Source organism: Streptomyces sp. NPDC088246 (assembly GCF_044741025.1).
Classification (GTDB): Bacteria; Actinomycetota; Actinomycetes; order Streptomycetales; family Streptomycetaceae; genus Streptomyces.
In genome coordinates, this window is the sequence record NZ_JBIURV010000018.1 from 1 (window position 1) to 56,680 (window position 56,680).

General features: G+C 69.7%; 49 protein-coding genes and 7 pseudogenes (1 of these 56 cut by a window edge). 27 read left to right on the forward strand and 29 right to left on the reverse strand.

The window, feature by feature from the left end; genetic code table 11:
* The 6 genes and pseudogenes from ACIPEK_RS24040 to ACIPEK_RS24065 form a co-directional block, all read right to left on the reverse strand.
* Positions 1–94 (reverse strand): annotated as a pseudogene (locus ACIPEK_RS24040) (integrase); the annotation flags it as partial.
* 133 nt (positions 95–227) lie between these two features.
* Entirely contained in the window at positions 228–566 is a 339-nt protein-coding gene (locus tag ACIPEK_RS24045; protein ID WP_401999918.1) for a DNA glycosylase AlkZ-like family protein, read from the reverse strand.
* A 471-nt stretch (positions 567–1,037) separates the two neighbouring features.
* Positions 1,038–1,676: a response regulator gene (locus ACIPEK_RS24050; RefSeq protein ID WP_383072231.1), complete on the reverse strand. Its 639-nt coding sequence runs from the start codon at positions 1,674–1,676 to the stop codon at positions 1,038–1,040.
* Positions 1,673–2,908: a sensor histidine kinase gene (locus ACIPEK_RS24055; RefSeq protein WP_401999513.1), complete on the reverse strand. Its 1,236-nt coding sequence runs from the start codon at positions 2,906–2,908 to the stop codon at positions 1,673–1,675. Before ACIPEK_RS24055 ends, ACIPEK_RS24050 begins: the two co-directional genes overlap by 4 nt.
* A gap of 68 nt (positions 2,909–2,976) precedes the next feature.
* Positions 2,977–3,705 (reverse strand): ABC transporter permease, encoded by a 729-nt coding sequence (locus tag ACIPEK_RS24060; protein WP_401999515.1) that lies wholly within the window; start codon positions 3,703–3,705, stop codon positions 2,977–2,979.
* 65 nt (positions 3,706–3,770) lie between these two features.
* Entirely contained in the window at positions 3,771–4,688 is a 918-nt protein-coding gene (locus tag ACIPEK_RS24065) for an ABC transporter ATP-binding protein (protein ID WP_401999518.1), read from the reverse strand.
* A gap of 669 nt (positions 4,689–5,357) precedes the next feature.
* Here ACIPEK_RS24065 and ACIPEK_RS24070 point away from each other — a divergent pair.
* Entirely contained in the window at positions 5,358–6,599 is a 1,242-nt protein-coding gene (locus ACIPEK_RS24070) for a cytochrome P450 (RefSeq protein ID WP_401999521.1), read from the forward strand.
* A 68-nt stretch (positions 6,600–6,667) separates the two neighbouring features.
* Here ACIPEK_RS24070 and ACIPEK_RS24075 read toward each other — a convergent pair whose 3' ends face one another.
* Positions 6,668–7,360 carry a formylglycine-generating enzyme family protein gene (locus tag ACIPEK_RS24075; protein WP_401999524.1) on the reverse strand — a complete coding sequence of 231 codons (693 nt, stop codon included), beginning with the start codon at positions 7,358–7,360 and terminating at the stop codon, positions 6,668–6,670.
* A gap of 407 nt (positions 7,361–7,767) precedes the next feature.
* On the opposite strand from ACIPEK_RS24075, the pseudogene ACIPEK_RS24080 reads away from it, so the two are divergent.
* Positions 7,768–8,005, forward strand: a pseudogene (locus ACIPEK_RS24080) (helix-turn-helix domain-containing protein).
* Between the two features lie 56 nt (positions 8,006–8,061).
* Here the strand turns inward: ACIPEK_RS24080 and ACIPEK_RS24085 are convergent.
* Positions 8,062–8,823: a metallophosphoesterase family protein gene (locus ACIPEK_RS24085; RefSeq protein ID WP_401999527.1), complete on the reverse strand. Its 762-nt coding sequence runs from the start codon at positions 8,821–8,823 to the stop codon at positions 8,062–8,064.
* Positions 8,824–9,008: 185 nt separating this feature from the next.
* Between ACIPEK_RS24085 and ACIPEK_RS24090 the strand changes: the two genes are divergently transcribed.
* On the forward strand, positions 9,009–9,977 hold the full coding sequence (locus ACIPEK_RS24090; RefSeq protein WP_401999530.1) for a DUF4331 family protein: 969 nt from the start codon (positions 9,009–9,011) through the stop codon (positions 9,975–9,977).
* 124 nt (positions 9,978–10,101) lie between these two features.
* Positions 10,102–11,208 carry a PP2C family protein-serine/threonine phosphatase gene (locus ACIPEK_RS24095; RefSeq protein ID WP_401999533.1) on the forward strand — a complete coding sequence of 369 codons (1,107 nt, stop codon included), beginning with the start codon at positions 10,102–10,104 and terminating at the stop codon, positions 11,206–11,208.
* A gap of 47 nt (positions 11,209–11,255) precedes the next feature.
* Here ACIPEK_RS24095 and ACIPEK_RS24100 read toward each other — a convergent pair whose 3' ends face one another.
* Both ACIPEK_RS24100 and ACIPEK_RS24105 read right to left on the reverse strand, forming a co-directional pair.
* Positions 11,256–11,756, reverse strand: a complete 501-nt coding sequence (locus tag ACIPEK_RS24100) for an NUDIX domain-containing protein (protein WP_327271458.1) — start codon at positions 11,754–11,756, stop codon at positions 11,256–11,258.
* Positions 11,757–11,898: 142 nt separating this feature from the next.
* A pseudogene (locus tag ACIPEK_RS24105) lies at positions 11,899–12,798 on the reverse strand (helix-turn-helix transcriptional regulator); the annotation flags it as partial.
* A 29-nt stretch (positions 12,799–12,827) separates the two neighbouring features.
* On the opposite strand from ACIPEK_RS24105, the gene ACIPEK_RS24110 reads away from it, so the two are divergent.
* On the forward strand, positions 12,828–13,163 hold the full coding sequence (locus ACIPEK_RS24110) for a hypothetical protein (protein ID WP_401999536.1): 336 nt from the start codon (positions 12,828–12,830) through the stop codon (positions 13,161–13,163).
* Between the two features lie 84 nt (positions 13,164–13,247).
* Here the strand turns inward: ACIPEK_RS24110 and ACIPEK_RS24115 are convergent, their stop codons facing one another.
* The 4 genes from ACIPEK_RS24115 to ACIPEK_RS24130 form a co-directional block, all read right to left on the reverse strand.
* Positions 13,248–14,147: a hypothetical protein gene (locus ACIPEK_RS24115; protein WP_401999539.1), complete on the reverse strand. Its 900-nt coding sequence runs from the start codon at positions 14,145–14,147 to the stop codon at positions 13,248–13,250.
* Positions 14,144–15,157, reverse strand: a complete 1,014-nt coding sequence (locus ACIPEK_RS24120) for an SPFH domain-containing protein (protein ID WP_401999542.1) — start codon at positions 15,155–15,157, stop codon at positions 14,144–14,146. The genes ACIPEK_RS24115 and ACIPEK_RS24120 overlap by 4 nt, the downstream gene beginning before the upstream one ends.
* 151 nt (positions 15,158–15,308) lie before the next feature.
* Positions 15,309–16,094, reverse strand: a complete 786-nt coding sequence (locus ACIPEK_RS24125; protein ID WP_401999545.1) for an SDR family oxidoreductase — start codon at positions 16,092–16,094, stop codon at positions 15,309–15,311.
* Between the two features lie 241 nt (positions 16,095–16,335).
* Positions 16,336–16,959 (reverse strand): TetR/AcrR family transcriptional regulator, encoded by a 624-nt coding sequence (locus tag ACIPEK_RS24130; protein WP_401999548.1) that lies wholly within the window; start codon positions 16,957–16,959, stop codon positions 16,336–16,338.
* A gap of 165 nt (positions 16,960–17,124) precedes the next feature.
* Between ACIPEK_RS24130 and ACIPEK_RS24135 the strand changes: the two genes are divergently transcribed.
* Both ACIPEK_RS24135 and ACIPEK_RS24140 read left to right on the forward strand, forming a co-directional pair.
* Complete coding sequence (locus tag ACIPEK_RS24135) at positions 17,125–18,003, forward strand: phosphatase PAP2 family protein (RefSeq protein ID WP_401999551.1); 879 nt, start codon at positions 17,125–17,127, stop codon at positions 18,001–18,003.
* Complete coding sequence (locus tag ACIPEK_RS24140; protein ID WP_401999554.1) at positions 18,000–18,965, forward strand: DMT family transporter; 966 nt, start codon at positions 18,000–18,002, stop codon at positions 18,963–18,965. Before ACIPEK_RS24135 ends, ACIPEK_RS24140 begins: the two co-directional genes overlap by 4 nt.
* A gap of 79 nt (positions 18,966–19,044) precedes the next feature.
* Here ACIPEK_RS24140 and ACIPEK_RS24145 read toward each other — a convergent pair whose 3' ends face one another.
* Both ACIPEK_RS24145 and ACIPEK_RS24150 read right to left on the reverse strand, forming a co-directional pair.
* Positions 19,045–19,584, reverse strand: coding sequence for a PadR family transcriptional regulator (locus tag ACIPEK_RS24145; RefSeq protein WP_401999557.1), 540 nt, complete (start codon positions 19,582–19,584; stop codon positions 19,045–19,047).
* A gap of 89 nt (positions 19,585–19,673) precedes the next feature.
* Positions 19,674–21,689, reverse strand: coding sequence for an FAD-dependent oxidoreductase (locus ACIPEK_RS24150; protein WP_401999560.1), 2,016 nt, complete (start codon positions 21,687–21,689; stop codon positions 19,674–19,676).
* A 237-nt stretch (positions 21,690–21,926) separates the two neighbouring features.
* Between ACIPEK_RS24150 and ACIPEK_RS24155 the strand changes: the two genes are divergently transcribed.
* The gene (locus ACIPEK_RS24155; RefSeq protein ID WP_401999921.1) at positions 21,927–22,454 is read left to right on the forward strand and encodes a DoxX family protein; all 528 of its coding nucleotides are present in this window, start codon (positions 21,927–21,929) and stop codon (positions 22,452–22,454) included.
* Positions 22,455–22,516: 62 nt separating this feature from the next.
* Here ACIPEK_RS24155 and ACIPEK_RS24160 read toward each other — a convergent pair whose 3' ends face one another.
* Positions 22,517–24,133, reverse strand: coding sequence for a chitobiase/beta-hexosaminidase C-terminal domain-containing protein (locus ACIPEK_RS24160; protein WP_401999563.1), 1,617 nt, complete (start codon positions 24,131–24,133; stop codon positions 22,517–22,519).
* A 327-nt stretch (positions 24,134–24,460) separates the two neighbouring features.
* Between ACIPEK_RS24160 and ACIPEK_RS24165 the strand changes: the two genes are divergently transcribed.
* Both ACIPEK_RS24165 and ACIPEK_RS24170 read left to right on the forward strand, forming a co-directional pair.
* Entirely contained in the window at positions 24,461–24,607 is a 147-nt protein-coding gene (locus tag ACIPEK_RS24165) for a hypothetical protein (protein WP_401999566.1), read from the forward strand.
* A gap of 791 nt (positions 24,608–25,398) precedes the next feature.
* Positions 25,399–25,929, forward strand: coding sequence for a transglycosylase SLT domain-containing protein (locus tag ACIPEK_RS24170; RefSeq protein ID WP_401999569.1), 531 nt, complete (start codon positions 25,399–25,401; stop codon positions 25,927–25,929).
* 146 nt (positions 25,930–26,075) lie between these two features.
* Here the strand turns inward: ACIPEK_RS24170 and ACIPEK_RS24175 are convergent, their stop codons facing one another.
* Positions 26,076–26,282 carry a hypothetical protein gene (locus tag ACIPEK_RS24175; RefSeq protein ID WP_401999572.1) on the reverse strand — a complete coding sequence of 69 codons (207 nt, stop codon included), beginning with the start codon at positions 26,280–26,282 and terminating at the stop codon, positions 26,076–26,078.
* A 223-nt stretch (positions 26,283–26,505) separates the two neighbouring features.
* Between ACIPEK_RS24175 and ACIPEK_RS24180 the strand changes: the two genes are divergently transcribed.
* From ACIPEK_RS24180 to ACIPEK_RS24190, 3 genes and pseudogenes are all read left to right on the forward strand, one after another.
* Positions 26,506–30,420 carry a metallophosphoesterase gene (locus ACIPEK_RS24180; protein WP_401999575.1) on the forward strand — a complete coding sequence of 1,305 codons (3,915 nt, stop codon included), beginning with the start codon at positions 26,506–26,508 and terminating at the stop codon, positions 30,418–30,420.
* 117 nt (positions 30,421–30,537) lie between these two features.
* Positions 30,538–31,734 carry a HupE/UreJ family protein gene (locus ACIPEK_RS24185; protein ID WP_401999578.1) on the forward strand — a complete coding sequence of 399 codons (1,197 nt, stop codon included), beginning with the start codon at positions 30,538–30,540 and terminating at the stop codon, positions 31,732–31,734.
* A gap of 64 nt (positions 31,735–31,798) precedes the next feature.
* Positions 31,799–32,048: pseudogene (locus ACIPEK_RS24190) on the forward strand (leucine zipper domain-containing protein); the annotation flags it as partial.
* Between the two features lie 89 nt (positions 32,049–32,137).
* Here the strand turns inward: ACIPEK_RS24190 and ACIPEK_RS24195 are convergent.
* From ACIPEK_RS24195 to ACIPEK_RS24230, 8 genes are all read right to left on the reverse strand, one after another.
* Positions 32,138–32,902 carry an ABC transporter ATP-binding protein gene (locus ACIPEK_RS24195; RefSeq protein WP_401999581.1) on the reverse strand — a complete coding sequence of 255 codons (765 nt, stop codon included), beginning with the start codon at positions 32,900–32,902 and terminating at the stop codon, positions 32,138–32,140.
* A complete protein-coding gene (locus ACIPEK_RS24200; RefSeq protein WP_401999584.1) occupies positions 32,899–33,699 on the reverse strand; it encodes an ATP-binding cassette domain-containing protein in 801 nt (266 codons plus the stop codon). The genes ACIPEK_RS24195 and ACIPEK_RS24200 overlap by 4 nt, the downstream gene beginning before the upstream one ends.
* Positions 33,696–34,523, reverse strand: a complete 828-nt coding sequence (locus ACIPEK_RS24205) for an ABC transporter permease (RefSeq protein ID WP_383080464.1) — start codon at positions 34,521–34,523, stop codon at positions 33,696–33,698. Before ACIPEK_RS24205 ends, ACIPEK_RS24200 begins: the two co-directional genes overlap by 4 nt.
* Entirely contained in the window at positions 34,520–35,485 is a 966-nt protein-coding gene (locus ACIPEK_RS24210; protein WP_383080461.1) for an ABC transporter permease, read from the reverse strand. The genes ACIPEK_RS24205 and ACIPEK_RS24210 overlap by 4 nt, the downstream gene beginning before the upstream one ends.
* Positions 35,485–37,002 carry an ABC transporter substrate-binding protein gene (locus ACIPEK_RS24215; protein ID WP_401999589.1) on the reverse strand — a complete coding sequence of 506 codons (1,518 nt, stop codon included), beginning with the start codon at positions 37,000–37,002 and terminating at the stop codon, positions 35,485–35,487. The genes ACIPEK_RS24210 and ACIPEK_RS24215 overlap by 1 nt, the downstream gene beginning before the upstream one ends.
* A gap of 47 nt (positions 37,003–37,049) precedes the next feature.
* Positions 37,050–37,790, reverse strand: a complete 741-nt coding sequence (locus tag ACIPEK_RS24220) for a DUF1684 domain-containing protein (RefSeq protein ID WP_401999592.1) — start codon at positions 37,788–37,790, stop codon at positions 37,050–37,052.
* A 355-nt stretch (positions 37,791–38,145) separates the two neighbouring features.
* Complete coding sequence (locus tag ACIPEK_RS24225; RefSeq protein ID WP_401999924.1) at positions 38,146–38,745, reverse strand: pyridoxal-phosphate dependent enzyme; 600 nt, start codon at positions 38,743–38,745, stop codon at positions 38,146–38,148.
* A 620-nt stretch (positions 38,746–39,365) separates the two neighbouring features.
* Positions 39,366–40,064 carry an HAD family hydrolase gene (locus tag ACIPEK_RS24230; protein ID WP_401999595.1) on the reverse strand — a complete coding sequence of 233 codons (699 nt, stop codon included), beginning with the start codon at positions 40,062–40,064 and terminating at the stop codon, positions 39,366–39,368.
* 549 nt (positions 40,065–40,613) lie between these two features.
* On the opposite strand from ACIPEK_RS24230, the gene ACIPEK_RS24235 reads away from it, so the two are divergent.
* The 12 genes and pseudogenes from ACIPEK_RS24235 to ACIPEK_RS24290 all read left to right on the forward strand — a co-directional run bounded on the left by ACIPEK_RS24235 (position 40,614) and on the right by ACIPEK_RS24290 (position 52,180).
* On the forward strand, positions 40,614–41,288 hold the full coding sequence (locus ACIPEK_RS24235) for a ScbR family autoregulator-binding transcription factor (protein ID WP_383080447.1): 675 nt from the start codon (positions 40,614–40,616) through the stop codon (positions 41,286–41,288).
* Positions 41,285–41,566 carry a hypothetical protein gene (locus ACIPEK_RS24240; RefSeq protein WP_401999598.1) on the forward strand — a complete coding sequence of 94 codons (282 nt, stop codon included), beginning with the start codon at positions 41,285–41,287 and terminating at the stop codon, positions 41,564–41,566. Before ACIPEK_RS24235 ends, ACIPEK_RS24240 begins: the two co-directional genes overlap by 4 nt.
* Positions 41,484–41,708, forward strand: a pseudogene (locus ACIPEK_RS24245) (DUF4265 domain-containing protein); the annotation flags it as partial. The gene ACIPEK_RS24240 and the pseudogene ACIPEK_RS24245, both read left to right, overlap by 83 nt.
* Positions 41,709–41,854: 146 nt before the next feature.
* Complete coding sequence (locus ACIPEK_RS24250; RefSeq protein WP_401999601.1) at positions 41,855–42,292, forward strand: hypothetical protein; 438 nt, start codon at positions 41,855–41,857, stop codon at positions 42,290–42,292.
* Entirely contained in the window at positions 42,289–45,156 is a 2,868-nt protein-coding gene (locus tag ACIPEK_RS24255) for a tetratricopeptide repeat protein (RefSeq protein ID WP_401999604.1), read from the forward strand. Before ACIPEK_RS24250 ends, ACIPEK_RS24255 begins: the two co-directional genes overlap by 4 nt.
* A 44-nt stretch (positions 45,157–45,200) precedes the next feature.
* Positions 45,201–48,467, forward strand: a complete 3,267-nt coding sequence (locus ACIPEK_RS24260) for a DEAD/DEAH box helicase (RefSeq protein WP_401999607.1) — start codon at positions 45,201–45,203, stop codon at positions 48,465–48,467.
* Positions 48,468–48,506: 39 nt separating this feature from the next.
* Positions 48,507–48,989: pseudogene (locus ACIPEK_RS24265) on the forward strand (IS3 family transposase); the annotation flags it as partial.
* A gap of 200 nt (positions 48,990–49,189) precedes the next feature.
* A complete protein-coding gene (locus tag ACIPEK_RS24270; RefSeq protein ID WP_401999927.1) occupies positions 49,190–50,287 on the forward strand; it encodes a MerR family transcriptional regulator in 1,098 nt (365 codons plus the stop codon).
* Positions 50,288–50,703: 416 nt separating this feature from the next.
* On the forward strand, positions 50,704–51,129 hold the full coding sequence (gene panD / locus ACIPEK_RS24275; RefSeq protein WP_401999610.1) for an aspartate 1-decarboxylase: 426 nt from the start codon (positions 50,704–50,706) through the stop codon (positions 51,127–51,129).
* 30 nt (positions 51,130–51,159) lie between these two features.
* Positions 51,160–51,519, forward strand: a complete 360-nt coding sequence (locus ACIPEK_RS24280) for a GNAT family N-acetyltransferase (protein ID WP_401999613.1) — start codon at positions 51,160–51,162, stop codon at positions 51,517–51,519.
* Between the two features lie 180 nt (positions 51,520–51,699).
* Positions 51,700–52,005, forward strand: coding sequence for a hypothetical protein (locus tag ACIPEK_RS24285; RefSeq protein ID WP_401999616.1), 306 nt, complete (start codon positions 51,700–51,702; stop codon positions 52,003–52,005).
* A 43-nt stretch (positions 52,006–52,048) separates the two neighbouring features.
* Positions 52,049–52,180: a hypothetical protein gene (locus tag ACIPEK_RS24290; protein ID WP_401999619.1), complete on the forward strand. Its 132-nt coding sequence runs from the start codon at positions 52,049–52,051 to the stop codon at positions 52,178–52,180.
* Positions 52,181–52,552: 372 nt separating this feature from the next.
* On the opposite strand, the gene ACIPEK_RS24295 is transcribed toward ACIPEK_RS24290, so the two are convergent.
* Entirely contained in the window at positions 52,553–52,996 is a 444-nt protein-coding gene (locus tag ACIPEK_RS24295; protein WP_401999622.1) for a hypothetical protein, read from the reverse strand.
* 2 nt (positions 52,997–52,998) lie between these two features.
* On the reverse strand, positions 52,999–53,487 hold the full coding sequence (locus tag ACIPEK_RS24300) for a MarR family winged helix-turn-helix transcriptional regulator (RefSeq protein ID WP_401999625.1): 489 nt from the start codon (positions 53,485–53,487) through the stop codon (positions 52,999–53,001).
* Positions 53,488–53,618: 131 nt separating this feature from the next.
* Between ACIPEK_RS24300 and ACIPEK_RS24305 the strand changes: the two are divergent.
* Positions 53,619–54,031 (forward strand): annotated as a pseudogene (locus ACIPEK_RS24305) (alpha/beta fold hydrolase); the annotation flags it as partial.
* A 50-nt stretch (positions 54,032–54,081) separates the two neighbouring features.
* Here the strand turns inward: ACIPEK_RS24305 and ACIPEK_RS24310 are convergent.
* Complete coding sequence (locus ACIPEK_RS24310) at positions 54,082–55,497, reverse strand: tetratricopeptide repeat protein (RefSeq protein WP_401999629.1); 1,416 nt, start codon at positions 55,495–55,497, stop codon at positions 54,082–54,084.
* 204 nt (positions 55,498–55,701) lie between these two features.
* Here ACIPEK_RS24310 and ACIPEK_RS24315 point away from each other — a divergent pair, with 204 nt between their 5' ends.
* On the forward strand, positions 55,702–56,680 hold the 5' portion of the coding sequence (locus ACIPEK_RS24315; protein ID WP_401999632.1) for a M64 family metallopeptidase. The gene runs 437 nt beyond the window's last position; the window shows 979 of its 1,416 coding nt (coding positions 1–979); it begins with the start codon at positions 55,702–55,704; the stop codon falls past the right edge of the window.

Here is a 56,680-nt window from a genome sequence, read left to right on the forward strand (position 1 = left end):
CGAGTGAGGTGACCACCTCGTCCCAGTGGGTTGCGTCCCGTAGGACGGCGGTGGAGATGCGCCCGCCGCGGGGGCCGGTGAAGAGCCGCGCGTCACGACCTCTTACCTGCGTCGATGCCGGCCCAGATCGAGGCCATGGTGCCTCCATGCGGTGCGGTGTGCTGATGCCTCCCGACGGACGACCTCGCTGTCCATTCCCTACGGAGCGATCATTCACAATTCCTATCTCAGCTGAACATGACGATCCGGTTGGCGGCATCCGGTGCGATGAAGGCGAGAAGTGGCTCGGCCTCGTCCAGCACCGCCGCGGTGTCTGCCCGCGACAGCGGCCGGAACGGAGAGATGAGCAGTGTGGAGCGCATCTTCGACCATGTGCCGTGGACGAATCCGTCAACCAGGAAGGTGGGCCGCACCATCGCCTGACCCGGCGTCACCTGCTTACGATCCGCCTCGCTGATCACTCGGGCGCGGTCCGCGTGCCCGAGGAGGATGTTGTCGAAGGCGGGCAGAAAGCGCACCGGGACGGGTCGGTCCGGGTCGGCGGTGCTTGGGGTACTGGTCCGCAGGGCCGGCCGAGTACTCGCACCACCCCGTCATGGTGCGGACCAGGTCGCCGACGGCCAGGTCCGGCTGTTACTGATGCCGACTCTCGATTGAACGCACCCGTCAAGGGCTGCCACCGGTCTTCCTGCGCAGGGTCGAGTCTGCTTCCCCACACCAGTGCCCCACCGACGAGGCCGGGTTTGTCCCGCGTTGCCAGGGCCGGGGTTTCGAGCATGTCGGCGACATCTTCGAGGTAGGTGACGAGCGTGTCGAGCTCGTCGTCGGCGGGCCAGGATCCGCACCAGGCCGGAGACGCTGCTCGATCGCCTGCGCGACACCGACGGACCGCTCGATGGCCAAGACGACAGCGATCTGGAGTCCGCGACGGCGGACGACATCTTCGCGCTGATCGACGACGAGCTCGGGAGCTGATCACCTCTCAGTTCCGAGCCACCGTCGTCGCGGCACGGCGTACAGTCGGCGGGCGTCCGGTCTCAGGTCACCAGGCCACGACGGAACGCTTCGCCGACCGCGCCGGCCCGGTCGCGCACCCCGAGCTTGTCGTAGATACGCAGCAGGTGCGTCTTGACACTGGCCTCAGTGATGAAGAGCTGGCTCGCCACTTCCTTGTTGGACGAGCCGTTCGCGATGGGGCGCAGCACTTCGAGCTCCCGTGCGCTCAGTACGCCGTTGCTCGGCCGCCGTACCCGGTCCATCAGGCGCCTCGTGACGGCGGGGGAGAGCACCGCCTCACCACGTGCCGCTGCCCGGGCCGAGCGGAGCAGTTCTTCCGTGGGCGCGTCCTTGAGCAGGTAGCTCGTGGCGCCCGCCTCGATCGCGGGCAGCACGTCGTTGTCGGTATCGAAGGTGGTCAGCACCAGCACACGTACGTCCGGTGCCGTCTCGCTGAGCCGTCGGATCGCGGTGACGCCGTCCATCACCGGCATGCGCAGATCCATCAGCACCAGGTCGGGCTCCAGCTCCGTGACCAGGTCGAGGGCTTCCGCGCCGTTGCCCGCCTCGCCGACCACCTCGAACTCGGGGTCGCCGGTGAACGCGCCGCGCAGGCCGTCGCGGACGATTGGATGGTCGTCCACGATCAGCAGCCGGATCGGTGCCGGCTGTTCGCTCATTCGCCACCGCCCCGGCGGATCGCGGGCACACTCGCGTTGATCGCGGTGCCCGAGCCGGGGGCGCTCTCGATGGTCAGCGTCCCCAGCACCCGATCGAGCCGCTGCCGCAGGCCGTTGAGCCCGAAGCCGCTGTCGCCGTTCCCTGGCGGCGGCTCACTGTGCTCGGTCACGGCGAAGCCGACGCCATCGTCGCGAACGTCCAGCATGACCGTGTCCTCCAGGTAGGAAATGGTCAGTCCGACCTTACTGGCACCGGCGTGCTTCGCGACGTTGGCGAGCGTCTCCTGGGCGACCCGGAAGAGGGCGACCTCGATCTCCGTCAGCAACGGCACCGGGTCGCCCGTAGCCTCGACGCACGCCGGGACGCCCTGGAGGGACGACCATCGCTGAGCGAGGTCGCGGATCGCGCCCGGCAGGTGCGCCTCGTCCAGTTCCGCCGGCTGGAGCGCGGCCACCGACCGCCGGGCCGCCCCGAGGCCCTCCTTGGCCAGCACCCGCACCTGCTCGAGGTGCCACTCGCGTTGGTCGGGCTGCTCCCGGGCCTTGTCCGCGGCCTGGAGCTGCGTGATGATCCCGGCCAGTCCCTGGGCGATGGTGTCGTGGATCTCCCGGGCCATGCGCTGCCGCTCGTCCTGGATGCCCGCCTCCCGGGCCTGGGTGAGCAACTGGGCGTGCAGGCCGTTGTTCTCCGCGATGACGGTCTTCAGCTTCGTGACCAGCCGCCGGCGTTCCTCGCTGCGTTCGTTGAAGCGGTGCGAGAGGTTGCCGAACCAGCCGATCAGAAACGTCTGAAGGCACACGGACGCGACCGCGATCGCGATCCGTTCCGTGGTGTCGGGTACTCCGCCGGGGATCAGGTTGATCATCAGCGAGGTGGCGCCGACGCTGACGAAAGCCCACTGCGGCGGGAGCAGATCGTACGCCTGGACGAACCCGATCACGGCGAACACGAAGAAGATCGGATGCTGCGTCATCAGCACCGCGGCCAGGATCTGCTGGACTGCCACATAGGTCAGCATCGGTCCGGTGCGGCTGGTCCAATCCCGTGACCGCAGTGTGTACATGGCGAGCGTCCACACGGCGGTCACCGCGACCAGGGGGATGACAGCCGCGCGTGCGTTCACCGTGCCCACGTCGGGCTGCACGAGGCTCAGCCCGGTGGCCACACCCAGCAGCGCCAGGGGCAGGGGGGCCAAGAAACGGCGGAGGTCGGTCGGTTCGTCGCTCTTCATGCTGATCCCCAGCCCCCGTGTGGTTCAGGAAGTCCACTCAAGACCATATGTGGTCATGACGTCCCGGCCTACTCCCAGCGGAAGAGACGGGCGGCCGCGACACCGAAGACCACCGCGTAGGCGGCCAGGACCAGGAGCGCGGTCATGCCGGGCCAGTTGCCCCTGGCCGCGTCGCCGAAAGCCAGGACGGACGCGCCCAGCGGCGTGAAGTCCCCGATCTGGTTGACCGCGGCGGGCATCTGCTCGCGGGGCACGTAGAGTCCGGCGAAGAACATCAGCGGGAAGAAGAGAACGCTGCCCGCGCCGGTGGCGGCCTTGCTGGTCTTCATCACTGAGGCCAGGAAGAGCCCGATGGCCAGGACCGCCGTGACCGAGAGCACGAAGGCGAGCAGGAAGCCGCCCGCGCTGGCCGGCAGTTCGACGTCCCAGAGCAGCGCCGCGGTGCCGAGCACCAGGACGGTGGTGGCGACGGCGACGGCCGTCTGGACCGCGAGCTGGGCGATCAGTACCCGGGCCGGGCCCACCGGCGTGGTCGAGAGCCGGCGCAGGATGCCCTTCTCCCGGTAGCTCACCAGGTAGGTCGGCGTGATGAACAGGCCGACCAGCGCGAATGCCAGCACCACCAGGACGGGCGTGAAGTAATCGATGCCGCGCTGGCCGATTTCCGCGCTGACCTCACGGGACGCCGGGAGGCTTCCGACGATCACCACGAGGGCGACCGGGAAGAGCAGCGTCCAGAAGTACGCGGTGGGGTCTCGCAGGAAGAGTTTGAACTCCACGACCGTGAGTCGGTTCATCGCCCGCACTGTTGTCTCGTCTCCTTATGGGGGGATCCGGGGTCTGCTTCGAGGGGGGCCGTCGGCTACTGGGCGGGGTGGTCGAACCGGCGGCCGGTCAGCGCGATGAACGCGTCCTCCAAGCTGGCCGGCTCGGCCCGCAGGTCCGCGGCGACGATCTGGTTGCGCGCCAGTACCGACGTGACCGCGTGCACCAGGTTGCCCGTGCCGGTGACCACCACCTGCGAGCCGTGCCGCTCCACGGAGACCACCTCCGGGAGTGAGACCAGGAGTTCGGCGTCGAGTTCGGTGGTGGGCCGGAAGCGCACTTTCTGCTCGGCGTCCACTTTGGCCACCAGACCGGCCGGGGAGTCCAGCGCGACGATCCCGCCGCCGTCGATGAGGGCCAGCCGGTCGCAGAGCCGTTCGGCCTCTTCCATGTAATGCGTGACCAGGACGACGGTGATGCCACGGTCGCGGACCTGCTCGATCAGGTCCCAGGTGTCCCGGCGGGCCGCCGGGTCCAGTCCGGTGGTCAGCTCGTCCAGTACGGCGACCTTCGGGTTGCCGACCAGCGCCAGAGCGATGGACAGACGCTGCTTCTGACCGCCGGAGAGGCCGCCGAACGGACTGTCGGCCTTGTCCTCCAGATTCAGCTCCGCGAGCAGCTCGCGCCAGTCGGCCTGGTTGTCGTAGAAGGAGGCGTACAGCTCCATCGCCTCGGCGACCCGCAGCTTGTCCGGCATCTCGCTCTTCTGCAACTGCATGCCCAGGATGTGACGCAGCTTGGCCGCGTCGCGCTGCGGGTCGAGACCGAGTACCGAGATGCTGCCTCCGTCCGGCTTGCGCAGACCGGCGATGCACTCGACCGTCGTGGTCTTCCCGGCTCCGTTGGGGCCGAGGATCCCGAAGATCTCGCCCTCCTCGACCTCGAACGAAATGTCGTCCACGACGACCTTCTGGCCGTACTGCTTTCGCAGGTCCGATACGACGATCGCTGGCACAGTGTCCGTCTCCGTCCTCTTGGGTTCGACCAGTGTCCGGCCGATACCGCGCCGCGCGGATCGACCCGGTGACAGACAAACGGTGGAACTTCCAGCGATCGAACGGTTGACACCCGGACCGCCTCGCGTGCCTCCCAGCCGTCCGTTTGCCGGGCCCCGGCGCCCCGGATCCGGCCCCTGTTTCGTCTGCCGGGGCGGCGGATAGAGGTATCCGCCCGGGTTGGCCGTGCCTACGCTCGGCCTCACTGACGGGAGGCGGCAGGAGCGCGCACCGGTGGAGTCGAGCGAACGGCACCGCGCACAGATGCGCTTCAGGCGAACGCGGTGGCCGCCCATGTGATGACGGCCGCGGCGCAGATGGGCTACGTCATCTTCCGCGAGGCCTACGCCCGGGACACCGGGATTCCGCTGGAGGAACTCGATGAACGGGCGGCCGGCGCCTGCGCACGCATGGTGCCGGTCTCGCCGCGGCCCCGCCACCGGACGCGACGGACGGCGGGGCTGCGTCCCGCCCCTGCACAGGCACACAGAGCTGAGCGTCCCCGACTCGCCGGCCTCGGCTCGCGCCGCCCTTCCCCCGGGTGGCGCCCCGGGCCCATTACGCTGGGGCATATCGCTCAAAGCTGTTCACACGTGTGTGAAGAGGCGCGATGTCCTACGGGAGGCATGATGAGCCAGCAGCAGGTCCTCCTGCCCTACGCCGACCCGGCCTTCGTGGCGGACCCCTTTCCGCTCTACCGACAGCTTCGCGACGACGGTCCGGTACGACGCGCCGTCATCGCCGGCGGCCTGGAAGCCTGGCTGGTCACGCGGTATGAAGACGGCCTCGCGGCCCTGTCCCACCCGCAGCTGAGCAGTGACGTCCGCGATGCGTCGGATCCCGGGCTCATCGAGCGGCTGCCCGCCACCCACCGCGAGTCCGTGCTGCGCAACATGCTCCGCTCCGATCCGCCCGACCACACCCGCCTGCGCCGCCTGGTCTCCAAGGCATTCACTGCGCACAGGGTGGCGGAGCTGCGGCCCAGGGTCCAGGAGATCGCCGACCGACTGCTCGACGAGATCGCGCCGACCGGTCGCGCCGACCTCATCGAGACCTACGCGCTGCCGCTTCCGGTCACCGTGATCAGCGAACTGCTCGGGGTACCCGTGACCGACCGGCACGACTTCCAGCAGTGGACCGACGACATGATCCTGCGGGGGACCGAGCCGCCGGACCCAGCCCGGGTGGACGGGGCGTGGCGGCAGATGCACACGTACCTGACCAGCCTCCTGGAGGCCAAACGGGCCCGGCCCGGGGACGACCTGCTCAGCGCGCTGATCGTTGCCAGGGACGAGGAACAGCGGCTGGACGAGGACGAGCTGATCGCCATGGCCTTCCTGCTGCTGGCGGCCGGCTACATCACCACGGTCAACCTGATCGGCAGCGGCATCGCCGCACTGCTCGCCCACCCCGACCAGCTTCGGATGCTGCGGGACGACCCGGCACTGCTGCCGGGCGCGATCGAGGAATTCCTGCGCTACGACGGACCCGTCAACCCCGGCATCGCCAGGTTCGCGCGCGAGGACATCACCATCGCCGGGGTGAACATCCCTCGCGGCGCGACCGTGCTGGTCGCCTCCGCCATCGCCGACCGCGACCCGGAGCACTTCCCCGAACCCGACCGCCTGGACATTGCCCGGCAGGACAACGCCCACCTCGCGTTCGGACACGGCATCCACTACTGCCTGGGTGCGCCGCTGGCCCGGCTCGAGGGCCAGATCGCCATCGGCACCGCCCTGCGTCGTCTTCCCGGTCTCGCCCTGGCCGTTCCCCCGGACGAACTGCGGTGGCGGCCGGGGGGATTGCGCGGCCCCGAACACCTGCCGGTCACTTTCACATTCGATGACGCGACCGCCGGCAGCCGTTCCTGAACCACGTGCCGGCCGATGGGGCGCCCCAGAACACATGGCATCGACCGGACGCGTCGCGCATCCCCCGCTCAGAGTGATCGGGCGAGCCGGAACCCGAGGTCGTCGATACGAAAGGTCGGGTGACTCTTGCGGCGGCACGACGCCCGGCACCCTCGGGGGCGGTCGTATCCGCCTCCGCCACGGAACACGCGGTAGGGGCCGTAGACCCGGGGATCGTAGACATCCCAGCACCACTCCCACACGTTGCCGATCATGTCGTGGAGGCCCCACGCGTTCGGCGCCTTGGTCGCGACATCGTGCACCTCGCCGCCGGAGTTCCCTCGGTACCAGGCGATCTCGTCGAGCTCTCCGTAGCGTGCACCGGAGGTCCCGGCCCTGCACGCGTACTCCCACTCCGCCTCCGTCGGGAGCCGATAGCCGTCGGCCTCCCAGTCGCAGACCACGTCCTGCCCGTCGGGGTCGTCGCCGGTCGAGTAGCAGGGTTCGAGTCCCGTCGCCTGCGAGAGCAGGTTGCAGAACTGAACGGCCTCCTTCCAGGAGACTTCGGTCACCGGTGTCCGCGGCCCCGCCGTACTCGCGGGCGCCTCGCCCCGAACGGCGCGGTACAGCTCGTGGGTCACGGGATACGGCGCCAGCCGGAAGGCGGCGACCTCGACGTTCCAGTTCGTCTGCGTGCCCTCGTCCCGCAGGACGATCTCCCCGGCAGGGATATTCCTCATGCCTTCGGCGATCGCCCGTCGGAGTAGGGATTCAGGGCTCATCGCAGCTCCTCATGTGCACCAGCGGATCAGGCCGACGCGTCGGCCTGTCAGCAGCCCGGATGGCGGATCGTGCCTCCGGACTTTCGAACAAGTGACGATACAGACCCAGAACGTCCAGGCGGCGCGCAGCGGTTCAGGTTGTCCCGGCATATCTCGGAATGTCTCCCACTCTGTGTGCCGGAGCAACACGCCAGTGCAGGGGCGTACTTGAGACCCGTCCATCGAGGCCATGGCCAAGGCCGCTCTGCTCGCCACGCTCGCTGAGCAGGCCCCTTCTCCGCCGGCGTCCGGCTGAACACGTGGACATCCCCCTGCCTCGCGATCCTCGCCGCACTCGGACTGCTCACCTTCGCGCGCATCATGCGTGCCGGCGTGGCCATGCGCGAAGACCTCGACGGGGTCGTCTGATGGCCCCGAAAGCACAGGAGAGCCGCGCCACCCAGGTGCGCCTGGACGACCTTCTTGCCGAACGAGGCATGAGACTTGCCGAGTTGGTATCCCGCGTCGGCGTGACCGACGTCAACCTGTCCATCCTGAAGAACGGCCGCGCCGAAGCGATCCGCTTCACGACCCTCACTCGCATCTGTTGAGGTTCTGAACTGCCGGCCCGGCGACCTGCTCAGCTACCGCCCCCTCGACGGCTGAGGCCCCTGGTCGCGCCGGCGCTCGAGTCCGTGACACTCACCCGAGGAGGGTGGGTGTCACGGCGCGTGGGGGCGGCCGTCGCGTGGGGCGAAGGCTTCAAGGGCGTCTTCGTCCGTCGCGCGGGCGTGCAGGAAGTAGTCGGCCCACTCGGCGATTTCGGGATAGGTGGAGTCCCGGCCGATCCGAGTTGCGGCGGCCTCGATGTCGAAGTCCGTGGTCCGCAGTTCGACGCCCGGGCCGAGGATGGCCCAGTGGGCTCCGGCCTTCCCGTAGGGCATGCCGACGCTGCCGGGATTGATCACCAACCGGCCGTGGGCGAGGCGCACGAACGGCATATGGGTGTGGCCGCAGACGACGGTGCGGACGTCGGCGTCGAGTCCGCTGAAAACTTCCTTCCAACGGTCGAGGCGGGAGTCGACGAGGACGACCTCCTCGTCGTCACGCGGGGTGGCATGGCAGAACAGCACTTCTCCCAGGCCGCGCACGGCCAGGGAGAGCGATCGTGGCAGCGAGCCGAGCAGGTCGAGGTGATCCTCGCGCAGCTGCTCGGCGGCCCAGGGGGCGATCGGATCGGGAATCGAGTCGCGTTGCCCGCGGCGGTACTCAAGAAGTTCGCGGTCGGCGTTGCCGCTGATCCATACGGCGCGGTCGCCGAGACCGGTCAGCAGGTCGAGCACCTGAGTCGGTTGCGGGCCGGCGGTGATGTCGCCGGTGAGCACGATGCGCTCGGCGGTGCTCACGTCCGGCTCGGCGAGCACAGCCTCCAAGGCCGGCAGGACCCCGTGGACGTCGGACAGTACGACTACTCGATTCAGCATGGTCACAACTGTGGGGTGAAAGCCGCCCAGGGGTGAGAACGTTCGCCTGACGCGTAGCCGAAGGTGAGGCCGCCGCAGCGCGCATGGTGGCCGAGCGCGGCGCACTGCGGCCAGGCGGATGACCCCGGGGCTGCCTCCGGACCCGTTGCAGGGTGATGCACATGCGCCGGGCGGACGCTGGGGTCATGTCTCATCACTTCAGTGGGCCCGATCTGCGGTCCCCCATGGACGATGCCCGGCTCGACCTGACGGACCTCTTCGCGTTCGGCGTCCCTGGGGACCGCACCGTACTGATCACGAACGCCCATCCGGTCGCGACCGCCGCCGGTGCGGCTTTCCACCCGGACGCGGTGTACCGGATCAATATCGACACCGACGGCGACCACCAGGCCGACGTGGCGTTCAGCATCGTGTTCTCCTCGCCGCAAGACGGGAAACAGTACGCCACCGTCCACCGGGCGACCGGAGCGCAGGCACGCGCCCACGAGGCCGCGGGCGAGCCGATCATCATGGAAGCGCCGGTCGGCACCGGCTCGGATCCGGTCGTGATCGAAGCCGGCCCCTACATGTTCTCCGCGGGCCTGCGCAGTGACCCGTTCTTCGCCGACCTGGACGGCATCGTCAAGGAATTCCAGTGGACCGGCACGGACTGGGGTGCCGACAAGAACATCCTCGGCATCGTGCTGGAGATGCCGGACGCCGAACTTGCCGCGGGGCCGGTGATCGGGGTGTGGGCGCGGGTGAGCCTGCACCGGGACGGAAAGCTCATGTCCGTCGACCGCGGCGCCCACCCCTCTCTGACCGCGTACTTCAACGCCGAGGACGCCAAGGAGGCCTACAACCGCGGCGAACCCGCGACGGACTGGGACACCTACCGCGGACCATGGACCGCAGCCCTCCAGCACTTCGGCGGCTACAACCCGCAGACCGCCGAGCAGGCTCTGCACACCGTTCTGCCGGACGTCCTGCGCTACGACCGCACCAAGCCCGCCGCCTACCCCAACGGCCGCACTCTCACCGACGACGTCACCTCTGCCCGCCTGGCCATGCTCACCAACGGCAAGGTCAGCAGCGACCACATCGGCCCCCACACCGACCTGCTCCCAGAGTTCCCCTACCTCGGTTCCCCTCACCCGGCGCCGCCGACCGGTTAGGCCTGGGCGGGGGCGGAGGCCGGAATCAGGGGGCCTGGCGATGGCGCAAATATGGATATTTTGGGTGGTACGTTCAAATTTAGGGCCTGGAGGGGGAAGCGACAGGGAGCACAGGTGAACACAGGTGAAGGAGAGTGGGCGCACGGCGGCGTGGGCGGGTTGGCTGCTTGTCGTTCCGGCCCTGGTCTCGGGCGTACTGCTGAACATCCTCGCGCCCCAGCCGTACATGGGACTCCCGCTCCTGGCCGCGGCGCCGCTGATCGCCGGAGCGATGCTTTCGTTCCGGGCCGGCGTCCTCGTCGCGAGCCTCGCCTGCGCGGTCTCGTTGGGGCTGGATTACGTCCAAGGGCGCTCTGCTTCGGAGAGTTTCGTCGATCTCGCCGTGATCGGCCTCATCGGAATTCTGGCCCTCGCGGTCAACCTGCTGTTGCGGCGTCAGGGGCGGGATCTCGCGAGGGCGCGGGTCATCGCTGAGGCGGTGCAACTGGCGGTTCTGCCGGATCCGCCGTCGCGGGCAGGGCCGCTCGCCGTCGCCGCCGGATACACCCCCGCACAGGCCGAAGCCAGAATCGGCGGCGACCTCTTCGCGGTGCAGGAGACTCCGTACGGCGTGCGCATGATCATCGGGGATGTGAAGGGCAAGGGGCTTCAGGCGGTCGCATCCGTCTCGGTGGCGATCGGTGCGTTCCGTCAAGAGGCCGAGAACGCCCCCACGCTGGCCGAACTGGCGCAGCGCCTGGACGACGCGCTGAGCAGGGAGTCGGGCCGCTGCGGAGACGAGACATCGGGCGAGGACTTCACCACGGCCGTGCTGGCCGAAGTCCCCGGCGACGGCGAGCTGCTCCGCCTGGTCAACCGTGGCCATCCGAGCCCGTACCTGATCCACGACGGCGCGATCGTACGGCTCGACGCAACCCGTCCGCAGCTGCCCCTGGGCATGGGGCTGGGGGCGGTCCCGGCACCCGATGGCGAGGCGCTCACCGATGTCTTCCCGCTGCCGCCCGGCGCGCTGCTGCTCCTGATCACCGACGGCGTCACCGAGGCACGCAACCGGACGGGCGCCTTCTACGACCCGTGTGCGTCCGCCGTGCTCACCGGCGCCCGCTTCATGGATCCCGGCGACCTGGTCCACGCGGTGACCGCGGATGTCGCACGCTGGAGCGGCGACGGTCACCAGGACGACATGGCCATCCTCGCCGTCGCCCGGCGCGGCGGCCACCGGCTCGGCTGAAGCCGGCTCCGCCCCCGAACCCCGGGCACACGGCTGAGGGGCCAGGGCTACGAGCCGTCTCCGGTGGCCGAGACGGTCAGCCGGTGCGCGGGAGGGTGCTCGATCGGGAGATCCGGGCGCCAGGCCGCGAGCACCTGTGCCGAGGGACCGAACAACGGACCCGGCAGAGCGTCGAGCCCGGTCCACTGCCAGGTGCTGATCAGATGAGGCTCGGTCACCTGCGGGCTCCCGGATTCCAGGGTCACCACGGCAGCCATCGATACACGGTTGATCCCCGCGACCACGTCATGGAGCATGGCGAATACCGTCACGCTGTCCACGCCGACCTCCAGGCCCGTCTCCTCGCGGAGCTCACGCACGGCCGCCGCGGCGATGGACTCATTGGTCGGGTCGACCTTGCCGCCGGGAAGCTCCCAGGTTCCGCTGTGGTGCCTGCCGAGCAGCACGCGCCCCTGGGTGTCCTGCACGATGACGCCCACGCCGAGCGCCGCCTGCGCCAGCGGCGGACGGGCGTTGCGGGAGAGGGTGTCCGTGGGGGTGGTGTCCATGGTGCTCCTAGCGGATGGGTGTGGGGTGCCACGGGCGCAAGGCCTCGGCGTTCCGGTGTACCCGGAAGCCTACGTACCACCGCGCGCGGACCCGTCGAAGTGGCGCGCCGCCCGGCGGAGGCCCGGTGTTCGCCTCGGCCGGTCAGCTGCCATGGCGCGTGAGCCAGCCGTACTCGCTCGCATACCAGCCCAGATGGAGCCGGCTCGTCGCCCCGCTCAGATCCATCAGCCGCTTGATCCGCCGTTGGACGGTCCGCGCCCCGAGATCGCGTTCCTTGGCCACACTCACATCGGTGAGCCCGGCCAGCAGCAGCGACAGGATCTGCAGGTCGACGGCGTCGGGGCCCGGCTCCTGTGCCATCACGGCCTTGTCGCCGCTGCTGAGGCTCAGCGGCAGCGCATGACGCCACACCGACTCGAACAGCGCGGCCAGCGAGACCAGCAGACCGCTGGAGCGCACCACCAGTGCGGCCGGTTCCTCGGGCCGGGCATCCAGGGGAAGCATGCCGAGCGAGCCGTCGGCGATGACGAGTTTCGTCGGGACCTGGTCCGACACCCGGACCTCCATACCCCGCCCCAGGGAATCGGCCAACTCGGCCGGCTGGAGATGCCGACCGGACAACATCTCGCGTCCGATCACGACCCGGTAGTTCACCCCGCGCGACATGGCCAGCGTCTCGGCCGAGTTCTCCTCGGCGGCGACAGCGAGCGGCTCGGGAAGGATCAGGAAGCAGACCTCGCGCTCCGCTCCCAGCTGGAGTTGGGAGAAACGCTGGGACACGGCGCTCGCACCGGTCACGACCTCCAACAGGTCGTGTACCGCGGGGGTGTCCGCCTCGGGGCGGTACTCCGCGGAGAGTTTCGCCGCAGCCAGCTCCGCGCACTCCAGTTCATGGCGGTGCTGCGCGAGCAACGGGCCGAGCGCCACTGCCGGGGGCGCACACACCCAGTGGCCGGGCCGGCTGCCGCACCGCGAGACGAGCCCCTGCTGTTCGAGTCCCCGCAGGGCCAGGAGCACGTCCCGCACGGGCAGTGCGCCCCGGCTGCTTCAGTTTCGGCAAGTCGCTGCCCGTGACGGTCGATCTCAGCAACGAGTCGACCGCCGACGACAGCGCCTGGCTCATGCTGTCGCACGATTTCCCGCTGTTGGAACGGATGCGGGTCCAGGCGGTCGACGCCCATGGCAAGGTCGTCGCCACGCCGTACGACGTCTCATGGCTGACCCGTAACTCCGGCGCCGGCACCGGAGTGGATTTCTACGGCTGGGACGCGAAGCCGGCCGACGGCTCGCCCGCCCCGGCGGGGACGTACACCCTGCGCTTCGTCTTCGACAAGGCGGGCGGGGACAAGGACCATGCGGCGCCGAGGGAGATCTGGAACTCTCCGGCGGTGAAGGTCGTGCGCTGACCGTGCGGGTGCCCGCTCGTCCTCGACGGAGGGGAGCGGGTACCCGCACGGCAACCGCCCTCGCGAGTTACGTGGTCCGGGCCGTCAGACGGTCAGTCGAAGTGATGTCGCCGAGATGCCCAGCCGTAGCGTCTGACCCCATGTCAGCTCCAGCGCGTCCGTCTCCATCCCGTCGCCGAAGACCACCACCCGGTCGGACTCCACGGTGAGCCGCAGCCTCTGTCCGCGCCCCAGTTCGCCCGCGACCAGTGAGGTGCCGGTCGCCGGTGACGGCCAGGCCTCGCGGACGAACCAGAGCAGCCGCGGGTCGGTGGGTGCGGGGAGCCGCAGGGCGCTGTGGCGTTCCTGCCACAGTGAGCGGAGCCAGCCCGTGGCGCCGGTGCCCGTGCCGACCAGGACGCCGGAGGAGGCCTGTGGTTCGGTGGGGGCATCGGGCGCGTCGGGGCCGAGCCGGTAGCGGGCGGTCTGGTGGCCGGGCGGGCCGAGGTAGATCTCGTTGAGGGCCAGGAGGCGCTGGGTGTCGTCGGCGACCGCCTCGACCATGGTGAGTTCGTCCGCCGCGCCGCCGGGGGATGCGGCCGCCCTGAGCAGGGCGGCCGCATCGGAGGGCCGGTGGCGTACGAGCACGCCCGGATTGCGTCCGGGGTCGGTGTCGATGCCCACGACGGGCTGGCCGGACAGGTACTTGGCGGTGTTGGCGACGAGTCCGTCCTGTCCGACTACGACCACCACGTCCTCGGGCGCGAACAGGAAACGGTCGAGATCGGCGCGCTCCACCCGTGACTGACGCCACTGGAGCGGTACGGCTGCCGCCACATCGGCGAGCGCCTGCCGGGTCTGCCGGTGCCGCAGGGCCACCTCGTCGATGGACCGGCCACGGCTGGAGAGGAAGAACGCGGCCTGGCCGTGCGTGCCGTGCCGGGCCAGCAACTCGTCGTACTCGGTGGTGCGGTGGACCAGCACAGCGCGCGGGGCGAGACTCATGCCCGGGGCTCCGGGTCGCTCCTGGCGAGCTTGCTGAGCAGGCCGGTGAGGATGTCGGGAGAGAGGGTGAGGCTGTCGATGCGCGGCAGGTTCTCGGCGAGCCTGGTCGCTGCCAGCGCGTGCAGGGTCGCGGCGTCCACCTCGCCGTGCACCCGCAGCCAGGCCGCCTGGGACTCCGCGCGTGCGGCGCCGACCTCGCGGGCGGCTTCGGCCTCGGCGCGGGCCAGTCGTACCTTGCGTGCCGCTTCGGCCTCGGCGCGTACCCCGTCGGCCGCGGCGTTCTCCTCGGCCTCGCGGCGGGTGTTGGTGCCGCGCTGCTCGACCAACTGCTCCTCGCGGCGGGCCAGTTCGATCTGGCTGGCGAGCTCGTTCTCGGCGATGGCCCGTTCCCGTTCCACAGCTACGGCACGGCGCTCGTAGGTGGCCCGGTCGGCCTCCTGCTGGATCTGCTCGCGGGCGGGGGTGCGCAGCGCTCGCTCCACTTCGGCCTCGGGGCGGATGGCGACCACCCGCACCGCGACCACGTCGATACCGGTGGCGGGCAGCCGGGGTTCGGCGGCGAGCCCTGCTGCGACGCGGTTGCGTACCGATGCGACTCCGTCGACCAGGGCCTCGGCCAGCGCTGTTCTGGCCAGCACGTCCAGGGTGTGCTGCTGGGCGGTCTCCGTGAGCAGCGTGGCGATCTGCTCCAGCGGCGCGCCGCGCCAGACCCCGGTGTCGGGGTCGACGGAGAAGTCCAGGCGGGCGGCGGCCTCGGCCGGGTCGCTGATCCGGTACGTCACGGTGGCCTGCACGGTGACGTCCTGGAAGTCGGACGTTCGGGCGTGGAAGGCCATAGCCAACTCCCGGTCATTGACCGGAACTTCCGAGAGCGCGGCGGTCAGCGACCGGTACCAGAAACTCAGCCCCGGCCCGTCGTGGGCGAGCCGGCCGCGCTTGTGGTGGCGGATGTGGGCAGTGGGTGCGGAGCGCAGATGGCGCCAGCCGAAGCGCCTGGTGATGTCGGCCATGTCGGAATCCCCCTCATTCTCGTCATGGAGACGATAAGGGTGCGGGTCTATATCGTCAAGGGGACGAGAATCATCGTCCGTGTGCACGTCTGCCTTCGGAGCGCCGGTGCTCGCCGCCGGCGGCCCGTTGCTCGCCGAAATCCCCGGGGCTTCAGCCGCCCTGTCCGCTCCTGGAGGCGAGGAACCTGGCCGGCACCTCACCCCCGCCGTGCACCGCCAGATCGGCCCCACTGACGTACTCGGCCAGATCACCCGCCAGATACAGGCAGGCGCGTGCCACGTCGTCCGGTACGGCCATCCGCCGCATCGGAATCACTCCGGCGACGGCGGCGCCGCCGTCCTCCCCGTACACCGGTGCCGCGCTCTCGGTGCGGATCAGTCCGGTCGTGATGTGGTTGACGCGTACCTTCGGCGCCCACTCGAGAGCCAGCGCCCGGGTCAGTGCCAGCAGCCCGGCCTTCGCCGCCGTGTAGGCGGCCGTGCCCGGCTGCGGGGTGTGCGCGGAGACGCTGCCGATGTTGATGACCGAGCCGCCCTCGCTCTGGCCCTGCATGATCCGGTTGGCGGCCTGCGCCACATAGAACGGGGCCAGCAGATTGAGCGCGACGACCTTCTCGATGAATCGCGGCGAAACCGTGGCCGCGTCGGCGCCGGGGGAGCCGCCCGCGTTGTTGACGAGCACATCCAGCCGTCCGAACCGTTCCGCCGCCGTGTCGACCAGTGCGGCGGCGGCCGCGGGGTCGCGGACATCGGTTGCGCGGAAGTGCGCATGCCGGGTGCCGCTTCCCGGCAGTTCGGGAGGTTCGCTGCGGCCGCAGACCAGTACATCCGCACCGGCGGAGAGAAAGGCCCTGGCGATCGCGGCGCCGATGCCCTTCGTGCCGCCGGTGACGAGCACTGCCCGTCCCGTGAAGTCGATGGGGTTGCCGATGTCCATGGTCCGCCTCTGCTGTGGCCGAAGTGCACGCTGATCGGTTCGGTAAAGCTATCAATCGTTTGTTTGGCGGAATAGTCGCCGCTTCGGCCGAGTGGGATGAGCTGCTGGGAGGGAAGTGCGGGCGGCCGGTGACTCCCTGAGGAGTCACCGGCCGCCCGGATGGTGCGCCGCCCCCGTCCCCACGGTGCGGCGCGAGCGGGCCGTCGTCATCCGCTCGGACAACGGCCCACGTCTCTCGGGACTAGGGCGCGGACGCCTCCAGTCCAAGTGCGGGAAGGACGGCGTTCTCCACGAAGCGGGTGAGATATGCCTCGTCCGCGAACTTCCCCTCCAGGAGCGGCCGGGCACGCATCACGCCCAGCAGCTGCGCGGAGACGAACTCGGCCGCGGGAGTGTCCGCCGGAATCTCGCCGCGCTCCGCTCCGCGCCGGACCATCGCTTCGATCGCCGCGATCTCCGGCAGGATCAGTGCCTCACGCAGCGCGCACAGCAACTCGGGGCTCTGCAGCGCGGCATGGCTGAGCGCGTGCATCAGCGGGGTATCGCGGCCCGAGCCCGCGCCGATGGCCCGGGCGGCCTCGCGCAGATCCCCTGCCAGTGTGCCGGTGTCGATGTGCGGAAGCAGCACCCGCCGGGTGCCGTGCAGTGCCGCCACGACCAGTTCGGGCTTGGAGCCCCACTGCCGGTAGAGCGTGGACTTGCCGCAGCGCGTCCGCGAGGCGACCCCTTCCATGGTGAGGGCCTCGTAGCCGGACTCTCTCAGCATGTCGAGCACGGCCGCGTAGAACTCCTGCGCCCGCTCCGGCGTGATCTTCGAGCGGCGTGGCGTGTGTGCCGGTTCCGGCGCGGCTTCCTGCGGCGACATGCGTTTTCCCTCTCAGCGATTCTGCGACGAGGTCCATCGATACGCCAGTGTACCGAAACGCTCGTGTACCGATACGTTCACGTATCGGTACACTGGCGTATCGATGTGGCGTGGACTGGACCATGCCTTCGCAACACTGTTTCGTCAGCAAAGGGGCACCGGGTGATGCACGCCGGTAGCGAGCCCGCAGATCAGGAGCCGGACAGTTCTGCCCGACCGCCCCTCGTCCGCGAGCTTCTTCTCGTCGTAGGGCTCTTCGTGATCTACAAACTCGGCCGGCAGGCCGCGAACGGTCACGTCGAGGAGGCGTATCGCAACGCCGGAAACGTCTGGGACTTCGAACGGTCCGTGCACCTGCCCGGCGAGGGCACAGTGCAGAGTCTGCTGCTGCACAACGAGACTCTGATCCACCTCGCGAACACCTACTACGCGACCGTGCACTTCCCGGCCACGCTGCTCTTCCTCGTGTGGCTCTACTGGCGCCGCCCGCGCCACTACGTCTGGGCGCGCCGCATCCTCGCCGCGCTCACCGGCGCCGCGCTCGTACTCCACCTGCTGTTCCCGCTCGCCCCGCCGCGGTTGCTGGCCGCCGCCGGACTCGTCGACACCGGCCAGGTGTACGGACCGACGGTGTACGGAGCGACGCCGGCGACCGACTCGATGGCGAACCAGTTCGCCGCCATGCCCTCCCTGCACTTCGGCTGGGCGGTGATGGTCGCCGTCGGGCTGATCGTCGCCACCCGCGCCCGGTGGCGCTGGCTGTGGCTGCTGCATCCGCTCATCACGCTGCTGGTGATAGTCGGCACGGCCAATCACTACTGGCTCGACTCGATCGTGGTCTCCGCGCTCCTCGCTGTGGCGTTCGCGGCGCTGCCGCTGAGGCGCACGGTGCCGGTACGGGCTCGTATCCCGTGGCCCGCCACGGGATACGAGCCCGCGCCGACGGCCGTGCTCCGGCCCGCCGAACCCGCCATGTCGACCGCCTACGCCGAGCCGCAGACCCACTCCGTCCGTTCGTACGCCTCGTCCGGGACCCGGCGATGAACGCCACCCTGATCGCTGTCGCGCTGTCGCTGGTCTCCGCCGCCGCGTACGCCTCCGCCGCGGTGGCGCAGGCGCGGCTCGCCGGGCGCACCGAGCCGGACGCCGGGGTCCTGAGGCTGCTCGGACGCGGCGCCTGGTGGTCGGCGGTCGGACTGAATGCCGGTGGCGCGTTGCTGCATGTCGCGGCGCTCAAGTACGGCCCGCTCACCCTTGTCCAGCCGCTCGGCGCCCTCACCCTGGTCGTCGCAGTCCCGCTGGGCGCCAGGGCCGCCGGACGCCGGGTCACGAGGATCGAATGGCGCGGCACGATTCTCACCCTGCTCGGCCTCGGCGCCCTGCTGATGACCGCGGGCGGCACCGCCCCGCACGAAACGCTCAGCCTCCCCGAAGCCCTGGCCGTCGGCGCCGGGACCATGGCCGTCGTCGCCGGACTCAGCCGCCCGGGAGCACGCCCCGGCCTGCGGCACGCGGCGGCGTCCGGCATCACCTCCGGGGTCGCCTCCGCGCTCACCCAGACCCTGACCGTCTCCGTCACCGATCACACCGGCCCGCTGTTCAGCTGGCGCCTGGTGATCGTCGCGCTTCTCGTCTCCGCGTTCGCGATGAGCGGGCTGCTGCTCTCCCAGACCGCCTACCGGGGTGGCCTGGGCGCGCCGCTGGCCGTCGTCACCCTCGCCAATCCGGTGGCTGCGGCCACCATAGGGCTGGCCCTGCTCGGCGAACGTCTCCAGGGCGGCACGATCAGCCTGATCCCGGCAGTGCTCGGCACGGCAGCGGCGGTACGAGGTGTGATTCTGCTCAGCCGCGCACAGGCGGAGACGTCGACCGTCGCCGACCGGGCCACGGCAGAGCCGAAGCCCGGGGCCGGATCACCGTCTCGCGTCGTGATCGCGAGCCGAGGGCCGATGGACCTGCCGACGCTACGACCGGAGCTGGGCCGGACCCCGGTGGGCGGACCGTAACGAGCGGAAGCGCCGCCCGCCGGGGGCATGCCGCGAAGACGTGACATCTGCCCACCGAACTGTCACGTACGGAATCCGCCTACGGACTCGGCTGCTCGTCGTGGGCCAGTGCCCGTGTCAGCCAGCCGATCCAGAAGTTCTCCAGATCGATGCCGCCACGCAGAACCAGATGCCGCAGCCGGTCCTCGTCGGAGTTCCGCTCGGGCGGGAAGTCCCGCTCCTCGATCTCCAGGTACTCCGCCAGCTGCCGACGGTGCAGCCCCAGATGGCGGCGCAGCTCCGCATCCAGGCCGGGTGCCCCGACGACCGCCGCGGCCCGCATCCGCAGCAGCAGCGGATCGCGGATCTGCTTGGGGTCCTCGGACCGGGCCACCCATGCGGACAGCGCTTCGCGGCCCGCGGGCAGCACCTCGTACTCCTTCTTCTGCCCACGGGCGGGCTGCTCCGACGGCAGCGCCCGGATGTGCCCGGCCTGCTCCAGCTTCCCCAGCTCGCGATAGATCTGCTGGTGCGTGGCGGACCAGAAATAGCCGATCGAACGGTCGAACCTGCGGGTCAGCTCCAGCCCCGACGACGGCTTTTCGAGCAGGGCGGTGAGGATCGCATGCGGGAGTGACATGGGGTGCATCCTAAGGACGGCCGGGCAGTGGCCACATGAGGGAGGGGCCGGGCCGGTCGGGAACCCCCGGGCAGGGGTTCCCGTATACGTCACAGCGAAGCGGCCAGCTCCGTGCCCTGGCGGATCGCGCGCTTGGCGTCCAGCTCGGCGGCGACATCGGCGCCGCCGATCAGATGCGCCGGGCGGCCCGCGGCGAGCAGTTCCTCGTACAGCTCGCGGCGCGGCTCCTGGCCCGCGCAGAGCACCACCGTGTCGACCGGCAGGAGGCGCTGTTCGCCGTCGACCGTGAGGTGCAGCCCGTCGTCGTCGATCCGGTCGTAGGCGGCGCCCGGAATCATCGTGACGCCGCGGTGCCGCAGCTCGGTGCGGTGGATCCACCCGGTCGTCCTGCCCAGCCCCTCACCGACCTTGCTCTTCTTGCGCTGGATCAGATGGACGGTGCGCGGAGTCTTCGGACGCTCCGGGGCGCGGAGACCGCCCCGGTCGCGGTAGTCGGTGTCGACGCCCCACTGCCGGAAGAACACCTCGGGGTCGAGGCTTGCCGCTTCGCCCGAGTCGGTCAGGAACTCGGCGACATCGAAGCCGATCCCGCCCGCCCCGATGATCGCGACCCGGTCGCCGACCTGCGCCCCGTCACGCAGGACGTCGAGGTAGCTGACCACGCTGGGGTGGTCCAGGCCCGGTATCGCGGGGGAGCGGGGCGTGACACCGGTGGCCAGGACGACCTCGTCGAAGCCTTCGAGCACATCGGCCGTGGCCCGTGTACCGAGCCGCAGCCCGACCTTCTCCTCCGCGAGCCGGGTACGGAAGTAGCGCAGTGTCTCGTTGAACTCCTCCTTGCCGGGAACCCTGCGTGCCACGTTCAGCTGGCCGCCGATCTCCTCTGCCGCGTCGAAGAGCGTCACCTCGTGCCCGCGCTCGGACGCTGCGACGGCGCACGCGAGACCGGCGGGCCCGGCGCCCACGACCGCCACCCGCTTGACGGTGCGGGTCGGTGACAGGGCGAACTCGGTCTCGTGGCAGGCGCGAGGATTGACCAGGCAGGAGGTGACCCGGCCGCTGAAGATGTGGTCCAGGCAGGCCTGGTTGCAGCCGATGCAGGTGTTGATCGCGTCGGCCCGGCCCTCGGACGCCTTGACGACGAAGTCGGGGTCGGCGAGGAACGGCCGGGCCATCGACACCATGTCCGCCCGCCCCGAGGCGAGGATCTCCTCGGCGACCTCGGGCGTGTTGATGCGGTTGCTCGTGACCAGCGGTACGGAGACGGCGCCGCGCAGCTTTTCGGTGACCCAGGTGTAGGCACCGCGTGGCACCGAGGTGGCGATGGTGGGGATACGGGCCTCGTGCCAGCCGATTCCCGTATTGATGATCGTCGCGCCGGCGGCCTCGATCTCGCGGGCGAGCTGCACGACCTCCTCCAGCGAGGAACCGCCGGGCACCAGATCCAGCATCGAGAGCCGGTAGATCAGGATGAAATCACTGCCGACCCGCTCACGGACCCGGCGCACGATCTCGACGGGGAACCGGATGCGGTTCTCGTACGAGCCGCCCCAGCGGTCGGTGCGGTGATTGGTGGCGGCGGCGATGAACTCATTGATCAGATAGCCCTCGGAGCCCATGATCTCGACACCGTCGTACCCGGCACGCCGCGCGAGCTCGGCAGCCCTGGCGAAATCCTCGATGGTCTCCTCGACCTCGTCGTCGTCAAGGGCGTGCGGAGTGAATGCGCTGATCGGGGCCTGGATCGCGCTCGGCGCAACCAGGTCGGGATGGTGTGCGTACCGGCCGAAATGCAGGATCTGCATGGCGATCCGGCCGCCCGCCTCATGCACGGCCGCGGTGACCCGCGCATGCTGCTCGGCCTCCGCCTCGGTGGTCATCTTGGCACCGCCGGGGAAGGAGCAGGCGCGGGCGTTCGGAGCGATGCCGCCGGTGACCATCAGGCCGACGCCGCCCCGGGCGCGTTCCGCGTAGAAGGCGGCCATCCGCTCGAAGCCACGCTCGGCCTCCTCCAGACCGATGTGCATCGACCCCATCAGCACCCGGTTGGGGAGGGTGGTGAACCCGAGGTCGAGCGGGCTCAGCAGATTCGGGTACGGGCTCATGAGGCGGCTCCTCGCGCAGTGTCGTTGCGCCAGTTGTAGACCACCAAAACACCATTGTGCAACAAGTTGCATAATGGTGTTCGTCGCAGAGCCGCACGTGCGGTCGTCCCTCGGACGGCCTAACACCAGGCCACGTCGGCGCGCCGGCCCACGGAAAGTGGAAGCGTGGCATCTGTCCGCCACGGCGCGGGTGGCGCGTCGAAGTCCACCGACCCCCGAACCCTTGCGGAGACCCTCATGGCCTGCCTCGACCGGCGTGACCTCGGCCTTCTCGTCCTGCGCGTCGGTACCGGCGCGGTACTGGCCGCGCACGGCACCCAGAAGCTGGCCGGCTGGTTCGGCGGTGGAGGCATCGAAGGAACCACCGCCGCGATGGAGGCCATGGGCTTCCATCCGCCCAAGCACAGCGCGGTCGCCGCCGGTCTCGGTGAGGCGGCCGGCGGCGCACTCCTGGCCCTCGGCCTCGCCACCCCGGCGGCCGGTGCGGCCGCGGCCGGGACGATGGCGGGCGCCGTGGCCGTCCACGCACCCGCCGGATTCTTCGCACAGGGCGGCGGCTACGAGTACCCGGCCTTCCTCGGCTTCACCGCCGCGGCGATCGGCCTGATCGGCCCCGGCCGGTACTCCCTCGACCATGCCACCCGGCATGCCTTCAACCAGCCATGGATGGTTGCCCTTGCCTTCGCGGGCAGCGCGGCCGCGGCGGCAGCCGTCGTCGGCAGGCGCGCCAAGGGCCGGGCCGCGGTCGACCCCGACGCGACCTGACCACCCGGCAGGACAGGGACCGGACGGCACCCCAGGGAGGGAGCCGCCCGGTCCCGGCAGCGTTACTTGCCGAACGTAAGCGACACGGCCGGGGAGGCGTTCCCGTACGCGTCGACGGCGACGACCCGTGCCACGTACCGGCCGCCCTCGACCGCGCCCGTCACCGGGATGTCGAGGGTGTTCGGCCGGGGCATGAAGTAGAAGTCCGAGAGGACCTTGGACGAGACGACCGAGGCGCCCGCCGAAGCGTCGGTGATGTCGACGTTGTAGTGGTGCACCATCTGGTCGTCCTCGGCCTGGGCGATCCGCAGAGCCGTGCCGCCCTTCACGTCGTGCACCCGGGACAGCGGCTCACGCGTGGTGAACTTCGGCGCCACGGTGTTGCGTTCGGCGTCCGTGTAGCGGAAGTTGTCCTTGATCTGCCGGCTGGTCGAACCCTTCAGACGCACGGTCCAGGTGGGACCGCTCAGGGTGCCCGCGCTGGCGTACGGCGGCTGCCAGTTCGCCGACCACTGGCCGCCGGTGTAGATGTCGTGCTTGTCCGCGGCCATGTTCACCCGCGCGATCTCCGTACGGTCCTTGTAGACCTCGACGAAGAGCGCCTGCGCGGTCGGCGACTCGAAGCGGTCGGCGAGGCCGTCCTCGGTGACCATCTGGTAGCCGTGATCGATCTCGACGTAACTCATGGAACCGTCGTTGACCGAAGTGAAGTCGCGCTGGTGGATCGAGCGGTCGTCGTTGATGTTCAGGTGCGAGTGGCCGGAGAAGAGGATGGCCTGCGGGAAGGCGCTCAGATCCTCCGCCAGTCGCGGGTTGGAAGCCTGCTGGCCGTCCATGGTGGTTCCGGTGGTGGGCCGGTGCCCCTGGACCAGGACCGGCTTGCCCGCGTAGGCCGGATCGGCGCTGATCGCGGCGAGCCGCTCCTTCAGCCAAGTGCGCTGGGCCGTGCTGGAGTTGTACGTCTCGGTGTTGACCGTGAGGATGTGCAGGCCCTTCACCTCGGACTCGTAGTAGCCGCCGCCCGAGTCGGGGAACCACGCCTTCGGGTATCCGGCCCGTATCGCGGCGAGGCTCGCGTCGTGGTTGCCGTTGGAGATCAGCAACTGGGTGCCGGTCATGCCCTTGCGGGCGAGGTTGGCCTGGAAGATCTCGGAGACGATTCTGTGGTTGGGACCCTTGCCGTCCCCGTTGTCGTTGATCATGTCGCCGTTGGACAGGATCGCGTCCGGCTCGGGAAAGATCGACCCGATGGTGTCGAAGAAGCTCTCGTACTTCTTGTCGGCGCTCGCATGGCTGCCGACGTGCACATCGGACATGACGACCAGGCGGGCCAGTGGCTTCTCCCGGGACTTGATCAGATAGCCGTACGACACCGGGACGCTGCTCTGCCCGCCGCGGAAGGCGGCCGCCGTGACATTGGTGTCCTTCTTGATCCGCAGCGGACGGCCGGGGGAGTAGACGCGACTGTCACGGGTCGGGGTCGTGCCGTCCAGCGTGTAGCGGACGGTGGTCCCGCGCTCGGCCCGGAACTTCAGCTCGACCGAGTGTTCGTACCGCCCGCCCGGCACGCTCACGCCGGGTGCGGACGGGGCGTGGGCGGCGGGGGTCTGGGCTTGCGCGACGGTCGGGGAGACGAGCGCGACGGACGTCGCGGCGATCACGAGAGGGGTGAGTCTCACGGGGGTCCCTGTTCTCTGGCCCGGGAATTCTGGTCCGGGAGCTGCGGTTCGGCTGTGTAACGAGTGCATAACCGGTCTGAACCAAAGACGTTAGGTGCCGCGCGTCAGGCTGTGGTGCGACCTGGCCGACTTCCCGGTGAAGCGATCATGAATGTCTGGTCGGGGTCGCTCGGGCGTCATCTCGTCCCGCGGCGGTCGGCTCCCTCGGTGTCTGTTCCGGGCGGCCGGGTTCGGTGTTCGAGGTGGCGCGGGCACGGTCCGCGCTTTCGCCCCGCAGGATTGCCGCCTACGCTCTCCGCGACATGCGCACACCACCTGGGAGTACGTGTGACGGGTTGGACCGGCCGCACCGCCGTCGAGATCGCCGATGCCGTACGGCACGGTGATGTGATGCCTCATCAGGTCGTTGTCGCGCACCTGGAACGGCTGCGCCCCTGGCTCCGTCTCGCGCACATGGACGCACTCACCCGGTGAGCCGGCGAGGACGATCCGCGGTGCCGTGCGAAGTGCTCCTCGGGAGCGACGATCCTCATGGCGCCAAGGCCCTGTTCGGAGCAGGTCCTCGATGGTGATGTGCATTTTGCGTACGCGTCGGCCGTGGCGTGGCGGATCGCGTTGGCGAGGGCCTGCTTGTCCGAGAGATAGCGCTCGAAGCCGTAGGCGGTGACGGCGTCCGAGCGGGCCGTTCGGCGGCGCCGACGGCACCCGTGATGCCGAGGCCCGGATGCGCCACCTCGACAGCGAGCGTTGATCCTTGCGGTGCCGCCCTTGTCCCCGTGGGGCGGCGCCGCACCTCTCGTTGTCGTACCGGCGGCCCCGCCGACGTCGCACCCAGCTCGACCTCGCGGCCGCAACCAGGTCTCGGGCCGCACGGAACCGGTAAGTCCGCGACCAATACCTGGTCCGGGTCCCGGCCGATCGGACGCCTCGCTGTCCTGCTCACCCCCCGTCGTGACCGCCGATTTGGCGCCGCGGATGTGATGCCACCCATAGGAGCTGTGTCACATCCGAAGGCGGGTAGTAGGGCCGAGGGCCGTCCGAACAGCATGGAAGCGCCACAGAACATGTCATTTCGGACATTTCTCCGAAGTTGGGTAGTACGTCACATCATTGCGCCCCGCCCCGCACGTCGCTAACCATGGCTGTCGTTGCGGGAAGCCGCGACAGGGCCGGGTGGATTCCTTCGGATCCGTTCGCTCCGCCCCGCAAGCCACCGCAACCGGTCGGCAACACCGTGACGTCCCCCATTGGAGAGTTCCTTCCGTATGACCACGAACACGCAGACCCGCACCAGCCGCATCGCCCGCTTCCGCACCATGTCCGTCGCCGGCATCGCCACCCTCGGTGCCGCGGCCGCCGCCCTCACGCTGACGTCGACATCCGCGCAGGCAGCCGAGAAGGCACCGGCGAGCGCCTCCGTGGTCAAGGCTTCCGCGGACATCGCCCGCAGCGCACCGACCGGCGGCAAGGGCTACGCCAACAACCTCGACGGCTGGATCAAGGAGTCGCTGGCCATCATGAAGGCCAAGGGCATCCCCGGCAGCTACGAGGGCCTGCACCGCAACATCATGCGCGAGTCGAGCGGCAACCCCCACGCCCAGAACAACTGGGACGTCAACGCGCGCAACGGCATACCCTCCAAGGGCCTGCTCCAGGTCATCCAGCCGACCTTCAACGCCTACCACGTCGCCGGCACCGCCCACGACCTCACCAACCCCGTCGCCAACATCACCGCGGCCGCCAACTACGCCGCCCACCGCTACGGGTCGATCGACAACGTCAACTCCGCCTACTGAGCCACAGACTCAGCCCCCGCACCGCAAGCCAGGACCGGCACAGGCAGCAGCACCGCTGCCCATGCCGGTCCTTCGGCGACTGGTGCGGCAGACCGCCCGGCGGGGTTGTGAGCGTCGCAAGGTCATCCTGCCGGCGGACAGGACATTCACGTCGAAGTACTGACGCCACGCCTCGTCACTGATCTCCAGGGCAGGGGCCGCCCGAAGATGCCCAGATTGTTGACAAGGATGGCGACGTCCGGAGCCGCCTCGGTGACTTGCCGGGCGCCGTCGTCGGTGGTGATGTCGCCGGGCGCGGCGATGAAGGCGTCACGGTCCGTCTCCTGTCGCAGTCTGTCGATGGCATCGTCCACGGACTGCCGAAGGCCGTGGCCGTGGACGGGGATCCTTCCGCTGATGGTTCACGGGTGATTCACCTCCGTTCACCTGCGCTGCTCAGGATTCGCCATGGGCATGTCGTACATCTTCACGGCCTGCCCTTTACCTTGCAGCGATCAGGAAGGACGGCTGCTGATGCGGCCAGCAGAGCGGCGAACACGGCCGGGTGGCAGATCGGGTGGACGACGACTCGCGGGGGTGGCTCTCACCGCGCTGCTCCTCGTGAGCGGCAACCTGACGACGGCGTACGCCGATACCGGTTCCAAGCAGCGCGCACCTGGGCAGAGCGGGTCGGCGGGCGGCACGAGTCTGCCGGTCCTCACCCCGGGCGACGGGGCGTATCTGGAGGGCACGGAGAAGGCCGCGGCCACGCCGACGCTGGCCGGTGATTCCGTGACGGGGCTCGCGGTCGACGGGAAGGCGATCGACGCCGAGCGGACGGTCGGGGTGTCCCGGCTCAGCTTCGACGTCGGGTCGAACTCGACGGAGGCCCGCTACCACAACCACGTGCTGGTCAACGGCGCGTACCGGGCCGACATCGGCGACCTCGTCAACGAGCGGGGCACGGTCGAGATCCCGAACCAGCACCTGGTCAAGGGCGAGAACAAGATCGAGATCCTGGCCGGCACGGTCGACAGCTCGTGCGGCACCAATTACGACGACTTCGTGCTGTCCGACATCAGTCTGGACCTGCTCGGCGAGGTCGCGGACGGCGAGGAGAACGAGTACACGTACTCCTTCGGCGACGGCAGCTGCGGTTCCAACACCTCGCTGCTGACGAAGGCCACGCTCAGCTTCTTCGTACTGGGCGACCCGCAGGGCACCACCGGCCTCCAAGCCGACCTGGACACCACGAAGTTCGCCAACGGCGAGCACGCACTCACCGCGAGGACCGTCTCGGGCAAGACTGTCAAGAACACCGTGACGGTGAACAACGCCCCGGCGGGCGCTCCCCGGCTGCTGCCCAAGGACGGCACGCTGGTGAAGGGCCGGCAGCCGGTGTTCGCGAACTTCCCGGCGGGCGCCGACGGCGACGTCGAGTCGCTGACAGTGGACGGTGACACGCCCGTCACCGATCCGCACCTCGGCAACGGCGCGGCGACCTTCTCCTTCGACGTCGGGTCGGACTCGATCGACGACCGGAACGACAACTACCTGCTCGTCAACGGCAAGCGCATCGACCTGGGCGGCACCTGGGTGAATCAGCGGGTCGACATGGCGATCCCGGCGCGCCACCTGGTGCCCGGTGACAACACCATCACGGTCGTCACCAGTCCGTACAAGGAGAGCTGCGGCAACAACCGCGACGACTTCGACATCGCGCGGCTCGCCCTCACCCTCGACGGCGCGACCGTCACGGGCCAGGACATCGCGGACTCGTACGCCCTGGGCGACGGCACCTGCGGCGACAGCGACACCCGCCTGCGCGAGGTGGAACTCCACTACACGATCGACGCCCCGGCCGTGCGAGTCTCCGACACCCTCGGATCCGGCACCGCGACCCTCGGCTTCACCGTGGGAAGCAACTCGATCGAGGCCCGCTATCAGAACCACGTCCTGGTGAACGGCCAGAAGCACGTGCTCGACAGCGACTTCGTCAGTCAGCACGTCGGCCTGACTTTCCCGAACGAGTGGCTGGTCCCCGGCTGGAACACGGTCGACTTCGTCACCGGTACGTTTCCGACCTCGTGCGGTGACAACCGTGACGACTTCGCCGTCTCCGACATCACCCTCACCCCGGCGAACGGCACCGCCACCGGCCGCATGGTCAAGGGCTCGTACAGCTTCGGCGACGGCAACTGCGGCGACAACGTCAACCCGCTGACCGAGATCGACCTCGAGTTCTTCGTCGAGGGTCCGGCCCAGGGCCTCCGCGCCGACCTCGACACCACGAAGATCGACGACGGAAAGCACACCCTGGCCGCGACTTCGAAGACCGGCAGGACCGCGACCCGCGTCCTGGTCACCGACAACTCGGCGCCCCAGGTTTCTGCCAGCACCCCCGCCACCGGCCAGAGGATCACCGCGTCGGTCGTCCTCGACGTCCGGCTGGGGGACCTCTCCGGCGTGGTGGACGGCCCGGACGTGAAGCTCGACGGCAAACCGATCCAGCCCGGCGCCTTTGTGGGCCCCGGTCTGTCCGCCGGCGAGCACACGCTGTCGGTGTCCGGCACCGACGGCGTCGGCAACAGCGGCACCCGCGAGGTGAAGTTCACCTCCGCCGGCATTCCGGACAGCCCGGCCGACCTCACTCCGAAGTCCGGCACGACCGACGCGGACAGCAATGTCACACTGTCGGCGAAGGTGGCCGAGCCCGACGGCGGCACGGTGAGCGCCACCTTCTCCGAGGCCGAGATCCTCACCCCCAACCAGGTGTACGAAGGCACGGCCGAGTCCGTTCCCACGACGCTCAAGGTCAAGGGCGAGAAGAAGGTGAAAGCCGACGGCCTCGCACCCGCCGACGGCAGGACGCTCGACGCGCCGGCCGCCGAGGACGTCACGTACCAGCGGTTCGACGTCCAGGTGAAGGGCCATGTCGACGCGCCGGTGTTGCGCTGGGAGGGCGTCATCGACCCCGAGCGGCTCGCCGCGCTGCGTGTGTGGAACACCGGGACGAAGCAGTGGGATGTCCTGACCAGCGCCCGCGGAGCCGCCGACGGCGACACCGTCCTGACTGCCGTCGTCGACCGGAAATACGTCGACCGGCAGCAGGTCCACGTCTTGGTGACCGGCGAGGACCCGTTCGCCGACGACATCGACGCCGGCGACCCGAACGGGTTCGCCGACCCCGACTCGTACGACTTCTCGATCGTCCACTACACCGACACGCAGTACCTCTCCGAGGGCGCGGTGGAGCGGGAGACGCCCGAGGAGCGCGCGGTCTGGGAGAAGGCGTACGGCGACGTCTCGCGCTGGATCGCGGACAACAAGGACAAACGCAAGATCGCGTACGTCGCCCATACCGGCGACATCATCGAGAACAACATCCGCAAGCCCGCCGACGAAGCCACCCGGCGCCAGGTCACCGGCGAGCTGGAGGTGTCCTCGAAGCAGCAGAAGATCCTGGACGACGCGGGTGTGCCGAACGGTGTGATCGCGGGCAACCACGACAACCAGTCCGGCACCGAGAGCGGTCCGGACGCGATCTACAACCAGTACTACGGGCCCGAGCGCTACCAGGCGCTCTCGAAGGGCTGGGAGCACGCCGAGTACGGAGGCCCCTGGCGCCAGGGCGACAACCAGAACCACTACGACCTGTTCTCCGCCGGCGGCCTCGACTTCGTCGTGGTCGGCCTGTCCTACGGGGTGACGCGCGAGGAAGCCGAATGGGCCGACTCCGTCTTCAAACGCTACCCCGACCGCAACGGCATCCTGCTCTCGCACGACTACCTCGCCCCGAGCAGCAGCCCCGACGGACGCGGCGCCAAGTTCTCCGCGCCGGACGGCTCGATGCTGTACAAGACGGTGGTCCAGGACAACCCCAACGTGTTCCTGATCCTCGCCGGTCATGAGCACGGCGTCGGCACCAACGTGAAGCCGAAGGTCGGCGAGGTCGGTCACGACGTCGTCGAGCTGCTCGCGGACTACCAGTTCTACACGGTGTCCGCGGACCGGCTCGGGCTCACCGAGATCGGCGGCTACCGGCCCGACGACCAGCTGCAGTTCGGCGCGAGCTTCTTCCGCATGCTCCAGTTCGACGTCGACCGGTCCGAGCTGACCGTGGACACCTACTCCCCACTGCTGGACGAGTTCGGCGCCACCGAGTACGACACGAACCACCGTTACGACGGCACCGAGGACAACATGGTCCTCCCGATCGACCTCAGCAGCCGCAAGACGACCTTCAAGACCGACTCGCTGGCGCTCTACAACCCCGTGAGCGTCATCGGGAAGACCAAGGCCGGCTCCGGTGAGGTCGCCTCGGTGACCTGGAAGGGGCTCAAGCCCGGCACGACCCACGCGTGGTTCGTCACGGCGCGCTCCACCGGCGGCGGTGTGACGGCCTCCGCGCTGAGCGCCTTCGTGACCAAGGACGCCCATGGCCGGCCCGGCACCTGGGGACCGGACGTACCCGCCTACCCGTGGTTCACGTCGTCCGCCGACCGGCGGTGACCGGTTGACCCGTCGGTAGCACCTGTGCGGCACCCACGCCCGCCGTCCCGGACCCGAGCGGTCCGGGACGGCGGGCCCACCACTGCCCGGCCCCTGACAACGAGAACCGAGACCTCCATGCGTCCCGCCCCCTTGCCCCTGCCGGCGCCCCTGCCCTCCTCCTGGCCGGCCCGGCTCCGGCCGCGCCGGCTGACCGCAGCGCTCCTCACCACCGTCGCGGCCCTGGTGGCCGTGCTCGCCGCCGGCCTCGCCCTCCCGGCCCCCGCCGCCGCGCACGACGCGACCTCAACCGCATACGTCGAGGTGGAGGGCACCGGAGCCCGCGTCGAGGCGACCCTCGACCTCGAATACGACCTGCTCATGAAGTCGGCCTGGCTGTACGCCGAGGCGTACGAGGCGAAGGACCGCGCGGAGCAACTGCACCAGCTCGACACCCATGCCGAAGCGGTGACGGAATACGTCACCGGACGCTTCGCCGTCACCCGCGACGGCACCTCCTGCACACCCCGCCTCGTCGGCGACGCGGACGTCCGCACCCGCGGCACCCGGCCGTTCGCCGTCCTCACCCTGGCCTACGACTGCGCGGGCGGCGCCGACGGCACGTACACCGTCTCCAGCGCCCTGTTCCCCGACTCGGAGAGCTTCGTCCACAGCACGGAGACGATCGTGCACTACGACATCGACGGGCAGCGGGGCTCCCAGGTACTGACGGCCGCCGAACCGGCCCTGGAGACCGGCGGACACCACGAGTCGCACCAGATCGTGGAGTTCTTCCTGCTCGGCACCGAACACCTGCTGTTCGGCCCGGACCACATCCTCTTCCTGCTGTCGCTGCTCATCGGCGCCCGCGGCCTGCGCGACATCGTCCTCACGGCGACCGCCTTCACGGCCGCGCACAGCGTCACGTTCCTGCTGGCGGCCACGGGCGTGGTGGACGTGCCGGGATCCGTCGTGGAGCCGGTCATCGCGGCCTCCATCGCCGTCGTGGCGCTCGCGGGCGTCGTCCTGCGCGACCGGGAGGGGACCGGACGCTGGCGGCTGCCGGCCGTCTTCCTGTTCGGCCTCGTCCACGGTCTGGGCTTCGCGGGCGCGCTCGGCATCGACGAGAGCTGGTCCTGGGAGCTGCTGCTGTCGCTGCTGAGCTTCAACGTCGGCATCGAGACGGTGCAGTTGGGCATCATTGCCGCAGTGTTCCCGCTGCTGGCCCTCCTTCGCCGGACCCCCGCACACCGCTGGGCCCTGCCCGCGATGACCGCGCCCATCGTGATCGTCAGTCTGTACTGGTTCTGGGACCGGGTAGCAGTCGCGGCGTGACCTGGGCGTATTGATCACGGGCGTCGTTGACACCGATGGGCCCTGAACATGGCGAAGGCCTCCGATGCGGTGGAGCCGTCCAACACACCGCACGGAGGCCTTCGTGTCCCGCCGCATTTCCCGTGCGACCGTTCATGGCAGACGGCTTCCGTCGACCGCGTGGGTTCCGGCCGGCCCGTTGCGCATGTCGCTGCCGAGATGGCATCTCGCATGCCACAGCCCATACACGGGTCCGCCGGTGGCGGGCCGAAGGTGACGAGGGCCCGCACGATCGCTCGATCCGGGCCCGCAGAACACCGCACGGCGCGACGGCAAGAAACTCGCCGAACGCCGGCCGCGCCGCGTGCTCGATACGGACCCGGACATCGAAGTGATCGAGTCGTCGGAGGCATGCATTCACCGGTCAGGCGGGCAGTCGGGGCACGCTTTCGACGAGGCGACGCGTGTACGGGTGCGTGGGAGCGCCCAGCACCTGTGCGGTCTCGCCCTGTTCAACGATGTGGCCGCTCTCCAGGACGGCGGTGCGTTCGCACAGCGAGGCGACCACCGACAGGTCGTGGGAGACCATGACGAGAGTCAGGCCCTGCTCCTGCTTCAACTCGTTGAGCAGGTCGACGACCTTGACGCGAGTAGTGACGTCGAGTGCGCTGACGGGCTCGTCGGCGAGCAGCACTCGCGGGTCGCACACGGTCGCGCGGGCAATCGCGATGCGCTGGCGCTGGCCGCCGGAGAACTCGTGCGGATAGCGCTCAGCGGCGTCGGCCGGGAGTCCGACCCGCTCCAGGGCGTCGGCCACCTTGGGCCCGGCCGTGCTCCGGCTGTCGATGCCGAGGGAGCGCAGTGGTTCGGACACGATGCTGCCGACGCGCTGACGCGGGTCCAGCGACGAGTACGGGTCCTGGAAGACGCACTGCACACTGCGCCTGAAACGCCGCATCTGCTCGCTGTTGCGCGGTTTCAGCTCCTCGCCGTCGAACCGGACGGTGCCGGTGGTTGCCCGGGCGAGCCCGAGCAGCAGCCGCAGCAGAGTCGTCTTGCCCGCGCCCGATTCGCCGACGAGAGCGAGGCTCTGCCCGGTCTCGACGGTGAGGGAGATGTCCTCGACGACGGGCGCGGCGTGTCCTCGGTAGCTGAAGGAGGCTCCGTTCAGCTCCAGTACGGGGGTCATTGCGCGCTCCTCATGTCCAGAGCTGATTCCAGCTGCCGCGCGCTTGCCACCAGCGCCTTGGTGTACTCCTCACGCGGGGTGCGCACGATCTCGCGAACGTCGCCCTCCTCGACGGCGCGGCCGTCCTTCATGACCAGAACGCGGTCGGTGACCTTCGAGACGACCGCGAGGTCGTGGCTGACGAAGAGGACGGCCATGTCCCGTTCCCGTACGAGGGTGTCGAGCAGGTCGAGCATGTCGGACTGCACAGTGACGTCGAGGGCGGTGGTCGGCTCGTCCGCGATGAGCAGTTTCGGGTCGCAGGCCAGTGCCATGGCGAGTGCGACGCGCTGCCGCTGTCCGCCGGAGATTTCGTGCGGGAAGGCGCGGGCGATGCGGTCGGGCTCCGGCAGCCGCACTTGCTCCAGCGCTGCTACGACAGCCCGCTTCAGTTCGGCGCCCTTCAGCCCTCGCCTTCTGTTCAGCGGTTCGGAGATCTGCCTGCCGACGCGCATCAGCGGGTCGAGCGCGGTGAGTGGCTCCTGGAAGACGATGGCGGCGTCCTGGCCGCGCACACCCGTGAGCTGTTTCTCGCTCGCGCCCACGATCTGGGTGCCGGCGAGCTCGGCGCTGCCGGTGGCCGTCATGCCGTCGGGCAGCAGGCCGAGCACGGCGAGGGTGGTCAGCGACTTCCCGGAGCCCGACTCTCCGATGAGGCCCAGGCGTTCGCCGGGGGCCATGGTCAGCGAGAGGCGGTCGACGAGGACGCGCCCGTCAGTCGTACGGATCGTGAGGTCGCGTACGTCGAGAATGTTCATGCGCGCCTCCGCCGGGCCGCAGGGTCGAGGGTGTCGCGCAGTCCGTCGGCGACGAGGTTCACGCCGATGACGAGCAGGACGAGAAGGATGCCGGGGGCCAGCGCGCCCGCCGGGGCCGTGGTGAAGGTGGCCTGCGCCTCCTGGAGCATGCGGCCCCACGAGGCGTTGGGCGGCGGCGCTCCCAGACCCAGGTAGGACAGGCCGGCCTCGGCCAGCACCGCGAGCCCGAACTGGAGGGCCAGGTTCACCGCGAGCGTCGGCCAGATGTTGGGCAGCACGTGCCCGGCCACGATCCGCGGCCACGACGTTCCCGAGGTGCGCGCGGCCGTGATGTAGTCCTGTGCCAGGACCCGCTTGACCAGGATCCGCACCAGCCGTGCCACGACCGCGCTCTGCGCGAGGCCGATCGCCAGCACGGCGGAGCCCAGCGTGGCCGAGCGGGCGGCGACGATGAGCATGGCCAGCAGCAGCGTCGGGAAGGCGATCAGGATGTCGAGGAACGCGGAGAGCGTGTCGTCGAGCCACCCCTGCGCGAACGCGGCCAGCACACCCAGCGTGCCACCGAGGGCGGCCGCGATGAGGACCGATCCCAGGCCCGCTTCGAAGGCGATACGGGAGCCGGTCATCAGCTGGGTGAACAGATCGCGGCCGAGCTTGTCGGTGCCGAGGAAGTGGCCCGCACCGGGGCCCGTGAGCCGTCCGCCGGACGTGTCGTCGGCGGCGTACGGGAGCCAGAAGAGCGAGACCAGCGCAAGCACCGCGATCAGGCCGGCCAGGACGCATCCGACGGTCAATGTGTACGAGCGCTTCGTCGACTGCTTCATCGGGCACCTCCAGAGAGCCTGCCGCGCAGCCGCGGATCGATGATCCGCTGTGCGAAGTCGGCCGCGAAGCCGATGATCAGTACCGTGAGCGTGGAGACGAACAGCACGCCCTGGATCACCGGATAGTCGTGCTGCGCGATGCCGGTCGCGAGCAGGGAACCGAGGCCCGGTAGCGCATAGACGGACTCCACGACCACCGCGCCCAGCAGCGTGGACGCCAGCTCGATGCCGAGGATCGAGATCACCGGTACGGAGGCGTTGCGCAGCCCGTGCCGCCACATCGCCCGTCCGAACGACGAGCCCATGGCTCGCGCGGTGCGCAGGTAGTCGCTGCCCAGTACGTCGAGTGCGGCCGATCTGACGTAGCGGATCAGCGAAGCGCTCATCACGAGCGCGATGGTGATGACGGGCAGAGCGAGTGAGCGGATCGCCTCGGTCGGCTGTGACCAGCCGTCCTGCGGGAAGCCGCCCGCGGGAAGCCAGCCGGCGTTCAGGGCGAAGACGGCTATGAGGATCATGCCGAGCCAGAACACGGGGACGGCGATGCCCAGTTGGGACACTCCGTTGAGCAGTGCGCCGTACCAGGTCCGGCGCCGGTGTGCGGCCACGAAGCCGACCGGAACGGCGATGAGCACCGCCAGGACGAACGCGGCCAGGGTGAGCGGGATGGTGACATTCAGCCGAGAGGCGATCTCGGGCCCGACCGGCAGCGAGCTGACGAACGACGTACCGAGGTCGCCGCTCGCCAACTGCCCGATCCAGTGGATGAACTGCTCGGGCAGCGGCTTGTCGGAGCCTATGGAGTGCCGTGCCGCCGCGATCTGCTCGGGGCTGGCGCCCACTGAGGTGAGCGCGTTGGCGGGGTCGCCCGGCAGCATCCGCAGCAGCGCGAACAGGACCACGCTCGCGAGCGCCAGCGACACCAGCAGGAAGGCGAGACGGCGCAGGAGATACCGGCCCATCAGCCCTTCTTGATGTCGTAGGCGAAGAACTGGGAGTTGAGGCCATTGACCGGGTAGCCGGAGAGCTTGCTGCCCGCCACGACGATCTGCGGGTACAGGTAGAGCCAGTCGCTGGCCGCGTCCTCGGCGGTCTTGCGGTTGACCTTCTTCAGGAGTTCGGTCTGCTCGGAGGTGCTGGACGCCTGCTCGGCCTCCTCGACCCACTGGGTGACCTGCTTGTTGTCGTAGCCCCAGTAGAAGTCGGGGTTGCCGTACCAGACCAGGTCGCGGTCATTGACGTGTTCCTGGAGCGTGGCCGTGAAGTCGTGGTTCTTGTAGACCTTCGTGTACCACTCGTCCGGCGTGATCGTGTTGATCTTGACGGTGATGCCGACCTTGGCGAGCTGCGACTTGATGAAGGTCGCGGCGGTCGGGTGCGGGTCGTAGTTCGGGGTGTCGAGGGTGAAGCTGAAGCCGTTCTCGTATCCGGCTTCGGCGAGCAGCTTCTTGGCACGCGCGGTGTCATACGCGTTGACCTCGGTGAGATCCTCGTACCACGGGTCGGTGGGCGGCACCATGGAGCCGATGGGCTTGCCGTAGCCGCCCCAGACCGACTCCAGCAGCTTCTTGTCGTCGATGGCGGCGGAGACGGCCTGGCGGACCTTGACGTCCGTGAAAGGCTTGGCCTTGTCGTTGAAGGCGAGCAGCAGCTTGGTCGTCGAGTTGCCGTCGTTGACCTTGTAGTTCTGGTTGCTCTTGAACTGGTCGAGGGCGTCGGGCGACTGCTCGCTCGTGACGACATCCACTGCGTTGGTCAGCAGCGCGTTGTTCAGCGCCGTGGCGTCCTTGTAGTAGTGGAAGACGACCTGCTTGTTGCTGGCCGCGTCACCCCAGTAGCCGGCGAAGCGGTCGAGGCTGAGGGCGGAGCCGCGGGTCCACTTGCCCAGCGTGTACGGGCCGGTGCCGTCCTCGGTCGTCTTGAGGCCCTCCGCGTCGGAGTTGATGATCCACACGTAGGAGAGGTTGTAGACGAAGGAGATCGACTTCTTCGACAGCTGGACCTGCACCGTGCGCGGATCAGGCGTCTCGACGGATTTGATGACCTCGAGATTGCTCTTGCGCGCGGACTGCGAGTCCTTCGCGATCACCTTTTCGAGGCTGTACTTGACGTCCTGGCTGGTGAGCTTCTTGCCGCTGTGGAACTTCACGCCGTCGCGCAGGGTGAAGGTGTACGTGAGTCCGTCGCCGCTGACCTTGTAGTCCTGGGCGAGCAGATTCTCGACCTTGCCGTCGTCGGTGAGCTTGAACAGCCCTTCGTACACGTTGCCGTTGAGCGCCTCGGTGACGCCCTGGCCGCCGCCTGCGGTGTTGTCGAGATTCTGCGGCTCGTAGAGCGAACCGATGTTGACTGTGGCGTTCTTGTCGTGCCCCCCTCCGGCGGCGCCGCCCGCGTTGGAGCCCCCGCCGCAGGCTGTGAGGGTCAGGGCGAGGGCGGCGGCGGTGGCTCCGCCGTACAGGGAAGTCTTCTTGATGCTCATGAGGAGTACGCGCTTTCGTGCTGCGAGGCGGGGGAGTGCGGGGTTGATCAGTGCTGCGCGGGGAAGCCGTCGCGGAAGACGGGTCGCTTCTCTCCGGCCTCCACGGGCAGGTGGAAACGGTTCTGCCGCGGCGGCATCGGACAGTTGTACTGGTCGGAGAATCCGCAGGGCGGCACGAAGGCACGGTTGAAGTCGAGCAGGACGCGGCCCTCGCCGGTGTGGGTGACGAAGAGGAAGCGTCCGGCACCGTAGGTGACGTCGCCGTTGGTGGGGTCGCCGAAGACGAGCAGCAGGGTGCCGTCGTCGTCGAAGGCGCTCAGTGTGTACTCCCGGCCGTCCAGGGTGAGCTCGATGTCGCCCGGCACGACGAGGTCACGGGTGCCGCCGTTGTCCCGGATGTGCTCGAACCCGACGCGCCTGGCGCCCGGCACCGGGGTGTACGACGCCTCCAGCACCCAGGCCGGGTCGTACGGGAAGACATCGGTGCGATCGAAGTTCTGGATCGCGGGGGACTGCGCGTCCCAGAAGCGGAGACCGTACTCGGGCTCGCCGGTGACGAAGTCGGTGCGCTCCACTGTGGTGACAGTCACAGAATCCGGCTGTCCGGAACGGGCCGCATCGAGGTCGGGGCGCTCACCGGTCGGGGCCCAGCGGGTCTCGACGAGGGCGAGATTCCCGGCGGCCGAGGTGACAGAGCGCCGCCGCTCGGCGCGCCACGCCTCCCAGTCCCCGGCGGGGTCGGTCGGCTGGTCGGGGGCTACGGCGGCGTGGGACACGGCATTACTCATTCATGTAGACGTTCGTCGCTGCCACGCCTCGAATGTCACGCTGCGTGAACTTCAACCCAAAGGACCTTCTTTATCTTTCATAAGGCGAGCTAATGTCAAATTTGGCTGAATAGTGAGACCGGGGCGGAGCCGGTGGCCCGAGTCGGCTGCAGGTGTCCAGCCGGCAGCACTCGGCCGAGCCGTGTGAATACCGGGCCGCGGCCTGCGCCGGAGGGGCGGTGGAGAGAGCCTGCTCAGTTCGGACCCGGATCCCGAGCGGGCGCCCACCCCCGCGGGGAGTCCGCAGTCGGTACCGGCCGTGCGGGCTTCTGCCCGGCCCGCCGGGCGCTCGCCCTCCTTCGTGTGCGGACGGAGCTCAGCCGGTGGAGCACAGGAGGCCGGCCATGGTTCCACCGGAGCCGACCGCGACGACGACAGTTGCCAGGTCGGGTGCCTGGACGAGGAGTTCACGCCCGCACTCGGCGTAATCGCACGCGCCGACCACGCTGGAACCACCGAAGGGGATCAACGCGGGGACGGCGCCGTGCCGCCGCAGTTGCTCTGCCACGTGCTCGGCAGTGGAGCCGAGCGCCTTGCCGTCGACATCACCTGCCCACACGACCGTGGCACCGAAGGGACCGTCGAGTGCGAGGTTGCCGGATGCCGAGGATCCGGGCGCGCCGGCCGGCACGAGGACGACGTCGAGTCCCAGCCGGGCGCCGGCAGCGGCGGTCAGGCGCGCGTGATTGCTTTGTGGTGCACCGGAGGTCACGAGGGCCGTGGCGGCGGCGGCGAGCGCTGCACCGCAGGTCCACTCGAGTTTGCGTACCTTCCGTTGCGGGTGGCCTGTCCAGCGACCGGGACGTTGTCCTGGACGAAGAGCCGCTGGCTGCCGCAGATGCTCTCGCCGACCGGAAGGACCGGACTGCCGCTCGCGGGCGTGCCCGTTGCGATCACTGTTTCCGCCGCCGCCCAGGCCGGTGAGGTCGTCACGTTTGACCCACAGGTCGCCGGGCCGAGACCAATGGCCCGAGCCAGCCGTGGCATGGGCTCGAGAGGCGTCGGCCAGGTTCCGAGTACTGCTTGCCGCGAGGTACGGCGCTGTCCGAGGTCATTGCCACCACACTTCGCCTGCGCTGTCGTCGTGTGTGTCTTCGGGGCATGCTGCCACGGCGGCAACCGCGCCGACGCCGGACGCGTTCGACGTCGGCGCCTACGGCTCATGCACTCTCAGGTCGAGCGAAACGGATGGCTTGGATCCGTTCGCCCGAGCCGAAGTCACTGCCGTGAGGCCTGCTCGTGCCTGCGGGGCCGGACGGAGGGTCCGCACGCCGCCTCGGGACAACTCCCTCTTGTCCGGCGCGGCGGCCGTCCGGCGTGCATGGCGGCGGTGAGGTCATCGGCGTGACGGAACCTCAGCAGCCGCACGCGTACATCTGGATCGCGGGTGCGTCGGCGGCGCAAGGCTACCGGGTCCCGGTGCGAGCGCCAGGTCGAATGGTCGCCCAGTGTTCGCACCGGTGCATCCACGCACGTGCGGACTGATACCGGTGGGCGGCGAGCGTGCGCCCAGATCTCGACGAGGTGCCCGGCACCTCATTCGCGGGGTGGCCCTGCCACGGCGATCCGGGTGTTGGCCCAGGCCACCAGCTTCGGGTCACCCAGGGTGCTCACCCATAAGTCGACCCGGTCCGCACCCCGACCGGCAGGGCGGGGGCCGGCCCCCAGTACGCGCAGGCCGGCGCTTCGCGCCGAGTCGATACCGGTGACGGAGTCCTCCACCGCCAGCGCGTCCTGCGGCTGCACGCCGCAGAGATCTGCCGCGGCGGCATAGAGGTCCGGATGGGGCTTGGGCCGCAACGTGCCGCCCGCGACGACGATATGGCCGAAGTGGCCCAGCAGTCCGGCCCGGTCCAGGCTGGACTTCACCATGTCCAGGGGGCAGTTGCTGGCAACCGCGAGTGGCAGATGACGGGCGGCCAGACGGACCAGCGCTGCCGCGCCCGGCATGGTGACGGGGTCTGCGGCGACCAACGCCGTGAAGTGCTGGAGAAGCGAATGGGTCATATCGCCGGCGAGGTCAGGTTTTCCGGTCACCTCGGCCATGAGGCTGCCGCACTCGGTGTAGTGCACCCCCTTGGCTCGCTCGGCGAATCCGGCCGGGGGCTTGAGGCCGAACTCTCTGAAGACTCTGTTGCGTGCGTCCTGCCAGTGGCGTTCGGTGTCCATCAGGGTTCCGTCGCAATCGAAGACGATAGCGGCCGGGGACCAGTCAAGGATGCGATGAGCTGTCATTTCTCTGCCGTTCTCGGAGAGTGTGCCGACCCCGTTCTGTCGCCGGGTCGTGAGATGTCGGACTGCGGGAGAGATGCACTCGACTGTTCAGCCTGGGATGCCGAACGGCCTTTCTTGACCGCGCGCGAAGGGGGTTGATTCTTCTGCGTGGGGCCAGCCGCTCCGGACATCGTCCGTCTCATGAGTCGAGCCCGAAAACATCGTGGTCGCTACGTTAATTTTGTCCGAAGAGGTACGCAATCACTCCTTCGGGTGTTTGACGGCAGGCCAGTCGCAGGCTAGACGCGAGGGGCGGGGTGGCCGGAGGGTGACTGCGGTGCGCCGAGAGACCGCTCAACTGCACTGCGGAGCAGGTGAGTTGAAGTAAACCGTGCCGTAGCGGACGCATGGGGGCGGTCCGGTTCGCGGAGTCATCGGGGTGAGGTCGCAAATTTCACCGATGTCACCCACATGCACGCACGGTCGAAGAATAATAAAAGCTCCGTGGCCAGTGGCGCAGTGCCGCCAATACGCGGGCGCACCACCCCCTGCGTCAAACGCATTGCATGAATGAACGAAGGTGGAACATACGTGCAAGACAGGGCGAGAGCGACCCGGAGATCCCTACTGGAAGCCGCAGCGCAGCTCTTTGTCGAACAGGGATACGCAGGCACCAGCATCAACGACATAAGTGGCCGCTCGGGGAAGACCAGTGGAGCCATCTACTTTCACTACTCCAGCAAGGAAAAGCTCGCCCTCGCCGTCGTCAGTGAACAGTTCGCCGCATGGCCGCAATTGGCCCAGCACTACACGGCCCCTGGCGTCCCGCCGCTCGAGAAGCTCGTCGCTCTGAGCTTTGAAATCGCCAGAGTCCTGCGCGAGGACGTCGTAGCCCGCGCCGGCGCCCGCCTGTGGGCCGAGCGCCGGGGCATCGACGCGCCCGTGCCCGCACCGTTCGCCGCCTGGACCGCGGCCGTCACGAGGCTTCTGGCCGAGGCCCGGTCCAGGGGCGAACTTGCTGAGGGGATCGAGCCGTCGGGTACCGCCACGACACTCGTGTGCGCGCTCTTCGGTCTGTACAGCCTCACCGACGAGGTGGCGAGGGAGCAGGAACTCGGGTCCCGGCTCGACCAGTGGTGGCTCCTGGTCCTGAACGCGCTGCAGGCCCGCCCCGACCCCGCCGCCCTGATCGCGCGAGCGCGAGCACGGTTTCCCATGAACGGCCCGCCTGCCCGGGCCGAGTGACAGTCCGGCGTCCAGCGGGTACCGGCCACGGTGACCGGCTCGTCCAGGGTGACCGCGGCCACTTCGCCTGCCACACGCAGGCCGGGTTCCCCGGCAGGACTGCCCATGAGCTCGTGCTGCAGGACGGTTCACTGTCGCTGCCGGACGTCTCGACGCTGTCCCTCGACGCCGAGCTCGTCTTCCTCGCCTCTGCGGATCCGCTGCCGGCCCCTACCACCCTGCCGACGAAGCCCACCATGTCGCCTCGTCGTTCCAGCTGGCGGGCTTCACCCATGTGATCGCCACCACTGGACTGTCGGGCGAGTCAGTTCCTCCGGCAACTGCACGATTCGAGTTGTACCCGCCCCTTCCGACCCCCTGGGCCGCAGCCCCCGGGCGGTGCATCAGCGCCTTTCGGTGTTCGGGCTCGGAGGCGAGGTCTTCAGTAAGGGCTTTCCGGCGGAGACCGAGGCCCCGTCGTGGCGGCGCAGGAGAGGAAACGGGGCTGGCCGGTGCGGAATTGGATCAAAAGGAGGGGACAATGTCCGTGCAGGGCAACGTCGTTGGGTCACGGGGAGAGGGACAAAATGCTGGAGGATCTTATTCTGGTCGGGGGAACCACGGTCGTCGCGGCCATGGCCACCGACTCATGGACGGTCGCGCGAGGCGGAGTCGCACGGCTGTTCCGCCGCCGCGGAGAGGACCAACAGACCGCCATCGAGGCCCAGCTCGACAACAACGAGGCCCTCGTCGCGAGGGCCGACGACGCCGAGCGGGCACGTCAGAGCCTGCTCCCCGTGTGGATGCTGGAGCTGGAATCGCTCCTGGGCGAGTACCCGGACGCCGCGGACGAACTGCGTGAGCTGACCGAGGAGATCAAGAAGCGGTTGCCCGAGACACGGCAGCCCCAGGTGCAGAACAACGTGGCCAAGGACAACGGACAGGTCTTCGCGGCTCTGGGCGGCAATGTCATCGTGCACCCGGCGCCTCCTGGACAGATGGGAGGCGCCGGAGCCGCCCAGTGAGTCGGCCCGGAGCCGGGCCACGGCAGACGGTCCGCGTCGACGGCGGGTTCGGCTACGGCGTCATCGGCGCCGACCTGCACGTCTTCCCCGACCGGGGCCCGGTCTACCTGCTCTCCCGGTATCGACCTGCTCCGGGCCCGGCCCCCGCCCTCTCACTCGGGGAGAGGGGCACGGCCGGACCCGCCTCCCAGCCCAGTCGGCTCCTCAACGCCCGCTTCCAGGTCGTGGATTTCACGGGTCGGGCCGAGGAGCGGGCGGAGCTGGCCGCATGGCGGGACGGTGACGGTCCACGCACCGCCCTCTGGCTGCACGGAGCCGGCGGCCAGGGCAAGACCCGGTTGGCTGCGCAGTTTGCGGCCGACAGCGCGTCAATGGGCTGGAAGGTCGTCTCGGCCACCCACGGCGCCGGCACGATCCACCCGCACCCGGGAAGCCAGGACCTGCGGCTCGATGGCGCTGCGGGACTCCTCCTGGTCGTCGACTACGCCGACCGCTGGCCCCTCTCCCATCTGACCTGGCTGTTCAGTAACAAGCTGCTGGACGGACCCCTGCCGACCCGACTGCTGTTGCTGGCCCGGTCCATCGCCCCCTGGCCCGCCGTGCGCTCCGCGCTGGAGGACACCGGGACGGAGACGGGCGCCCTCGCACTGCGACCGCTCGATGAGCGCCGCGGTGGACTCGACGCCCGCCCAGCCATGTTCACCGTCGCCCGCAACTGCTTCGCCGCCCACTACGGTCTCGCCGACCCGAACGCCATCGCCGTACCCGGCTATCTGGACCGGTCGGACTTCGGCCTGGTTCTGGCGCTGCACATGGCCGCGCTGGTGGCCGTCGACGCCCACGTCCGCGGCGGCAGCCCGCCGAAGGACATGGCGGGCCTGTCCGCATATCTGCTCGACCGCGAACGCAGGCACTGGACCCGGCTCCACGAACTCCGCCTGGAGGGCCTGGAGTACGAGACCCCGCCCGGCGCCATGAGCCAGGTGGTCTTCACCGCCGCGCTCACCGGCGCGACCACGCACCACGACGGCACGACCCTGCTCGGTGGCCTCGGCATGGAGCGCCCCGCGCGGCTCCTGGCCGATCACGCCACTTGCTATCCGCCCGAGGAGCCCGGCGTGGTCCTCGAACCCCTCTACCCCGACCGGCTCGCCGAGGACTTCCTCGCCCTGGCCCTCCCCGGCCACGACACGACCGGCTACCCCACGGCTCCCTGGGCGCCGGATTTCATCGGCACGCTCGTCGCCCGCGACCCGGACGGCTCGCCGCCTGCTCATCTGGCCCGTGCCCTGACCTTCCTGGCCTCCACGGCGGCACCGCACCGCTGGCCGCACGCCGCCCGGTACCTGGAAACCCTGCTGCGCACGGACCCAACCCTGGCCGTCGCCGCCGGCGGCGCGGCCCTGACGGCACTGGCCGCGGTCGACCTCGACACCGAGGTCCTGGAGGCGGTCGACGCGCACTTCCCCCACCGCGGACAGGCAGATCTCGATGCCGGTATCGCCGCCGTCACCGAGCGCCTCGCCGAACGCCACCTCTCCACCACCCAGGACTCCTCGGCGCACGCCCGGCTGTACCAGAACCTCGGGTTCCGGCTGGTGAGGGCGGGCCATCAGGAGGACGCCGTGGCCGCGGCCGAGAAGGCGGTCGCTCTCTTGCGGAAGCTCGCCGCCGTTGACGCTGCCACGCATGAGCCGACGCTCGCCATGGCCCTGGCCCAGCTGAGCGAGCGTGCTCATTCGGCAGACCGCACGGAGGCGAGCCGACACGCTGCCGAAGAGGCCGTTGGTCTCTTTCGAAGACTGGCGGCCACCGACCCCACAGCGCACGAACCCGGCCTCGCCCTGTCGCTTTCCCACCTCGGCGTGACCCTGTCCGAGGCCCGGGACCCCGAAGCGGCCCTCGCCGCGACCCAACGGGCCATGGGAATCTTCCAGCGGCTGGCGGCCACCGACCCCGAGACCTACGGGCCGGGCCTGGCCGTGACCCTGATCAACGAGGCCGTTCTGTGCCGGCAGCAGCGTCGCTGGTCGGACGCCCGGACAGCTGCCGAACGGGCGGTCGCGCTCATCCGGCACCTGGTGGCTGCCGGACCCGCAGTTTCCACGTCCGAGCTCAACCGGTCCGTCGCGGTCGACGAGTCCGACCTGGCGACGGCCCTGTCCATTCTTGGGCTGATGCTGTGGGGCGCACGCCGTCGCGACGATTCCCTGGCCGCCCTGCGGGAGGCGGCGGACATCAGATGCCGGCTGGCGACGGCCAACCCCACCGCCCATGAACACGCTCTGGCCGATGACCTCTCCTCCCTCGGCATCTACCTCGCGCAGAGTGGCCGTGCCGAGGAGGCGCTGGCCGTGACGGCGCAGAGCGTGGAGGTCTACCAGCGCCTCGCGTCGCAGAACTCCGGGGCGTTCGAGAGGCCACTGCGCAAGGCGTACGAGGCATACCAGACCCTCCGTGAGCGGCTGAGCGGAACTGCCCGTGAAACCGACAGGACTTGGACGCTGGATGAGCACTATGTGGCGCTCCTCAACCAGGACGAGGTCTGGCAGGACGCCCAGGACCGCCGCCATCGCCTGGACGACATGGACCCCCGCTACAGCGGCAACGTGCTGCGGTTCCTGCTCCGGCAGGCCGATGTCCTCTTCGAGGGGCTGGTGCACGGGCTCGGCGCCTCCCCGGAGTCGCTCGGCCGATGGGCCGGCGAGACTGCCGAGACCTGGCTCGCCCGGCAGCCGCTCGCCGTCGCCCTGCGCCGCCGCTCGGAGGGTAAGCCGGCCCGACCGGCACTCTGCTATTGCGGGTACGCCATTCAGCCCGAGTGGAATCATGATCATTGCTATCCCGGCATCATCGTCGACTGAACAGCGCTGCCGACCGGGTGGACGAGGGGAGATTCGTGGGGGACATGGCCGAACTCGGTCTGACGGTCGTGGAGGTCGTACGGGTGCGCTGGGGCGTCGTCCTGCCCACCGACGGTCTCATCGCCCGTTTCACCGAACCCGGTTGGACCTACGAGGAGGAGGTGGCACGCCCCTGCCCCGAGTGCGACGGCCGGATGCACTCGCTGCGCAGACCGTACGAGTCGGCGGGGAAGGTCTACCGCTACGTGGCCGTCGTCTGCCCGGTCTGCCCGGGGGCGTACACCCTCGCTGACCTGGGCGTAAAGACCTACGAAAAGCTGTGCGCGCGGCCCGGTACGGCGAAGTCGGACGCGGTGGAGCCCGGCGGGGCGAACGAGTCCGGTGCCGTGCCCCCGGCGCGGGCGTCTCGCCGGACGGGCGCGGTGCGGCCGACGGGGACGCGTGTCAGGGCGACAGCACGGACGAACTCGGCATGGCTGTCCGAAGGGGCACGAGAGATCGAACGGTTCCTCGGCCCTTGCCCTGCCGGGCCGGGCGTCACCATCACCGTTGTCGCGGCTTCTCCCGCCCCTGCCTGGCCGACGGATCTGCCGATGCCGACCGAGCCGGAGAAGCGCCATCTGTTCTGGCGCAAGGTCACCGACCCTGCCTGGCGGCCGCCCGAGGGGGCGGTGACGGCGGCCGATGACATCCGAATCATCCTTCCCGAGGGCCCCGCCTTCGACGACCTGCGCGCCCACCTGGCCGAGCGGGGCATCGCGTTCCGCAGCGTCCGGCACTGGGTGGAGGACGAACAGGTCGGCACGGTAGGCGAGTTCGGCAGTCCCACGGATCTGGTGGCCCACCCCGCCCGCGCATTTGCGGGCCTGGGTTCCCCCATGCCGCCCACGCCCGTCGCGGGACCCGGGGCGCACGCCGCCCGGGACGCGTTCGAGGCCCAGTGGGACGCCCTGGCAGACCTGCCGGACGCCGACGAGGCCTCGTACGTACCGGTCACCGATCTGGTCCCCGAGGACTGGACCCGGCTGTTGCCGCACCCCACCTTCAACCCGGCCCAGGCCGACGCCGTTCCCGCCCTGCTGGAGGGCGACGGCCATGTGATGGTCGTCGCCCCGACCGGCGCGGGCAAGACACCCATCGGCATGGTGGCCGCGCTGCGGGCCCATGCGCAGGGCCGCAAGGCGGCCTGGCTCGTCCCCCAGCGGTCGCTCACCGACGAACTCGACCGCGAACTGGAGAACTGGCGGCGGCACGGCATCGGGGTCGTCCGGCTCACGGGCGAGTACGCCACCGACACCGAACTCGTCCGGGAGGCCGACATCTGGGTCGCCACCACCGAGAAGTTCGAGGCGATCTGCCGAAACGGGTCGCTGGGCGGCGTCCTTGCCGAGGTCGGCTGTCTGGTCGTCGACGAGATCCACCTGCTCGGTGATCCGGTGCGGGGCGCCGTGCTCGAAGCGGTGCTCACGCGGGTACGCGAGGACAGTGCCCAGACCCGCATCGTCGGACTGTCGGCGACCGTGGCCAACGCCGGCGAGGTCGCCGACTGGCTGGGGGCCCGGCTGATCCGTACGTCATGGCGGCCGACCCGGCTGACTTGGCAGATCCCCCTGCTGCCCGCCGCACGCTCCACGCGGTCCACCGCTGCTCGGACCTCCGCCGCCGTGCGGCTGGTCCGAACCGTGACCGACGAGGATGGCAGCGTGCTCGTCTTCTGCAGCAGCAAGCGCGGAGTGCGTGCGACGGCACTTGCCATCGCCGCGGACCGCGGGGCCCCGACACGCGGCGTCGACGCGGACGACACAGAACTCGTTGAGCGGCTGTGCGGCAGCGTCGGCGTCGGACTGCACTACCGCGACTGGCCGTACAAGCGCGAGGCCGAGAAGGCGTTCCGGGCCCGTGAGACCGACGTCCTGGTCGCGACCTCCACCGTGGCAGCCGGGGTGAACCTCCCCGCCCGCGCCGTTGTCGTGCGCGACGGCCGCCTTGGCCAGAACCGGATCGAGGTGTCCATGGTGCAGCAGATGTTCGGCCGCGCCGGACGGGTCGGCGCGGGGGAGCGGGAGGGCTGGGCCTATCTGCTGGCGGACGAGACGGAGCGCCCCGTGTGGCAGGCTCGGCTGACCGTCGGCTACACCGTGCGTTCGCGTATCGGTGACCGGCTGCCCGACCACCTGCTGGCCGAACTGGTGCAGGGACGCGTGACCTCGCTGGAGGGCGCCGAGGACTGGTGGACCGACACATTCGCCTTCCATCAGGGGCACGACAGTGTCGAGCCGCTCCATGACGCCGTGGACTATCTGGAGGAGGCCGGCTACCTGCGCCGGCATGCCGGACCCGGGGGCGACACTTTCCTGGAACCGACCGAACTGGGTACGCTGACCAGCCGCTTCATGGTGGACGCCGTCCTGGCGCACGAGCTGTCCGAAGCGGTGCGCAACCTGCCCGTACCGGAGGACCCCGACCACGCCGAACAGGAACTGACGAGGCTGCTGGCCACCCGGCTGCCGGAACTGGCGGAGGCCGCGTTCAGCGACCGCGCCCGGGCCACCCTGCGCAGGGTGCTGCACCAACAGGGCCGGACGGAGCAGCTGGAGATCGATCAGGAACCACCGGACAAGGACGAGGGACTGCTGCCGGGAGACCTGGCCCACGCGGTGCTGCTGCTGGTCGCCATCAGCCCCCAGGCGTTCGCCGCGCGCGCCGGGTACGTGCTCGGCATCCCGGCCGAGAGCCTGACGGCCGTCCTCGACGAGGCCCAGCGCTATCTGGCCTGGCTGGGTGCCCAGGGAGAGCTGGGCACCGTTCACCCCTGGGCGGCCGTCGTGGCCGCCGACCTCGCCGAACGCATTCGCTGGCGCGCCCTCGGCCCCGATCGGGGCGCCGGCAGGCTGCTGTGGATGTGCGGCCGGATGGCCACACCGCGGCTGGCACCGCGTCTCGTGCCGCGCATGTGGCGCGCGGCGCGCGATCGCGGTATCGGTGCCCCCGACTGGACGGGGACCACCCCGCCGCGCGACAGTGCGATCACACCGGCGCGATACCAGGCGCTGCTCAAGCAGCGGGCCACCGGAACCGCCCTCACCCGGCACTCCGGCTCATTGCGTGTGGAAGCCCCGCACGGCGCGGTGATCTGCCTCTGGGACGGCGCGACGACGAGCCGGTACGTCTCCGACGGCACCCCCGCCATAGTCGACTACCCGCCGGGCAATCTCGATGACTCTTCAAGAGGCCGACGAGGAAGCGCCGTCTTCACTCGCGGCGACCGCCACGCCGCAGGGTGGCTCGCGTCATACAACGGGCACTCCTGACAACGGGTTTCACAAGGGACTTCTGAGCACCGGCAACGGATGCTCCGGTTGCGGGCGGATAACGCCCGGCTGCTGAAGGCGGAGAAGAAGTGGCAACTGGAGCGCGAGATCCTGCGCCGGGCAGCCGCCTATTTCGCTCGGGAGGTGAAGTGAGACCCCGCCGCTGGGAGTTCACCTCCAAGAATCGCGCCGACTTCGGCGTGAAGCGGATCTGCCGGTTCTGGGCATCTCCCGCTCGGCTACCACCAGCTCCGGGCCACTGCAGACGCCCGCGCCGAACGAGCCGTCGAGCAAGAGCGAACAGTGTCGGAGATCCGACAGATCCATGCCGACCACCAGGGCGCCTATGGCGCCCCGCGCGTCCATGCCGAACTCCGCTCCCGCGGGAGAAAGATCAACCGCAGGCGTGTGAGCAGACTGATGAGGATCAACCGCATCGTCGGACGGCACCCGCGGCGCAAGAAGCGTATGACCATTCAGGGCAAGACGGCCCCGCCTGTGCCGGACCAGCTCCTTCTCGATCTCCGCGAGCCTCGGCAACATCTTCGGGTTGCGGCATCGGGCATCGAACGCAGGCTTCTCTGAACCAGACCATCGCCCTGGCTTGCAGCAGTCGCCTCGGACTCGCTGCTCCCCGTTCGGCTCTCGCTGTCAGAAGCGAGGCGCTTGACCCTCACGTGGCGTCAGGCTGCATAGTCGGTGCCGTGAAGGAGCACCTGACCGTGGGGCGCGTGTCCGAGTTGGCGGGCGTGAGCGTCCGCACGCTGCATCACTATGACGAGATCGGGCTCGTACGGCCGTCGGCGCGAACTGCAGCCGGGTACCGGGTCTACTCGGCCGACGACGTGGAGCGACTGCGCGAGGTACTTGCCTACCGGCGCCTGGGCTTCGGACTGCGGGAGGTCGCGGACCTGGTCGGCGACCCGTCCACCGACGCGGTCGCGCACCTGCGCCGACTGCGAGGCCTGCTGCTGGAACGGCGCAATCACGCCGATGCCATGGTGGCGGCCATCGACAGAGAACTCGAGGCACGGGCGAAGGGGGTCAAGGTGACGCCGGAGGAGCAACTGGAAATGCTCGGCGCACGGCTGTACGACGCGATCGGCGGCGCTTACACCGCGACACGGCGTACTGAGCCGCGGATCGCCGCGCAGATCTGGGACGCGCTCGGGGACGCGCAGACGGTGCTGAACGTCGGGGCCGGCACCGGCTCCTACGAGCCTGCTGATCGCAACGTGACCGCGGTGGAGCCATCGGCGGTCATGCGGGGGCAGCGGCCTGCCGGCTCGGCGCCGTGCGTGGCCGCCGCCGCGGAGAGCCTGCCGTTCGAGGACCAGTCCTTCGACGTCGCGATGGCCGTCTCCACCGTTCACCACTGGGGGGACCCGATAGCGGGGTTGCGCGAGATGCGCCGCGTGGCCCGCCGCGTGGTCGTGCTCACGTTCGACACCGACGAGCCCGGATGGCAGGACCGGTTCTGGCTTACCCGCGACTACCTGCCCGAGTTCGCCGCCGTTCTCGCGGAATTTCCCTCGCTTGCCGGGATGGCCGACGCGATCGGCGCCCGCGCTGAGCCGGTGCCCATCCCGTGGGACTGCGCTGACGGCCTGTTCGAGGCGTACTGGCGCCGACCGGGGGCGTATCTGGAGGATCACGTGCGCCGTGCGATGTCGGTGTGGACGAGGGTCGGGCCGCAGGCCGAGCAGCGGGCGGTGCGAAGCCTCAGCGACGACCTCGACTCCGGCCGGTGGGCCGAGCGCAACAGCGACCTCGCCGACCTCGACGCGGTAGATCTCGGCCTCCGCCTGCTCATGGCTTGAACCGCGTCGCAGCGTCAGCGTCATGGCGGCTCCTGGACGGCCCGCCGGTCATGTGCGGCGCTGAGCGGGCATGGCGCTGTGGTGAAGTTTCCCAAGGCCGGGTAGTTGGCGCTTGGGCCGGAGGCGCAAGGCAGCGGTCCTCGTCGGGGCGGCTGCCGCGTAGCGGCCCGTTCGGAGTCCGTCACCGCGCTGCTCGATCAGGACCCACGCCTGCGATGCCGTGGGAGCGGATCCGTGAGAACGGATCAATGACCCCGTCAATCTGAACTGGCATGCCGTCAGACAAGTCAGTCATTTGGTCAGCTTCAGTACCGCGAAAATGATCGACCTCCTCTGCGCAAGGCGTGCCGTTGTACAGTGAAAAACGCCTTTGACCTGCAGCAAGCAGGCAGGGAGCCGACCTGTAGGAGCACAGAATGCTGCGCACCATGCTCAAGTCCAAGATCCACCGGGCCACCGTGACTCAGGCCGACCTGCACTACGTCGGCTCCGTCACCGTCGATGCCGAGCTGATGGAAGCCGCGGATCTGCTGCCCGGCGAGCTGGTGCACATCGTCGACATCGACAACGGCGCCCGCCTGGAGACGTACGTCATCGAGGGCGAACGCGGCTCCGGTGTCATCGGTATCAACGGCGCCGCCGCCCATCTCGTCCACCCCGGTGACCTGGTCATCCTGATCAGCTACGCCCAGGTCGGCGACGCCGAGGCCCGTGGACTGACCCCGCGCATCGTGCATGTCGACGCCGGCAACCGTATCGTCGCGCTCGGCGCCGATGCCTCCGAGCCCATACCCGGCACCGCTACCGAACGGAGCCCGCACGCCGTCCCCGCGGCGCGCTGATCCGGCTCGACCACCGAGGGAGTACCCGTCATGGCAGAACAGACCGACCGGATCGAACTCGACATCCGCGACGACCGCGCGAGCGGCAACCTGCTCGCGTACGAGAACGGCACGGCCGTTGGAGTCATCGCATACTTCGTGATGGACGGCGACCCCGCGGCGCTCGTGGCCGTGCACACCGTCGTCGAACCCGGCCACGAGGGCAAGGGCATCGCCGGCGCCCTCGTCCAGGAGTTCTACGCCATGGCGGGCCGTGAGGGCGTCCCCGTCGTCGCGCTCTGCCCGTACGCCGCGAAGTGGGCGCAGCGCCACCCCGACCGGGCTCCCGAAGCCCCGGCAGAACTGGTGGAGCAGGCGAAGGTCCAGCTCGAGTCGCACCCCGAGCTGTAGTGATCCCATCGGCCGGGGGTGTACCGCTTGGCGGATGACACTCGCCCTGCTGCACACCTCCCCGGTCCATGTCCCGGTCTTCGACGCGCTCCGGGACACGGACCATCCCGGGCTCGCCCTGCGCCATCTCGTGTACGAGGACCTGCTCACCCGGGCAAGGGGGTCGGGAGCCCGGAGGTGGTGTCGGGCGAGATCCGGGCGCTGCTCGCGGGCGCCGTCGCCGAGGATGCCTCCGCAGTGCTCTGTACCTGCTCGACGATCGGCGGGGTCGCGGAGTCGGCCGCGGCGACGCTCGGTGTTCCCGTGCTGCGTGTCGACCGCCCGATGGCGGCCGCTGCCGCGGAACGGGAACGCGTGGTGGTCCTCGCGACCGACTCCGCGCCCCTGGGACTCGCGCTGCTCGCCGAAGGGACGGGGGGACCGGCCCGTAGGGGTTCGAACCGTGATGGTCGACGGCGTCTGGGCGGCGTGCTTCGAAGCCGGTGACCGTGACGGCTGTCCGGACCTGGTCGCGGCCACGGCCGATGCGATGGCGGACGCCGATGCGACCGTGCCGGCGCAGACGTCCATGGCCGATGCGGTCACCCGTACGGCCACCCGGATCCCGGTGCTCTCCAGTCCCCTGCAGGGCCTCGCCACCGCGGCCGCCGCCGCGTGCTGACCTGCCGTTCGGGTCCCGGACCCGCGCGGATCATTCGGAACCTGTACGCATGGACTCACCAGGCGAGGGCAGCCGCGCCGGGGGACGGTGGAAGGAGATCCACCCCGAACCGCCCGGAGGCCTCCGATGACCAATCCGTACCCTGACCCCGTGCCACCGGCGCCCACCCCGGGACCGATGCCGGGGCCTCCGGCGCCGCTGCCGGAGCCGCCGCCCCCGCCGCCGGGCCCCGTCCCGCCCGGCCCGTCACCGGATCCGATTCCGCAGCCGCCCACACCCGAGCCGGTGCCGGCGCCGGAGCCGTCACCCCGGTCGGCCGGATGACCGCTGCCCGGTGCGCTTCGCGGGCTCTGTTCCCCCGGGCGGTACGCCTCAGGCCCCGGCCAGGACGGCGTTCGCCCGCGCGGTGACCTCGGTGAGTACGCGGCCTGTCGCTGCCAGGTCCTCGGCCGGCAGACCCGCGTACAGCCGGGCCGTGATGTTCGCGATGCCGGCGCTGTTCGCCTGCCGGCGGTCACGGCCTGCGGGCGTGAGGGCGACGCGGACTGTGCTGCCCGGGACCTCCTCCAGCAGCCCCGCGGCGGACAGCTCGGCCACCGTGGCTTCGGCGACCTCTGCGTCGATCTTCAGTGTGCCGGTCATGCCGTCGACGAGCCGGCCGCGTTCGATCGCCTCGCCGCTGTCCGCGACGGCGTTCAGTGCCACCGACTGATGGAACGTGGTTCCGGTGGTCGCCAGCAGCCGTTCGAGAACGGCCCGGGTGGCGTAGTGGGCCTGGCCGATGATCTGGCCGTTGACGGGTGGTGTGACAGGCATGGCTACTCCTTGGCCGATTTGGTCGATGAACTCGGAACTGCGGGAATCGGTACGTCGAGAAGTGCAGTCAACGTGCGGGTGAATGCCTCGGTGTCCGCACCGTCCAGGCCGCCCAGCGGGGCCAGTTGCCGATCGAGGAGCTCTCGTACGACATCGACCGCGCGGAGCGTGACCGCGCGCCCCTCATCGGTCAACGAGAGCTGGACGGCCCGGGTGTCGCCGGGATCGGTGGTGCGCTCGATGAGGCCGGCGGTCTCCAAGGTGCGGGCCAGCTTCGACACGTAGAGGGGTTCGAGCCCGGTGTGGTCCGCGAGTCGGCGCTGGCTGGGCCGCAGCCCCGACTGCTGCATCCCCAGCAGGGATCCGAGGAGTGAGTACTGCGCATGTGTCAGGCCGAGCGGCCCGATCGCCCGGTCCACGGCCACCCGCCACTTCATCGACAGGCGCCAGACCAGGAAGCCGGGGGTCGGTCCCTGGGGTGCGTTGCTCATGAACAGATAGGGTACATGGCTATTATGTACATGGCGATTATCTGCATCGCTGCTGAATTGCGCACGGGGGAACGACGATCGCGTGGGAATCGAGCTCGCCGTGGCGGCCGCGTGGCGACGAGGATTGCGCCATGCCTTTCGTCACCGCCCCTGACGGCACCGAACTCGCCTACCGCGTCGTGGGTGAAGGTGAGTCGCTGCTCTGCCTTCCCGGTGGGCCCATGCGTGCCAGTGCCTATCTCGGCGATCTCGGTGGACCGTCGAAGCGGCGCCGGCTGATCACGCTCGATCTGCGGGGCACCGGTGACTCCTCCGTTCCCGCCGACCCGGCCACGTATCGCTGCGATCGACAGGTCGCCGACGTCGAGGCACTCCGTGATCATCTCGGTCTCGGCCGCGTCGATGTGCTCGCGCACTCGGCGGCGGCGATCTCGCCCTTCTGTATGCGGCCCGGCACCCGCAGCGCATCCGCACCCTGGCCCTGATCGCCACCCGTGCGCGAGCCCTGGGTGTCGACTTCACCCACGAGCACCACCGGGAGGCGGGCCGCCCAGGGGTGTGGCGGGCAGGCGGTCCGACTCGACCGGACGGAACTCAGGCGGTGGGCGGCCGCACCGGCGCCGGTCCCAATGTGGTGCTGCCGGGAGAGGCCCGGTGCCCGAGCCCGGTCCGGTACGCGTCCATCGCCGCCTCGGTCCGGCCCAGGCGCCGTAGCAGATCGCCCAGGAGCCGGCAGATGTCCGCGAGATCACCTGCGGCGCCCGCCCGCTCCAGCAGGGCCAGCGCGGTGACGTAGTGCTCCTCGGCGGAATCGAGGTTGCCCTGTTCCTCGTGAATGAGACCGAGAAGCCGGTGCGCGCCGCCGGCGTGGACCGATCCCCGGTCGGGGTGCAGTTCACCCAGGAGCCGATGCAGCAACTCCTGGGCCTGGGACGCCTTGCCGCGCCGACGCAGTACATCCGCCAGCTCCACCTCGACCTGCGCCGTGTACAGGGCGGCCCGTTTCGACGCCAGCATGTCGCGGGCGGCGCGCAGCTCGGTCTCGGCGCCGGACAGGTCGCCGTCCTGTGCGTGGACGTAGCCACGCATCCAGTGGCAGTGCGCCAACTCCGTACGGATCTGGAGCTGTTGGTAGATCTCGGCCGCCTTGGCGAGGGAGGCGTCCGCCTCCGTGGTGCGGCCCGCAGCGATGAGCGTGCGCGCGACGCTCCGGTGCAGTCCGGCGACCAGCTCCGGATCGGACACCTGCGGTGCGAGAGCCAGTGCCAGCTCACCCGCCTGGGCGGCGCGAGCATGGGCGCCCATGTCCATGTACGGCGCGATCGCGGCCGTGTACAGCAGCAGGAGTGCGCCGGGGTCCTGCAGGCCGGAGGCGTTCAGCTCGTCGATGGCGCTTTCCAGCAGGTAGCAGGCGTAACGGAGTTCACCCGCCAGTAGATGGGCGACCGCCCGGCCGCGGACGGCCGGGGCGCGCCGGGGGAGCGGCGCGTCGGCGAGCAGCCTCTCCGCGGCCTCGAAGTGGCCGCGTGCCACAGGCAGATCGCCCGTCTCCAGTGCGCACTGGCCGAGCCCGAGCAGGGCTGCGGCGCGTTCGCTGTCGAGTCCGTGCTCATCGGCCTCGGCGAGCAGTCGGGTGTAGGTGGTGGCGGCGTCCTCGGCGGCACCGGTGGCCAGTGTCCGTTGGGCTTCGACGAGCTTCAGCCGCAGCTCGGTGGCGAGATGGGCGGGGCGTCCGGTCGCCAGTTCCTCGTACGTCACGCCGAGCCGGTCCGCGAGGTGGCGCACGGCCGCTTCCGACGGGCGTACCCGGCCCGCCTCCAGGGTGGAGATGTAGGCGGGGGTGTAGGAGGGCTCGGCGAGCTGCCGCTGGGTCAGTCCGCGTTCGGCGCGCAGCCGTTGTACGCGCCGACCGACGGCTCCGGGATCGTCGTAGCCCGGGCCGTGCGCGTCGTCCGGTCCGTGGTCGGAGCCCGCTCCGGCACCGCGTCCTGTTGTGCGCTTCTCGTTCATCGCGCCGCCCCTTCTGCCTCGCAAGGCCTCGAAATGCGGCCCATGCATCGTAAATGCCCGGTTACGAGCCTCAACCACCCGGCCCCCGGGACTTGTTCAGGGCCCCGCATCCTTCTAGGTTAAGCGGCATATTAATTCCACTTAACCAGCGAGTTACGTGCTGGTCGTGCCCCGGAAGCGCCCCAGAAACCGCAGGAGTTGTCCATGCGCATACGCGCCCACACGCGCCGAGCAGCAGTATCGATGACGGGACTTGCTCTCGTCGGCCTCCTGGCGGCGGCCGCCGCCACCGCCCCCGCGTCAGCCACCCCCACGGGCACCGATGGCGGTCGGCGCGTCGAGGCCGAGTACTTCCCCGACCCCGGCGGCCCGGGCCGGACCGTGGAGGTCCCCGCCGCTTCCCCCACGCAGAGGCGCAAGGGCGCCGCCGCCCCGCTGAGCGCCGCCGAGGCCGCACTCGACGGCACGGTGGGCAAGCAGGCCGTGACCGGTCCCACCGACGACCGCCTGGACGTCGTGATCATCGGCGACGGCTACACGGCCGGTCAGCAGGACGACTTCCACGCGGACGCCACCGCCAAGTGGGCCGACATCACGGCCCTGGAGCCGTACAAGAGCTACCAGGGTCTGTTCAATGTCTGGACCGTCGATGCCGTCTCCAACGAGTCCGGCGTCAGCGGAGACCCCGGAGCGGACACCGTCAAGGACACCGCACTCGGCAGCTACTTCTGGTGCTCGGACACCGAGCGGCTGATCTGCACCGACATCGACAAGGTGGCCGCCTACGCCGCCAAGGCCCCGGCCGCGGACCTCGTGGTCGTCATCGCCAACTCCACCAAGTACGGCGGCGCGGGCTACTCCGGACTCCAGGCCGAGGGCTACCCCTTCAACGGAGTCTCCACGCTCTCCTCCGACCACGCCTCGTCCAGCCTGATCGCCGCCCATGAGATCGGGCACTCGGTGGGCCTGCTCGACGACGAGTACACCTACGAGGCGTACGGCACCTGGACCGGAGGCGAGCCGGGCGGAATCAACTCCACCACCTACACGCCCGCGCAACTCACCGAGAAACAGGCCAAGTGGTACCGCTGGCTGGGGCAGAGCGACCCGGCGGGCGGCACCGTCGGCACGTACGAGGGCAGCGCCTACTACCCGTTCGGCATCTACCGCCCGACCGCCTCAT

Excerpts from the sequence above, each read along its gene's own strand:
- ACIPEK_RS24210 (WP_383080461.1), bottom strand. The coding sequence starts at position 35,485 with ATGGGCCGGTATCTCCTGCGCCGTCTCGCCTTCCTGCTGGTGTCGCTG.
- ACIPEK_RS24150 (WP_401999560.1), bottom strand. The coding sequence starts at position 21,689 with ATGAGCCCGTACCCGAATCTGCTGAGCCCGCTCGACCTCGGGTTCACC.
- ACIPEK_RS24185 (WP_401999578.1), top strand. The coding sequence starts at position 30,538 with ATGCGTCCCGCCCCCTTGCCCCTGCCGGCGCCCCTGCCCTCCTCCTGG.
- ACIPEK_RS24140 (WP_401999554.1), top strand. The coding sequence starts at position 18,000 with ATGAACGCCACCCTGATCGCTGTCGCGCTGTCGCTGGTCTCCGCCGCC.
- ACIPEK_RS24135 (WP_401999551.1), top strand. The coding sequence starts at position 17,125 with ATGCACGCCGGTAGCGAGCCCGCAGATCAGGAGCCGGACAGTTCTGCC.
- ACIPEK_RS24280 (WP_401999613.1), top strand. The coding sequence starts at position 51,160 with ATGGCAGAACAGACCGACCGGATCGAACTCGACATCCGCGACGACCGC.
- panD (WP_401999610.1), top strand. The coding sequence starts at position 50,704 with ATGCTGCGCACCATGCTCAAGTCCAAGATCCACCGGGCCACCGTGACT.
- ACIPEK_RS24195 (WP_401999581.1), bottom strand. The coding sequence starts at position 32,902 with ATGACCCCCGTACTGGAGCTGAACGGAGCCTCCTTCAGCTACCGAGGA.
- ACIPEK_RS24170 (WP_401999569.1), top strand. The coding sequence starts at position 25,399 with ATGACCACGAACACGCAGACCCGCACCAGCCGCATCGCCCGCTTCCGC.
- ACIPEK_RS24235 (WP_383080447.1), top strand. The coding sequence starts at position 40,614 with ATGAACGAAGGTGGAACATACGTGCAAGACAGGGCGAGAGCGACCCGG.
- ACIPEK_RS24085 (WP_401999527.1), bottom strand. The coding sequence starts at position 8,823 with ATGCTGAATCGAGTAGTCGTACTGTCCGACGTCCACGGGGTCCTGCCG.
- ACIPEK_RS24250 (WP_401999601.1), top strand. The coding sequence starts at position 41,855 with ATGCTGGAGGATCTTATTCTGGTCGGGGGAACCACGGTCGTCGCGGCC.
- ACIPEK_RS24145 (WP_401999557.1), bottom strand. The coding sequence starts at position 19,584 with ATGTCACTCCCGCATGCGATCCTCACCGCCCTGCTCGAAAAGCCGTCG.
- ACIPEK_RS24050 (WP_383072231.1), bottom strand. The coding sequence starts at position 1,676 with ATGAGCGAACAGCCGGCACCGATCCGGCTGCTGATCGTGGACGACCAT.
- ACIPEK_RS24055 (WP_401999513.1), bottom strand. The coding sequence starts at position 2,908 with ATGAAGAGCGACGAACCGACCGACCTCCGCCGTTTCTTGGCCCCCCTG.
- ACIPEK_RS24295 (WP_401999622.1), bottom strand. The coding sequence starts at position 52,996 with ATGCCTGTCACACCACCCGTCAACGGCCAGATCATCGGCCAGGCCCAC.
- ACIPEK_RS24200 (WP_401999584.1), bottom strand. The coding sequence starts at position 33,699 with ATGAACATTCTCGACGTACGCGACCTCACGATCCGTACGACTGACGGG.
- ACIPEK_RS24155 (WP_401999921.1), top strand. The coding sequence starts at position 21,927 with ATGGCCTGCCTCGACCGGCGTGACCTCGGCCTTCTCGTCCTGCGCGTC.
- ACIPEK_RS24260 (WP_401999607.1), top strand. The coding sequence starts at position 45,201 with ATGGCCGAACTCGGTCTGACGGTCGTGGAGGTCGTACGGGTGCGCTGG.
- ACIPEK_RS24300 (WP_401999625.1), bottom strand. The coding sequence starts at position 53,487 with ATGAGCAACGCACCCCAGGGACCGACCCCCGGCTTCCTGGTCTGGCGC.
- ACIPEK_RS24125 (WP_401999545.1), bottom strand. The coding sequence starts at position 16,094 with ATGGACATCGGCAACCCCATCGACTTCACGGGACGGGCAGTGCTCGTC.
- ACIPEK_RS24310 (WP_401999629.1), bottom strand. The coding sequence starts at position 55,497 with ATGAACGAGAAGCGCACAACAGGACGCGGTGCCGGAGCGGGCTCCGAC.
- ACIPEK_RS24070 (WP_401999521.1), top strand. The coding sequence starts at position 5,358 with ATGAGCCAGCAGCAGGTCCTCCTGCCCTACGCCGACCCGGCCTTCGTG.
- ACIPEK_RS24130 (WP_401999548.1), bottom strand. The coding sequence starts at position 16,959 with ATGTCGCCGCAGGAAGCCGCGCCGGAACCGGCACACACGCCACGCCGC.
- ACIPEK_RS24075 (WP_401999524.1), bottom strand. The coding sequence starts at position 7,360 with ATGAGCCCTGAATCCCTACTCCGACGGGCGATCGCCGAAGGCATGAGG.
- ACIPEK_RS24120 (WP_401999542.1), bottom strand. The coding sequence starts at position 15,157 with ATGGCCGACATCACCAGGCGCTTCGGCTGGCGCCATCTGCGCTCCGCA.
- ACIPEK_RS24100 (WP_327271458.1), bottom strand. The coding sequence starts at position 11,756 with ATGGACACCACCCCCACGGACACCCTCTCCCGCAACGCCCGTCCGCCG.
- ACIPEK_RS24230 (WP_401999595.1), bottom strand. The coding sequence starts at position 40,064 with ATGACAGCTCATCGCATCCTTGACTGGTCCCCGGCCGCTATCGTCTTC.
- ACIPEK_RS24115 (WP_401999539.1), bottom strand. The coding sequence starts at position 14,147 with ATGAGTCTCGCCCCGCGCGCTGTGCTGGTCCACCGCACCACCGAGTAC.
- ACIPEK_RS24205 (WP_383080464.1), bottom strand. The coding sequence starts at position 34,523 with ATGAAGCAGTCGACGAAGCGCTCGTACACATTGACCGTCGGATGCGTC.
- ACIPEK_RS24060 (WP_401999515.1), bottom strand. The coding sequence starts at position 3,705 with ATGAACCGACTCACGGTCGTGGAGTTCAAACTCTTCCTGCGAGACCCC.
- ACIPEK_RS24215 (WP_401999589.1), bottom strand. The coding sequence starts at position 37,002 with ATGAGCATCAAGAAGACTTCCCTGTACGGCGGAGCCACCGCCGCCGCC.
- ACIPEK_RS24090 (WP_401999530.1), top strand. The coding sequence starts at position 9,009 with ATGTCTCATCACTTCAGTGGGCCCGATCTGCGGTCCCCCATGGACGAT.
- ACIPEK_RS24220 (WP_401999592.1), bottom strand. The coding sequence starts at position 37,790 with ATGAGTAATGCCGTGTCCCACGCCGCCGTAGCCCCCGACCAGCCGACC.
- ACIPEK_RS24290 (WP_401999619.1), top strand. The coding sequence starts at position 52,049 with ATGGCGGACGCCGATGCGACCGTGCCGGCGCAGACGTCCATGGCCGAT.